The organism is Parapedobacter sp. GCM10030251, from assembly GCF_042666505.1.
Lineage (GTDB): Bacteria > Bacteroidota > Bacteroidia > Sphingobacteriales > Sphingobacteriaceae > Parapedobacter.
Genome location: NZ_JBHTDN010000001.1, coordinates 1 through 57,671, shown reverse-complemented (window position 1 = coordinate 57,671; position 57,671 = coordinate 1). Strand labels below are relative to the sequence as shown.

The following is a 57,671-nucleotide window of genomic DNA, read 5'->3' as shown; positions in this document are numbered from 1 at the left end:
CATGGCCTGAAGACACCTACTTCCGCAATCCGCTGATGGGAACACTTGCCGAGAATATTGACGAATCGTACCAGATGGTATCCAATAATTATGCGGTGGTCGACTTTCCGTTTGTGCAGGGACTGCAATACCGAGTCAATGCGGGAATCCGGTTGGGTTTCTCCAACGACGCCACCTATTACGGTCGGAATACGCAGCGCGGACTTTCCAACAGCGGCGATGCCGCAACGAGCCGGGGATTGTCCCGGAATGTGGTGATCGAAAATATCATCAATTATAACCGGGAATTTGGCAAGCACAGTGTTTTCGCTACCGGACTTTACAGCTTTGAAAACTCGCGAAGCAACACCAACAGTGTGGACGCCCAGGGCTTTCCCAACGATTTCCTGACCTGGTATTCCGCACCGCAGGCCGAACTGGTCGTCCCCGGGTTTTCAAATACCGAAACCTCGCTGTTGTCAAGCATGCTGCGCATCAATTACGCCTACGATAGCCGGTATCTGCTTACGCTGACCGGGCGCAATGACGGCTATTCAGGGTTTGGGGCGAAAACAAAATGGGGTTTCTTTCCCTCACTGGCTGTTGGCTGGAATATTTCCCGGGAAGACTTCTTCGGGTGGAACGACGTAGTCAATGAGCTGAAACTACGGGCTTCGCTGGGGCTCAGTGGAAATCAGGCGATTTCGGCCTATGAGACCATTTCCCGTCTCTCTTCCGAGGATATCGTGGCCGGATCAACTACGCTGCCGGGATACGTCCCCAGCAAACTGGGACAGGACGACCTCGGTTGGGAGACCACAAGAACGTTGAACCTGGGCCTCGATTTCGGGATCCTGAACAACCGGATTATCGGAGATGTTAATTTTTACAAGTCGAACACCTTCGACCTGCTCCTTGACCGGACCATCTCCCCCATATACGGCGTAAGCTCCATCACCCAGAACATCGGGCAAACGGAAAACAAGGGACTGGAAGTATCGTTTACCTCCCGGAACCTAACCACGGAGAATTTCCAATGGGAAACTACCGGAAATATCTCTTTTGTAAAGAACAAAATCGTTTCCCTCTACGGGATGCTGGATGAAAACGGAAATGAAATCGACGATGTTGCCAGCACCTGGTTTATCGGAAAGCCCATTTTGGTGAATTACGGCTATAAATGGGACGGTGTCTGGCAATTGGACGAAGCCGAAGAAGCCAAGGCTTATGGAACCCAACCGGGATACATCAAAATCAAAGACGTCAGCGGGCCCGATGGCGTACCGGACGGTGTGCTTTCGCCCGATTACGACCGGGTCATTATCGGGCAGCGGGATCCGAAATATATCTGGGGGATGAACAATACATTCTCTTATAAAAACCTGACATTGAATGTGTTTATCCACGGCGTTCATGGCGTCACCAAAAACAACACCCTACTGAACGATACGGACGTGGATCAAGCCGTTCGGATGACCACCACCAAAAAGAACTGGTGGCGCCCGGATAATCCGACAAACGAATGGTACATGAACACATGGAATGCCAACCTTCAGGACGGGAAAAGCGCAGCCCCGTATGAACAAGCAGGCTTTGTCCGGATCAAGGACGTTTCACTTGCATACGATTTCGCGAAAAGCTTTTTGTCGCGTTACGGTATCGGCAAATGCCAGCTTTACCTTACCGGCAGGAATCTCTTTACCCTCACCCGATTCGGCGGGATGGACCCCGAATTGAACGGACAGCGGAACATTCCGCTGCAAAAGGAGTATGTGATCGGCTTAAATCTTGATTTTTAATTGTAAACGCTTCATACGATAGCTCATGAAAAAGTTGCTAAACATTGTCGTTATTTCGACGGTCCTAGGGCTTACCGCAGGCTGCTCGCAGGGTTGGCTGGACGAAACGCCACCCCACTTGATCACCGCTGAAACCCTATATACAAATCTGGATGGATTCGAAGCCGGCCTGAATGGGCTATATTCACTGGTCAGGCGCGAGAGGGAAGCGGTTGACGGCGGCAGCAATAACCTGACTGCGATGATTGCGACCGTAGGAACGGACAATCTGGTCGCCCACAATTCAGCCTATATCGGCTCCATCACGCAAAACTGGAAAAGCCTGAATGTTTCCACCAACTCAGGCCTTTCAGGTGTTTTTCTGTGGCTATACAAAATCGTGAATGCCGCCAATACCATTATTAACCGGGCAGAAAACGGCGAAGGAATCGACTGGACCGGTGGCGGAGCAACCCCCGAACAGAACAAAAACCGGGTCCTTGCAGAAGCCAAGGCATTGCGCGCCTGGGCATACCGGCACTTGACGTTTTGCTGGGGCGATGTACCCCTGTCGCTGGAAGAAGCCCAGGGATCTGATATAAAAACGGACTGGGAACGTACGCCCCGGGCCGAAGTCCGCAACCATATGAAAGCAGACTGGTTGTTTGCCGAGCAATACCTATCCGCAGAACCTGCCATACGCGGAAAAATCAGTAAAGGCGCTGTCCAGCATTATCTTTCCGAATTATACCTGACGATAGGCAAGCCCGACAGCGCCTTGTATTGGGCCGACCAGTGCATCAACACCCCGGCATACCGACTGGTCACCGAAAGGTATGGGGTGAGAAGCACGGAACCCGGTTCCGCTTTCATGGATATGTTTTATGAAGGCAACTCGAACCGCGAGGAAGGCAATACCGAAGCCCTTTGGGTATGGCAGTGGGAGTATAACGTGGTAGGAGGCGGCGGGAGCCTGATGCGAAGGGAATACAGCAACACCAATTTCAACAACCAAATCAAAATCGGCGGCATCGCGCCGCTGCAATACACCGTGGAGCGGGGTGGCCGCGGAATCGCACGTGCCCTTCCGTCGCAATGGGCCATCAATCTGTACGAGCCCGGTGACGTCCGCGGTTCCAACGATGCCATTCGCAAGTATTATATCCTGAAGGATGCCATACAGAATGCGCCCGGCGAGGCCGACAGATTACCTTCCGGATACAACTACGGAGATACCGTCAAGTTGGATTGGTCGGAAGATCTGGTGTATACCACCAAGAGTTCCCGCAACGACTGGCCGTTTATCCGGAAATGGGATAACACCATTTCCGCCGACCTGCAAGCAACTTTACAGTATAACGACCAGGTGTATCTCCGGTTGGCTGAGACCTACCTGCTCAAAGCAGAGGCCCAGTTTAAACTGGGCGACAACACCGGGGCCGCAGAAACCATCAACATCATCCGGAGAAGAGCGCAGGCCCACGAAATATCGGCCGCCGATGTTACCCTGGATTTCATCGTGGACGAGCGCTCGCGGGAATTGATCACGGAAGAACACCGGCGTTATACCCTGATCCGGACGGGAAAATGGCTGGAGCGGGTGCAAGCCCACAACTTTGCCGGCGGAAACCAGACTGCCGCAGCGAGGGATACGCTGTATCCGATCCCCCAGGTTGTTATCGATGCCAATCTGACGAAAGAAATGCCACAGAACCCAGGTTTTTAGTCATGAAACGTAACCCTATCATTCTATCCGTCACGATCTGCCTGCAGGCGTTCTGCCTCCGTACGGAGGCCAACCAGATCGTGTATCCCTGGCGTGCCTGCCCGGCGGTTGCACCGGTAGGCAAATCCATCGACATTCTCTATGACAACCCGGCCGCACTGCCGGTAGACTCGGTCATCCTCTCCGGACCCTATAACCGGGTGGTCCTTTCCGCAGACACCGTCCAAAGCGGGCGGTTCGAATACGATTCCTTCACCCAAGCAGCGGTCGGTACGCTGATCCGGATTAGGATACCCGAGGGCACGCCCGAGGAACTGTACGACCTGATTGTCAAAAGCGGGGGTGAAACCAACGTCTCCCGGCGGTCGGTCAAGGTGCTCAAAGCCTTCCGCAACCCGCATCGCTTCATCCACATCAGCGATCCGCACATGTCGCGGCAATGGGTTGGCACGCCGGAAAATGGATACGCCAAGGAACTGGAACTGCTCGATCGGTTTATTGAAGTAGCAAACATCATCCATCCCGAATACATCATCGTCACCGGCGACATCATCCACGATTATACCCGTTTCGATGCCGACTCATTGGGCTGGGGCGGTGTCGTACGCTCCGGATTTAACCATCCGCCGCTGGCGGAAGAGAAATACAAGAATTTCTTTGAGGGAGCCCACGGATTTTCGGGCGTTTACGGATTCGATGCCCCGGTGTTCTCCATCCCCGGCAATCACGATTTCTACGGCCCCAAGGCCGATGACTACCCCGCCAAGGCGGCCCAGTGGAATCGGTTGATGGGCAAGCGTGTGTACGGCTTTTCCTACCTCGATACGCGCATCGTCGGCTCCGACGACTACCTGGGCGATCCTGTTGTCGATATCCCTGATCACGCGCCGATGTCGGGACTGCAGGGAAAACTGCTGGATAGCTTCCTGAACACTGAAGGACCCGGCAAGGTGCGTATCATGGCGCAGCACCGCCCCGACCGCGTGGACACCGCGTTCATGAACCGCCACCGGATCAACATCCTGCTCAATGGGCACAGCCACCGGCCCCACGAATCGCTTGTCGGCACCACACCCACGCTCAACATCCGGCCAGGTGCCGTCTGCCGGAGCGGGGAAATCGCCAACTGGGAAAAAATATTAGGTTTCTTTCGCCTGTTCACAGTCGATGGCGATACGTTTCACCATACGCCACCCCTCCGATTCTGCGAAAACCCGACCGCACCCTACGACCAGCTTCTGCTGAATTTGACACTGGAATTCAGCGAGGACAATACCGGGCGGTCAGCCGTCAACGAAGCGGTGCTAACCAACCGGTTTGACCTGGATCTGCCCGGTTGCCACATTCGGTTTGTCATGCCCAAAAACAAAGACGGGTATCGCGTGTCGGGCGGCGAGGTCTATCAAACCATCGAAAATTCGCGTGTCGTGGTGCTGGACGTCCGTGCCGATGTAAGCGCCAACAGCCGTAAAACGGTTACCGTTTCTGCTCACGGTACGCCGGCCGGTTAACCTGCAACTCCCGGTCCGGATTGATGCCGGACCGGGAATCAAGCCGTCATTCGACAGTTGATTCATCAATGTGTATAAAAATTCGTATCTTTACACCAAAGAACAAGTAGTATGCGTACCAATATTGAATTAGATGACAGCTTGATCAAACAAGCGTTAAAAATCAGTGGTTTCAAAACCAAAAAGGACATTGTCAATGAGGCTTTGAAGCAATACGTCGCTTCTTTAAAGCGTAGGCAGATTTTGACCGTTCGCGGAGCAGATACCTGGTCCGGAAATCTGGAAGACATGCGCAGCCTATGAACGAACCTTTACTGTTTGACACATCGATTTGGATAGATTTCCTGAACAAAAAAAAGTCGCCAGGCGCTGACTTACTGGAGCAAAGTATTCTTAACGATCGTCCAATTTATCTAACACCGACCATCCTTCAGGAAATCTTGCAAGGAATCCGGGACGATTCAACATACGAACGGATTAAAGATACGTTGTCGTATTTTAATGTGCTTGATCTACCCCAAATACAAGCGGCAATCGGGGCCGCCGACTTGTATCGCGCGCTCCGTAAAAAAGGTGCCACCATCCGGAAAAGTAACGATTGCTTAATTGCTTATTACGCGCTTGAATTCTCGATTACGTTGGTGCACAACGACGCGGATTTCGACCAAATTCAGCAGTACACCGATTTAAAAGTCATCCGCTAGCTTTTCCCTTTCATAAAATGCAGCACATCTTCCGGTTTTGCCTGTTCATGAACAATGGCCATCAATGCCCGCGTCATGCCTCCCGGGTCGGCATGCTGCACGACATTCCGGCCGTACACGATACCCTTCACCCCCTGTTGCATCAACGCATAGGTCCTTTCCAGTAGTTCGTTGTCGTCGGCACGGCCACCGCCCCTCACTAAAATGGGCACCGATCCGGCAACTTCCACGACTTTATGGTACTCCGTTACGTCTTCCGTCGGATCCGCCTTGATCAGGTCGGCACCCAATTCAACCGCTTGCCTCACCAGCGGGGTAATCAACCGGATGTTTCCATCCACCATGTACCCGCCCGCCTCGCTATTCGGACGGAACACCAGCGGTTCGATCATTAACGGTACGGCGTAGTAATCACACAGCGGTTTCAGCTTCAATATGTTCTGGATACACTGGTCGGTCACCTCCGGCGCACCCGGAATCCGGAAAAGGTTCACCACCACGCACGTGGCATCCAGCCGCACCGCCTGCAACACCGGATCCTCAATCATCCGGCTGTACAAAACATCCGGCAGATCGGGGCCGTACACATTCGCCACGTCCGTCCGCAGCACCAGCGAAGGCTTCATCTTTCCGGCAACCGACTGCAAATGGCGGGCCTGGCCGACGGTCAATTGGATCGCATCCGGACCCGCATCAATCAACACCTGCACCGATTTCTCGATATTTTCAATGCCGCCAAGAAACGTGTATTCATTGAAAAAGCCGTGGTCTATGGCCACATCGAAACATTTTCCGGAAACGGGATTAAACAACCTATTCAATCTGCTTTGCTTCATTTTCTATCGTTATTAAAGATTTACTTTCAATCTCAATTTTCAACTTTCAATTCTCAATTTTGGACTTTCAATTCTCAATTTTCAACTTTCAATTCTCAATTTTCAACTTTCACCTCTCAATTTCCCATTTATTTCCCCCAACCCTACCCGGTCCCCATCCCTTCGTTTACTCGCTTCCGCTGCCGCCATGAATGCATAAATCTCGAGGGTTTCTTCCGGGGTTACCGGCGGCTTCCCCGTCCGGAAGAACTCAACAATGGCCGCCACCAACAGGCCGTATCCTTCAAAAGGGCCGATGTCAGAAATGCCCTGGCTTCCATACACCGTTCCGCCGAAACCCATTTTACCTTGCCGCAATCCCCGGAACATGCCGACGCGACCGTCCCGCCACCGCCCCACCACGACATCACACCCGGGAGTATGTGTACAACTGACCCATTCGCATCCAGTTCCCAGGATGGTATACAGCGATTCCACACCGTGGATGCCATCCCAAAACAAATCCACGTGGGAAGCTTGCAGGGGCGCAGGGCCGTACGTCTCCGCACCGAATACCTGTCCGACGACCTTACCCAGGCGGATGTCCTGCGTACGCTTCACATAGCGCAGCGCGGACGAAGAAAATAGCGGTACCCCGTATTTCGCGGCTGTGTCAAAAATGGCCACCACCCCGGCCCAATCCGCTGCCAGGGGCTTATCGACAAATACGGGTTTCGCGGCCTTGAATACCGGCATCAGCTGTTCCAGGTGCGGACGCCCATCGTTGGTCAGCACCATCACCGCGTCCACCCGGTCCAGCACCGCCTCGATGGACTCCAAACGTTCCACGCCGTGGCCGGCCATCGTATCGCTGAATTCCGCCAGCTGTTCCGCCGGAAACTCAACGTCGGCATTCCCTTGCGGATGAAAAAAGGCCACCACCCGGCAATCGCGCAACCCTTCGCCCGGCGTATCCGCATTCAGTAGTTTGGTAAAATCCGCACTGTGAACGGACAACCCGATGATGCCAATCCTCATGCTTTTCCCATTTTACGGTCCATGCTATTTTACGTGCATGACTCCCCGCATCACAGGAGCATGCCCCGGAAACGTACAGACAAACGGATAGTCGCCCGGAGCCGTGGGTGCACGGAAGGACAGCACCTCCTTGGTATGCCCGTCCAACAAGCCGGTATGATGAAGCACCTTCCCGCTTTCCGGAACATACGCTTTCGCCAAGCCCTCCTCCTGCAGGTCAATGGCCAGTCCGGCAACCTCGTCGGCCGCACCGGGCGCCACAATCAACAGGTTGTGCTGCATCAGGTCCTGGTTGTCCAACGTCAGCTCAACCCGCTGGCCCGCCTTTACCGTAAATTCCGACACATCAAATTCCATCCTAACGGCCACGATGGTCAACGCAGCCGTTTCCTTCTCCCTAAAATCAAGCGCCGGTGCCGCAGCGGCTTTCCCTTTGGACGGCGTTTTCGCTGTTTCCTTGCCATGCCCCGCATGTGCAGCATCCGGCGTACCGGCCCTGCTGCTATCCCGGTCGGCCCAGAACGACTCGTAACCGATGCGGAATTCCATGCCCGGCACACCGGCCGGGTCGGGGGCCGCCAAATGCGACGCCCGCTCGCTCCAGAACCAAGCGACCTTCTGGGCCGCAATCCGTACGTGTTCCTCCGGCGACTTCAGCAATTCGACCAGCAGCTCGCGGTTAACGCGGTTATGCTGTTGGTGCAGCCACAGTACTTCGAGCAGTGGAAGCGCATTTTCCTTTTCCGACCGATCCAGTTTAGCGGCCCACGCCTGTGCCTTTTTGATCACCTCGTCGGAATTTCTGCCGCTCAGTTCCACCCGCGCCTGGTGGCGGATGTTGTCGTAGGGGTTCTTAAACAGTTCCAGCAGGTTTTCAACTGATTCGCCGTGCACACGGACGGCGGGCCCGATGGGTTTATTCTTGGCTGTAATCCGGTACACCCGCCCGTGGATCTGGTCACGGCTGGCATCCCGGAGGTTGTAGGGCGAGTGCGTGATCACGGCATTCTGCCAGTCGGCGAAGTACAGCGCCCCGTCAAGCCCTACGGCCCCGTCGCTGGGCCGGAAGTTCGGATCGCCCGTGTAATCCGGCGGCACCACCCGTGGTGCCGCTTCCGTGTGTGGGGTAAATGCCGGGTCATCGCCCGTAAACAAAAAGTTTCCGATTTCCGTACCTTCAACAACCCCCTGCGGCTTGTAATCCAGCCGATAGCGTTTCATCCCCTGAAATCCGATTACATTGTATACCAAGAAGTTATTCTGGTACTGCGCAGGGAGATTGGAGCTGGATATCAACTGATTTGACGTCAACGGCCGCACCGTCGGCTCAAACAACGGCCGCTTGGCAAACCTGCTGCTGTCGGTGGTGGAAGTCACCTTCCGGTCGTAGTACACCTGAAACGCCTTTCCCGTCGTCCCATCGGTAATGAACTGGTTGCCCCATTTATCGAAACTGATGCCGTGCGCATTGGGCGAATTTTCAACCACAAACGAAAAGTCGAACGTGCGCGGGTTCAAACGGTACAACCCCGGCGTCCCCGACTCATCGCTCTTGCGCCACGGCGTTTCCACATTTTCGAGGATAAATATCCCCCGTTGGTAATAAATATTCCCATCGGGGCCATAGATCAGGTTATTCGCCGTATGGTGGGTATCGTCCGATCCGATTCCGCCGAACAACCGCGTGCGCACGTCCGCCACCCCGTCGCCCGTCGTATCCTTCAGAAACAGGATGTCCGGGGCCGACACCACGATGACGCCATCGTTCCAGAACTCAAACCCCGTCGGGTGCGGCACAAACGCAAAGGTAGTCGCCTTATCCGCCACTCCGTCGTTGTCGGTGTCGGTCAGCGTCACCAACCGGTCGTTCATCGGCCGCATCGGTTCCCACTTCGGGTACGTCGCCCACGACGCCACCCAGACCTGCCCTTTCGTATCGATCTGCATCGCTACCGGTTTGGCGATTTCTGGAAACTCCTTCTCCGACGCAAACAGATTCACCTGCAGGTCGTCCGGAAAGGTCATCCTGTCGATGGCCTCCTCCGGGTCCACGTAGGTAACCTCCCGCGTGATGTGCGTGCCCACGATCAGCGGCTCCGGCACGTTGCTGTCGTCAATTTCGATGTCGTTGCCCTGCGCACGCGCCCACACCCGCTTGTCGCGATTTGCCGTCATCGTATCCAGCATCTGCAATTCCCGCTGCAGGGTTGCGTAGTTCCCATCCTGGATGGAGCGGGTCCCCCACACGTCGTTGCCGCTGATGGTCCGGTACCGGTGAAACCAGTACCCGTTTTTATCCACAACGGCGCTGCGCAGCGAGTCGATCGCCACCGGATCCATTTTTACCCGACTACCGAACGCCGTTTCAACAATGTAGCGCGCCACTTCCTCATTCCCCTTCTCGTTCAGATGCACCCCGTTCAGGGTGAGCGGCGTCTCCGAGTCTTCGTACATCTTCTGGGTAGCCGCAAACAAATCCACAAAAGGCACGTCTTTCTCTTTGGCAACGGCCGCCATGGCGTCCGTATACGCCTGTAACCGTACGTTGTTTTCCGATCCGTCGGGCAGGTTGGGCGTCTCCAGGTTTTCGTGGGCAATCGGCGAAAACAGCACGATGCGGGCTGTTTTCACCGAATCGTAGGGCTGTGCGCGGACGTGGTCGATCCAGCTGCCCAGTTGCTGCCGGAACTCTTCCGGCTTATTCTCAAACGACTCGTTGTAACCGAAGAACGCGAATATCACATTCGCCCGCATGTTTTTCAGGTGCGAATCGCTATCCCCAAACCCTTTGTGGGCACGCGGCCGGTAATGTACCTGATCGCCCGAGTACCCCAGGTTCCTGAACACCAGCTGGTCATCCGGATACGTTGCCTGAAGATACGTTTCCAACCACCCATCGTGCTGCATGCGCTCGGCCAGGGAATTCCCCACGATCGCAATCCGGTCGCCCTTTTCCAGCTTGAACGTCTGGTTGCCCGTACATCCGGCCATCACCACCGCCGCCAGTATCGCTGTTATTTTTATGATCCCATTCATTGCATCTGTATTTAGCGGTATCTGATCAATGCATTTCGATGGAACACGTACCAAACCCCGCCCGCAGAAAATTAAACTGGACGTTCGGGTGATCCGCCAGAACCGACATCGGCACCGACGTATCCGGCAGCTTATTCGAAATCATGTACGTGGTTAACCGCTGTCCGAAGGGATTGTCATGGGCACCGGCGTGCCAGATGGAAACCTTCTCCGACTGCCACGTTTCCTTCGGCCCCACGGTTACCGCCTGCGTCGGTATCATGGGCGCATTCCCGCCGCAATGCATCCGCGAGTTCTGCGCAATCGTAATCGGGTGAAGATCCAGCACCCGAGTTTCCAGTTTCTTATATTCCTCAACCGTCTGCGGCCGGTCGGCATAGGCGCCCACGCGCTGCGGCGGCTCGTTGAACGCCCAATGTTTCACGTCGCCCTGTCCCCCCTGCATAATCAAACACCGCGCTTTGGACCAGCTTTCGCGATACTCCCTCGTATCCACTTTCGGAAAATGGATGTTCGCTTCCGGCATGACCAGATCCTTGTGGATGCGGTTGTAGCATAGGTCGTTAAACGCCTTCTTGAATGAAAGCGGATGGCTAGCCGGAGCCTCCTTCCCATCGATCACCCATTCATCCATAGACCAGAAGTGGGCGTGTTTCAGGGAGATGCCCATCTCGTTCACGATACGGGCGACCAGGGGCAGCTGTTCAGTAGGCCCGATGGGCCCGCATAACCCCACGGGATTATCTTCCGTGGCCTGCATCCAGGTGGTCACATATTCCAACGCTTCGGCCAGGTAAAACTCCTCCACGGTATCAAAAAAAACAACCTTAAATCCCGGGCGCGACAAGTTCACCATATCTTCCGGCGTCATACTCGCTATTTTATCGGTCACGTCCTGCCCCAGATCCAGGGTTGTATAATCCCACCAATCCGGTGCTATTGAGCTTTTCTTACGCATAATCTTTGTTTTTTAGGTAAAATCCATTCAGTTCTTCTAACGGGTCATATCCAGGTTCGGAAAACCCGAAGTGCAGGTGCCTCCGCCAACCCTCCGCATGCTCGAATCGGCGCGACATGTTGCCGATGGCCAGCGAAAAGTCTTCCATGGCCTGCACATAGGAATTCATTTTCTGGCTATCCTCCAGCCAGTTCTGTTGGCTCTTATGTGCCGCCAAGGCCTGCCGTTTCACGGGCTGCACGGAAGTGGTATCGATAAACAGCTCCGGGATGACCGGTTGCCCCAACGGCGTCAGCAAACCGTGTGGCAACGCATGATAAACCGCGCAGTTCGTATTCGCGATGGCCGGGTAATCAGTCTTGAAATTCGGCACGCCGCGCACAAAAGCCGCCGTAACGGCCAACCGGCTCGTGTTCATGTGATCCTCCATGTAGTCTGACGGCGAATGCGTCAAAATAATCGCCGGTTTTACCTGACGGATCACGGCGGCCAGCTTCCTGAGCAGTTCCACCCCATAGAGAATCTCGAAATCGTTGCATATCGGCGGATGAAACGTCGCCTCCAGTATCCGGGTCGCGTGTTTGGCTTCCTCCATCCGGATCGCGGTGGTAGCCGCGGAATCGTGTTCGATACTCCCGCAGTTCCCCGTGGAAAGATTCAGGTAATGAATCGCATACCCCTGTTGTTTCAATAGCAGCAGGGTACCCGCCATCATGAATTCAATGTCATCCGGGTGTGCGGCAATTGCCATCGCTGTTTTCTGCATGCGATCGGTTTTTAGAGTTCAGTAAGCTGCAGTTTGACCACCTGGCCGGTTTTGACCGATTCATCGGCACCCATCACGATTTCCAGGCTGTTCAAGGCATCCTGCATGTGCCTGGTCAGATCGACGTCGTTCGCAATCGCGTCGTAAAAAAACTGCTGTTCCCGGTCGCAAAGCCCCTGGTGGTCCGGTTCATCCGTCAGGTCGATCGTGATGTCTTCTTTCGAAAACCGTTCGAACGCATCCAGGTCGGCATGATGCACCAACAACGATTCCGTTTTTGTGTGCGAGTCAATGGAACCCGATTTTCCCTTTCCACCCGCATCTTTTGCCACGATGGATACCGAACCTTTCGGGCCCACCACATCTTTCACAAAAAATGCCGTCTCGCTCATCATCGGCCCCCAGCCGGCCTCATACCAACCCACTGATCCGTCGTCAAAACGCAGCTGCATCTGGCCGTAGTTGTAACTATCCGCGGGCACCTCATCCGTCAGCTTTGCGCCGATGGCGTATACCTGGACCGGCTTTGCGCCTGCCATCTGGCACATCACATCGATGTAATGCACGCCGCAATCCACGATCGGGCTGAGGCAATTCATCAGGTTCCGGTGCAGCGTCCACATTTTGCCGTCGGCCTGCTGATTGAGGTTCATCCGCATCACCAGCGGTTTCCCCAGTCCGTGGCTCAGCTCGATGAACTTCTTCCACGACGGATGGTGGCGCAGGATATACCCCACCACCAGCCTCCTGTTGTGTTTGATGGCCGCCTGAACCATCCGGCGCGCCCCTTCCAGCGTATCGGCAATCGGTTTTTCCACGAATACGTGGCATCCCTTTTCAAACGCCATCAACGCATATTTTTCATGGGTATCCGGATACGTGGCAATGCTCACCGCATCCGGTTGGGTTTCGTTCAAAGCCGTTTCAAAATCATCAAATAACGGATACGCATTCCCGAGTTGTTCATTCAGCACCTCCTTGCTTTTGCCCCGGGACACCAACCCGCAGATTTCAAATTCATCCTTCATCGTGTGATACGCCACGGCATGAGAACTACCCATGTTCCCACAGCCCAACACCAAAACTTTTACCGGTTTCATCTTTTAGTTAATTAGTTAATCTTCTATTTACTGTGTTCGTTCTGTACTGTGTTCGTTCCTGTATATTGTATTCGCTACCGTTCACTGCGCCCGCTACCGTTCACTGTGCCCGCTACCGTTTACTGCGTTCGCTACCCTGCTAAAGGCTTCCCAATACCTCTTCCAGCCGCACCTTCGTTCCGCCCCTTTTCCGGCTCTCCTGCGCCGCCTCCATAAACGCGTAAATCTCCAGGGTTTCCTGCACGGGAACGGGAGGCCGCTTGCTCCGGAAAAACTCCACCACTTTTACCACCAGCGGCCGGTACCCCTCAAACGTCCCCAATGGGGTATTGGCCTCTTTTCCGAATACCGTACCCCCGTAATCCCGCCGCCCCTGGCGGATTCCCCGGAAGGTCCCCACCCGGTCGTGGTCCCAGAAACCCACCACCACGTCCTCGCCATCCGTATGATGGACATGCATCACTTCCTGACAGCCCGTTCCCATGACGGTATACAGCAGCTCGACGCCATGAATGCCGTACCAAAACAATTCCGTGTGGCTCTTTTCGGTGGGCGCCGGACTGTAGGTATAGGCGCCCAGCACCTGGCTCCGATCCACCCCCTGGGCACTTTTCAGGTACCGGAGGGACGACGACGAAAAAACCGGCACCCGGAAGGCCTTGGCCTGATCAAAAATCTCCACCACCCCTTTCAGGTCGGCGGCGACCGGCTTGTCGATAAACACCGGTTTCCCCGCCCTGAAAGTCGGCATCACCTGCTCCAGGTGCGGCCGGCCATCGTTCGTTTCAATCATCACCACATCCACCTGCCCCAGCAGTTCCTCCATGGAGCTTACGATTGCTACACCCATCTCCCGCACGTCCTGCTCAAACTTATCAAGCTGCTCCTTGGTAAAATCCACATCCGGATTTCCCGGCGGGTGATACAGAGCCGTCACGCGGCAACCCGCCAGATCCGCTGCTTTCTCCGGATCGTTCAGCAGCTGTGAAAACGCCGCGCTGTGTACGGCCAGGCCCACGATCCCGATCCGGATATCGCCCGGCTGGCCGCCAGCGATGGCCGGAAAGGCTGCGTTCCCCAACACACCCACCCCGGCACCGGTCAGCGCCAGATTCCGGACAAATTCCCTGCGGTTAATTGTATGCCCATTTACGTTTGCCATACCCTGCACTTTTATTTCCTTTAATCCCATTGATCAATCAATTCCCTCCTTTACCACCCCCAGGCAAACCCGGAATCCATCCCGGGAATCGGAGTAACTCACGCCGTGGAGCCCCAGCCGAACCGCGCAGCGGGCATTGCCCGGGACATCGAAGTAGTTGCCACCCTTGCACACGGGGCGATAATCCCCATCCGTAACCAGCAGTTCCTCGTGCCCCTCTTTCGGGTCAAAATGATCCAGCACAATCTCCCACACCCCCCCGCACATATCCGCCAATCCGAAGCCATTGCGGCCTTTTTCACCGAAATGGTCGACCGGAGATACGAATGCAAATCCATCGCTCCAGGGTGCCTTTGCCAGGGGCCACGTTTTATTCCTGCCCGGCAGGAAATCGATCGCGGAAATGTTCAGCCGTCCTTCGCCCTCACTCAGATCGTTGCCCCACCAGAAAAACGTGCTTTCCTGACCGCCCCGGGCGGCATACTCCCATTCCGCTTCCGTCGGCAGCCGGTACTCCATCCCTTCCGGAAGGCGGCCCGCATCCCGTTCCCGTTTGGTCAGCCATTCGCAGAAGGCCCGCCCATCGTTCCAGCTCACGCACACCACCGGATACACATTCCGCAAGGGAAACCCGAAATTCGGATCCCGCCAGCTCTTTCCTTCCATGGAAATCCAGGGATGCGGCGGCGCCTTGGCTGTAATCTTCCATTCGGGATCAAACACCTGCGTCTTTCCTCCCGGTTTCTCCGCATCCGTCACGTAACCCGTTTCTTCCACGAACCGCTTGAACTGCCCCACGCTGACCTCCGTCCGGCCCATCCAAAACCCGTCCTTCACCCGCATCAGGCGGGGCTGCTCCCCCTCGTACGATTCACGCTCCGTTCCCGGCGTTGCGCCCCCTTCAATGCCCGTCGCCCAGGCTTTTTCCTCCGGCGTGCTGCCCATTTTAAACGAACCCTCCGGGATAAAGACCACCTCAAGCGAAACCCCTTCGCCCAAGTCGATTTGCTTTGTACGTTGCGCCTGTAGGGAATTACCCATGCTCAAAAGGCCGGCTACCCCAAAAAGCGACCACAAAAAGGCTTTCTTCTTCATTGTCTGTTGTTTTATGTGACGGTGTCTCTTAATTATAACCCGGGTTCTGTTCCAAATTGGGGTTGATGTCAATTTCATACTGCGGGATGGGCAACAAGGCCATCGCCGGCGTAATGCTTCCCGTTTTGTTGATGACTTTGTAATGTCCCCGGTATTTTCCGGTCTTTTCCACGCTAAAGTCCGTGTAGTTATCCGGATCGTCCGTCAGCTTCATTCCATAGAATTGCCGGTTCATGACCTCCATGAAAATGCCCCACCTGCGGATGTCCATGTAGCGGATCAGCCGTTCCAGGCAAAATTCAACGCGCCGCTCCCTGCGCACAATTTCACGGAGTTTATCGCGATCGGTTTCGGTAACCGGCGGCATATTCACCTCCGCCCGGCCCCGCACCTGGTTAATCGTTTTATCCAGCAACGCCTGGTCAATGGCATCCCCGTTTTCAAGTTTGGATTCGAGGTAACTGAGCAGCACCTCCGCATATCGGATGAGGATAATATCGTCGCCCGATGACAGCTGATCGCCGGTATAATCTTCGGTGACGTATTTTTTCCATCCGTATCCCGTTGCCCCAATCAATGAAGCGATGCCACTGTTGGTCAGATCCGGATGCGCCAGGTACTTCTTCCCGCGGAAGACCGTGTATTCCGGCAGGAAAATGCTCGCATACAATCGCGGGTCGCGGTTGTCGTACGGATTTTCCGGATCGTAGTTCGGCGATTCCTCAATCGGCAGGCCGTCCGTCATCAAAAACGCATCGATCAGCCCCTGAAACGCATTGTCTTCCTGGTACCCCCCATAAAAATCCGGGTGGTATACCAGTTGATTCTGTGCGTTCCCGTACAGGCCCGCCACGCAATTGGTAGCCAGGATGATCTCACTGCTGTTTTCACCCGCCTCTTCAAACAGCGCCTTGTAGCGCGGGTCAATGCTATGGGCTTCCAAGTCGATGATCTCCTTGTAGGTTTCCGCCGCCTCCGCCCACCGTTCGTGGATCATCAGCAGCCGCCCCTTTACCGCCAGCGCCGCCGCCTTCAGAATCCGGCCCTTTTCATTTTCCGGCCGCGAGGCAGGCAGGTTCGGAGCCGCTGCGGTCAGTTCAGCAACGGTAAAATCCACGATTTCTTCCAACGCATTGCGGCGTTGGTTATTCGCCTCCTCGATGGACAGCACCTTGGTAATCAGCGGCACCCCGCCATACAGCACCGACAGATAGAAATACTCGTAGGCCCGCAGAAAGCGGACTTCCGCAATCAGCGCCTCTTTTCTCGCGGCATCCATTTCCACCCGTTCGATATTCTCAAGAAAGTAATTGGCCTTGAAAATCGTCCGGTACGCCCGCTGCCAGATGGCCTGGACCACCTGGACGTCGCCCGGCACCAGGTAGCCGCTGTAGATAACGCCAACGGCCCCGTTTTTATACCCCGAATCGTCGGTGGCGCTGGCCATGATCAGCAGCTCGTTGTTGTATGAATTATTGCCCACATTGCTGCCGTTATACACCCCGGTCAATGCCAGTATGGCATCCGATTCGGTATTCCAGAACGAGGCTTCCGACAACTCCGACAGCGGTTGTTCATCCAGCCAGTCCGGCTGGCACCCGGTTAAACCCACGGATAAGATCAACGAAAGGACCGCGAAGAAACTTATGTTTTTAGCTGTTTTCATAATCTGCGTACTTTTTGGTTAGAACTTGACGTTTATACCGGCCACATACAGTTTGGTCAGCGGGTAAAACAAGCCCGCTCCCCCCGTTTGCATCTCCGGATCCCAGCCGTCGTAATACTTGGTCAGGGTGAATAAGTTTTCACCGCTCACGTAGATGCGCACCCGGTTCAGAAACACGTTTTCCAGCCACTGCTGCGGCAACGTATAACCTAGCTGCACATTTTTGAGCCGAAGGAACGTCGCATCGCGGTACCAGTAGTCCACGTCGTTGGTCGAGTAGAAACCCGACGAGGTCAGGACCATTTTCGGGTAGGAAGCCCGTGGGTTCGGATTATCCACCGTCCACCGGTTCTCGTACGCTTCCCGTTGCACGTTGCTGTTGTTCTCCAACGGGAAAAAGAACTGCCCGATGTTGATCATGTCATTCCGTCCCCCTTCGCCCTGCAGCATGAGGTTGAAATCAAAGTTTTTGTACCCGCCATCCAAGGTAAATGAATAGGTGGTGATGGGAAGCGGCATCCCGATGATCGTCCGGTCGTAGCTCGAATTCACCACGCCGTCGGGTGTGCCATTCGGCCCCCCGATATCCACGAATTTGATACCGCCGGCATTCGCCAGGAATGAAAACGGCTGGGTGGCGTAATTCGCAACCTCCTCATCGCTCACGAACAACCCATCGCTCACGTACCCATAGGCACTCCCGATGGGATGCCCGACAAACAGCCCCCGGTTGATGTCGCGGTCAATTTCCGCCAATTTGGTTACCTTGTTGCGAACAATCGAAAAGACGGCAGACGCACCGTACGAGAAATCCCCCGTCCGGTTGCTGTATTTCACGTTAAAATCCCACCCGCGATTTTCAACCGAGCCGGCATTGGTAGCCGACGGCGTTGCCCCCAACAAATTGGACACCGACACATTATAGAGGATGTTTGACGTGTTCTTCACGAAATAATCCGCTGAAAAATCGATTTTCCCCTGAAACAGCGAGACGTCCATCCCCACATCCGTGATGGTGGTTGTTTCCCACGTAATCTCCTTGTTGGCGATGGTCGTTACCGCCCCACCGGCCGACAATTCACTTCCGAAGGGGTAGTTCTGTCCCAGCGCCACGAGGTCCTGATACGGATAATTTCCGATCGACTGGTTCCCCAGCTCGCCCCATGAGCCCCGGACTTTCCAGTCGGTCAGCCACGCCACGTCTTTCAGGAAACCCTCCTGCGAGATGCGCCATCCCGCAGAAAACGACGGGAACAATCCCCACCGGCGATCCTTCGGAAACCTCGACGACCCATCGTACCGGAAGTTCGCTTCGAAGAGGTATTTTTCGCGGAAGTTGTAATTCAGCCTTCCAAAATAGGAAGCCAGTGTATTCCGCGAAGCACTCCCGCCCTGGGTTCCGCGGGCCGTTGCGCCCGCATTGATTTCATAAATTTCGTTATTGGGAAACGCATCCCGGTACGCACTGATGTTTTTCGATTCATACGACTGCCCCGAAACGCCGCCAAGCAGGTGGAACGCGTGGTCGTTTATCACTTTATCATACTCAATGATGGACTGGAGCGTCAGGGCGTTGTTCTGCGACCACGACGTACTCAAACTGTTCAGGGTAATGCCATACGTGGGAGTGATGGGATAGGTGGCGACAAACCCCTTGTACTCGCCCATGCCTTGCGTATACCCGATTTGCCCCGTAATTTTCAGTCCCTCAATAATATCCCATACCACGCTCCCATTCGAGTACAGGTTCGTCCCGGCGTTCCGGATGAACGACTTGCTGTTCAGGTCGGCCTCCGGATGCAAGGTTTCATTCCGCCCCCAATACCCATCCGGTGTCGGGCCGGGCAGTGCGTTCGAATTCCGCATGGCCCCGCTCACAATCCCTGATAAACCCGCCCGGTTCGGCGACGAAGGTTCGTTGTTCTGGGATTTTGAACCCGCCAATTTCACGCTGAAATGCACGTTATCGCGGAGTTTGCCGTCCAAGTTTAGCCGGATGTTGTACTGATCGGCGCTGTTCTTTTTGATCAGCCCCTGTTGATCGTAATAACTGGCCGAAAACATGTACTGCGTTGCTTCGGTTCCGCCACGCAGGGAAATATCGTGTTTCGTCTGGATGCCGCTTCCCGAGCCGAACAAATAATCAATATGATCAAAATTCGGATAATCCGGATCCGTACCGTCCTTGAACTTCTGGATCTCCTCATCGGAGTACCGCTTCTGCTGCCCCATATTCAGGTACGTCTCGTTGACAATCTCCGCATATTCCCACGAGTTGACCATCTCGGGCACCATGGTTGGCGTCTGTTTGCCTACGTACGTGTTATAGCTGAATACCGGCTTCCCGGCGATACCCTTTTTCGTCACGATCAAAATCACGCCGTTGGCCGCCTTGGAACCGAAGATGGCCGCAGACGCCGCATCTTTCAGGATCGACACGCTTTCGATGTCGTTGGGATCGACCGCATCCACCGACGACTCAATCCCGTCCACCAGAACCAGCGGACTGTTGCCGGCGCCGCTGAACGTCCCCTGCCCCCGGATGATCAGCGAAGCCGAGTTGCTTCCCGGGTTTCCGGAGCCCTGCCTTACGGATATCCCGCTCATCTGCCCCTGCAGGGCGAGGCTCGACCGCGTCACCGTCCGTTTTTCCAGCTCCGCTGCGGACACCGATGCGACGGCCCCCGTCAGGTTTACCTTTTTCTGGGTACCGTATCCCACTACCACCACCTCCTCCAGGTCCTGCCCCGTCTGCGATAACCCTACGTGGATGGTAGAACGCCCATTGACCGGCACTTCCTGGCTGGCGTAGCCGACGAACGAGAACACCAGCACCGCCTCCCCATTCGGCACCTCGATCAGGTAATTCCCCTGCGCATCGGTTACGGTGCCCCGGTTGGTTCCTTTCACCTTCACGCTCACGCCCTCCAGGCCTTCCCCGCCGTCGCCGGTTGTCACGCGCCCCTGCACCGGAATCACCTGTCGCTTCACCAGCAGGGCTTTTTCTTTATCGGCCATTTTTTCCAGGTAGCGCGCCATCTTCTTCAACGATTCCAGGCCTTCCTCATCGTTTTTGTAGATGATGATGTACCGATTGCTGAAAAAACGGTAGGAAAGCTCCGTGCCTTTCAGGACGGCCGATACGGCTTCCTCCACGTTCCGGGCGCGTTTGGGCTCGTAACGCACCTTGATGTCCGAGACCAAGGTCTTGTCGAAAGTAAAGTACACATTGTAGCTCTTACTGATCTCCTCAACAGCCTCTATTAAAGACATTTGCCGGTTTGATTTGGCGGCATTTGCGTGGTTGACCGACCAAAATGTAACCAATAGGATTCCCAATAACCACCTTGGGCTTTGCTTTATTCTGTTCATATAATTAGGAGTTAGTTTTTTTGGGCGCTATTCCTTACGTATCACGTAGGTATCTTCATGTTCCGAGATTTTGATATCCATCGAGAGTTCCAGTGCCTCTTTCACCTGATTCCAATCCTTATAGGGCACGCCGAGGTACATGTGCCGGGAAAGGATGTCGTCATCCGCACACGTAAACTTCTTTCCGTAAATGGCCGTCAGCTTTTCAAGCACGTCCCGAAACTCTAGGTCCTTGAAGTTCAGCACCCCATCTTTCCAGGATGCCGCGCTGCTCATCGATTCGTCTGCGGTCTTGACCAGTTTTCCGTTCGCCGCATTGTAATCCACCTTCTCGCCCGGTTTCATCACGATCGCATCCGAACGCTCTCGGTCCACGTGTAATTTCACCTTCCCTTCATCCAGGTATACGGCGGTCTTCTGGTTCCGGCTATCCACATTAAAGGACGTTCCCACCACTTCCACCGATACGTCGCCGGTTTTCACCGTAAACGTCATGCCGCGCACGTGCTTGATGTCAAAAAACGCCTCACCCTTCAGGGTTACCTGCCGGGCTTCCTCGTCTTCCCAATCACGGTTCCAAGAAAATTCGCTATTGGCATTCAAGGTCACCACGCTTCCATCCGGCAAATTCACCTCCTTGATCTCTCCGAAGCCCGTTTTATACGTTACGTATTCCCCGGATGACCTACCAACGTAGAGCAGCGTGGCCGTTAGCATCACCAGCAACGATGCCGCTATGCTCCACTTCATCAGGCCTCTTCTTCCGGAAAAGAACGTCCGCTTGTTGGGCGAAGGCTCCTGTTCATCCTCTGCCACGGGGTCATCGCCAGGCAGGTTCCAATACCCTGTCAGCATTTCGTCCAGTTCGTCCTGTGCATCCGGCGCATTTAATCTTTTTAGAAACTCCTCGTACTCCGCTTTGGTCAGCGAGTCATTTCTGTATTTTTCCAGTAAAAAACTAAATCGTTTATTCTTATCCACGTGTGTCAATTTTAAAGATTACTAGGTATAACTGCGAAAGCCATTGATCAGACCAGTCCCCCATGTATTTTTTTAATCCTGTTTTTTTGTCCTGCATCGACAGCACACACCCGACATCCCACAGTACGGCACTTCCGGAACCGAAACCAAACCTTTCTTTTCCCGGCGCATACTCCTCGATTCGTATGGCATTAATTGGCCTTAATGCTTACTTGTTTTAAAGTTTAAAATTAGTTCCTAACAACCATTTAAGTCATCCATCAACTAAGCATAACTCTGAAACCTGATAATCAGACCAGTCCCAAACAAATTATTTTTATTTTCCATTGCTTTTCTAATATATATCCTTACATTAGCACAAAGGAGTCATCTCTCAAACAACCATTACATCCATCAAGCATCGATTAATGCATTTTGTAATTGTTTGAAGATGGAAAAGCAACTAAAAAACTATCGCGTAAGAATCTACCACTTTATGCTAAAATTTGTCAAAGATTCGGCATTGGCTGAGGATTTGACCCAGGATGTTATGCTTAAAATCTGGTTAAAAAAGGATAAGCTATCCAGTATGGAAGCCCTGGATTCCTATATTTTAGCCATGGCTAAAAACCACATTTTTGACCACTTCAAGAAACTAGCCAAAGAAAAATCGTATCAGAAAGAAGTCTGGCATCACTTACAAAACAGCGAAAACCGAACGGAAAGCAAATTAGCGACCGATGACATCCAGGGTCAGCTTGACGCCATTCTGCATGAACTCCCACCGCGGCAGCAGCAGATCTACGAACTCAATCACGACAAAGGGTTAAGCCTGCAGGAAATTGCCGACCAATTGAACATTGCCCCCAACACGGCCAAAAACCACCTTACACGGGCGCTGAAGGTCATCCGGTCGCAGATGAACCCCGAGTCGTTTCTATGGCTCGCCTGGCTGGGGCTGCTGCCCCTATAAGAAGCGGCATTACCTGATTTCCATGTTACTTGCCAAACAGGCTAGAATGCCGATCGGGATTTGGAATTGCTCGGCAATCGCTTGTCCGGTATCTCGGTTCCGGCGTTCTATCGGAGGTTGCCATCGACACCTTAGGAAATCAACCTGTGCAATACGATAATTGCAAGCGGAGGTAACGTCAAAATAAGTGAGTGCCTCTTTCCAGCCACCGGAATGGGATACGTTTCCAGGTCGCCACTGTTCAGTACGTTACTACCCCCGTATCGTAAATTGTCTGAATTAAGCAATTCGATGTATTTCCCCATTACTGGTACACCAATGCGGTAATTTTCCCTTACCATCGGCGTAAAATTGGCTATAAAAATCAGGCTATCTTCGCCGTCAAGCCCTTTGCGCAGCCACGTAATCACACTATTTACATGATCATTGATATCGAGCCATTCGAACCCCGCAGGTGCATAGTTTTGCTTGTAAAGCGCTGGTTGCTCTTGATAAAAGGCATTCAGATGCTTAACCCAACGTTGTATACCTTGATGGTTTGAATCCTCACATTCGTACCAGTCCAGGCTGTAATCGTGCCGCCATTCGTGTCGTTGCGCAAATTCGCCTCCCATAAAAATCGTTTTGCCGCCTGGGTGGCCATACATGTAACCGTAGAGCAGACGCAAATTGGCAAATTGCTGCCAGGTATCACCGGGCATTTTGTTGATTAACGAATGTTTCCCGTAGACCACCTCATCGTGCGAAAGCGGAAGCACAAACTTTTCGGCAAATGCATAAACCAAGCTAAACGTCAGCTGACTTTGATGGTGACCGCGGTAAAGCGGATCCTTCTGAAGGTAATCCAGCGTGTCGTGCATCCATCCCATCATCCATTTAAGATCGAAACCCAAACCGTTGCCGGTGGGTTGGGTGACGCCCGGCCACGCCGTTGATTCCTCAGCGATCGTAATCACACCGGGATGATGGTGATGTATGGCATCGTTTAGGTCCTTCAGGAAACTGATCGCCTCCAGATTTTCCCGGCCCCCGTATTCGTTGGGAATCCATTCACCCTCATTGCGTGAATAATCCAGGTAAAGCATGGAAGCTACCGCATCCACGCGCAGACCGTCAACATGATAGATATCGAGCCAGTACAAGGCATTTGATATCAAAAAAGCCCGGACTTCGTTTCGGCTGTAGTTGAAAATCAGACTCTGCCAGTCGGGATGAAAGCCTTTTCTTGGATCCGGATATTCATACAGATGCGTACCGTCAAAATAGCCTAAGCCGTGCTCATCCGTCGGGAAATGTGAAGGAACCCAATCCAGAATGACGCCGATGCCGGCCTGATGAAGCTGATCGATCAGGTACATGAAGTCCTGTGCTGATCCGTAACGGCTTGAAGGAGCAAAGTACCCTGTGATCTGATACCCCCAGGAACCATAAAACGGATGCTCCATGACGGGCATGAACTCGACATGGGTGAATTTCATTTCTTTGCAATAGGCAGTTAGTTCAACAGCCATCTCGCGGTAGGTCATATACCGTGCTTCGGTGCCTACCCGGCGCCAGGATCCAAGGTGTACCTCATAAATGGACAGTGGCTGCTCCAGCACGTTAGCTGAGTTTCGCTTTTCCAGCCAATCCTGGTCAGACCATGTATAGCTGATCGATGCTATCTTTGTAGCTGTCTGAGGCGGCGTTTCCCATTGATAACCGTAAGGATCGCCCTTATCTACCTGGTAGCCGTTATGCGATTCGATAAAATATTTATAGCCTTCCCCCAGACCGACACCAGCTAAAAACACTTCCCATATGCCGGAATTATCCCCCCGGATGCGCATCGGATGAAGGTAGCGGTTCCAGCCGTTAAAGTCGCCAATTACCGACACATACCTGGCGTTTGGTGCCCAAACAGCAAAGTATACTCCCGTTCTTCCCTCATGAGTGATCAGGTGCGATCCAAGCTTTTCATAGAGGCGGTAGTGCTTGCCTGCTTTAAACAACCCGATGTCAAAGTCGGTAAACAGTGAAAACCATTGGGTCGATCCGTGCGCCTGTTCGGCTATGCCGCCTGTCATTTCCATTTTCTTTGGTTATTGTTTTTGCTCAAGCCTGTGTTTCATCACAATCGATTTGATGCCCCGCAGCGGAACCAACACCCAGCCCGGCCGGTTATTGAGTTCATAAGTGAGCTCGTAAATCGCTTTTTGCATGACGAACGTCTGCAATAGGATGGCTAGGTCTCCCCTTTCCTTGGGGACGAAAGACGCACCTTGCGCATGCTCCAGATAAGCTCTCATGAAAAACCCAGACATATAATGATACCATTGTTCAATATGCGGCATGAGTTTATCCACGTCTTCAGGCCGGATCTGGTTGTCGAGAAGCAAGCTGCCGTATGCAGCGTAATGAAACGACCGGATCATGCCAGCTACGTCACGCAGCGGCGAATATTTTAGCCGTCTTTCGCTGTAACTCCGTGCCGGTTCGCCTTCAAAATCAAGGATAAAAAAGTCGTTGCCGGCGTACAACGTTTGCCCTAAGTGATAATCGCCATGGATACGTATTTTGGTGACATCGATCTTGTGGCTGTAAATCCTTTTCAGGATACCCAGTATATCTTCCTTCATGCCAAGCACCTCCTCGGCCTCCTTTCGTACAGCTTCGGGCAGCTTTTCGAGGTTTCGGCGCAGACTTTGAAAGGCAACCCGCACCGTCGATTGCAACGAGGCGAAAATGGATCGCTGGTAATGCAAAGAATACGCTTCGGGTTTGAACGCCGGATCATGGCGTTCTGAAGCGAGTGCTTCATGCATTTCGGCCGTACGCGTCCCTAAAAGGCTGACAAGCTCGGCCACCGGTGCCTTAAGCTTTTCTTGCTGTATTTCGGGAAGCTCTTCATAGGCTGCGGGCGCGGTAAGACTACCGATCAACTCACCCGGCCCGGAAGCGCTCGCGGTGGAGAGGAGTGCTTCATTGTAGTCGTTTAGCCGATCGAGCATGTACCCCCAGGCATCGCTGGCTCCAGTGACCATTTCCTGCATCATTCCCAGCACCATGCTCTCCCCTTTGAATTTCCACGTTATGGCACCTACGTAGTTAGGGACGTTGTTAAAACCGGCTTTCTGAGTGAGAAATTTTGTCAGCTCCACATCTGGGTTAATCGCGCGGTCTACCTTGCGGTATATTTTCAGAAAGAACCTGCCGTCATAGGTCAGTGACGTGTTACTCTGCTCACTGGTAAGTATCCTGGGTTTGGTTTCGGGATTTTCACGCACATGCACCTTCACCGCCCGGCTACCGGAAAACTCCAGCTCGCTGCCTGCCTGCGGCAGACTGTGTTTGCCGGCCATGCTTTTTAAGATCGCCTTTTGGAAGTCTATACCATATAGCGCGTCATATAAAATGCCTTCTTCGCCGTTGAGTATAACGTGGGCGATGACCGACTGCGGGCAGTTTGCATTCAGTCTGTAAGCCAACGGGCCTTTTGCAAACGCTACGGGCAACTGATACAGATCGGGCAAGCCTTCACGGTAGCTGACTTCCGTTAACAGGATGTACGTACTGTTTTCATCAAGCGGAACAGTGGCATGATCTACAATGCGGACGCTTTCCAACCCGCGGGCTTTGCCGCCAAACCAGCGTAGGCGCATCAAATAATCGGGTAACACCCCATTTGCGAGTTCTTCGAGTATCGCCCGGCTAGGCAGGTCTTTCCACCGCTCCAGCGTAATCGTACGCAGTTGGCTTTCACGTTCCATTTCCGGATGGGCCTTCTCCAGCAAAAAGGACTGGGTTCCGTACGGGCCTAATGTGACCAGATACGGGGCGTCCTCCCGAATGGAGGGGAAGCGGTTATGGCTTAGGATTTCGACGGGCACATATCCGCCGTATGTACTTAAGTCCAACTCAGCAGGCTGCGAAAATCGGGATAGATTATTGATAACCAGCATCGTCTGTTCTTCATACGTACGGGTGAATGCCAGTACCTTGGCGTTTTCGCTTTCCACAAATTTCATATCCCCACGGCTAAACGCTTTGTACCTTTTACGGATGCTGATCGCTCTTTTCATCCACCATAACAACGACGAGGTGTTGTTGGACTGCAATTCTACATTTACAGACTCATAGTGAAACTGCGGATCCAGGATCACCGGAAGGTACAGCTTCTGCGGATTGGCTTCCGAAAAACCGGCATTGCGGCCCGAGTGCCACTGCATGGGCGTACGCACGCCGTCCCGGTCTCCAAGGTAGAAGTTATCGCCCATACCGATCTCGTCTCCATAGTAAATGACGGGTGTGCCAGGTAAAGAAAACAAGAGGGTGTTGAGCAGTTCGACCTTCTTGCTGTTGTTTTCCAGTAGCGGCGCCAGGCGGTGCCTAATCCCCAAATTGATGCGTGCTTTGGGATCTTTTACGTAAACCTTGTACATGTAGTCGCGCTCCTCGTCCGTCACCATTTCCAAGGTCAATTCGTCGTGATTACGAAGAAATATCGCCCATTGGCAGGTTTCCGGTATTTCGGGCGTTTGGTCAAATATATCGGTGATGGGATATTTGTCTTCCATTTGAAGCGCCATGAACATGCGGGGCATTACCGGAAAATGGTAGTTCATTTGGCATTCATCGCCATTGCCGAAATAAGCAGCCGAATCTTCGGGCCACATATTCGCCTCCGCGAGCAGTAAGGTGCCGGGATAACGCTCATCGATATACTTCCGCAGCTCTTTGAGGAAGGCATGTGTCTCGGGCAAGTTTTCGCAATTGGTGCCGTCGCGTTCAAAGAGGTACGGTACAGCATCCAGCCGGAAACCGTCTACTCCCATCTTGCACCAATAATCTAATACCTTAAATACTTCCCGCTGTACTAGGGGGCTGTCATAATTCAGATCAGGCTGGTGAAAGAAAAAACGGTGCCAGTAATATTGTTGCGCAACGGGATCCCAGGTCCAGTTTGACGTTTCGAAATCCTGGAAGATGATACGCGCATCCTTGAATTGGTTTGGGTCATCGGTCCAGACGTAATAATTCCGTTTATCGGATCCTTTGGGCGCCTTCCGCGCTCGCTGAAACCAGGGATGTTGGTCGGAGGTATGGTTTATGACCAACTCGGTAATAACCTTCAGCCCCCTTCTATGTGCGGCGTTTAAAAACCGCTTGAATTGCTTAATGTCCCCGTACGACGGATTGATGGTGTAGTAATCAGCAATGTCATAGCCGTCATCACGCAGCGGCGATGGATAAAATGGCAGCAACCAAATTGCCGTCACACCCAGGTCCTGTAAGTAGTCGAGCTTCTCCATCAGCCCCTCGAAATCCCCTATGCCATCGCCGTTGCCATCGCGAAAAGCCTTGATGTGCAACTCATAGATAATGGCATCCTTATACCAATGTAACCGATCGTCCAGTATGTTAGTCATGGTTCTGCTCCTTTATAATCGTAAAGATATGCGCGGGCATCAGGTATGGATTTAATTCTACATAATTGAAATCACCGAACCATCGGTACTTACCGCCGCCCAATAAGTCGCTGACGATATAATGCTCGTCGTACCCGATGCCCAATTTGTCCATAGGAAGGCGTATATGCGCGCCCTGTGTATGGAAGACGTCCAGATTGACAACAATGGCGAGCTGATTGCCCGTGTTTGCGTCTGTTTTTATGTAGCAGAGAATCTGGTCGTTGCTCGTATCAGCGAACTGGATGTTCCAAGTAGACTGCAGGGCAGTGTTTTCACGCCGTATGCGGTTTAGCCGGGTGATAATGTCTCCAATACGCGTATATTGATCCCAATTCCAATGCTTGATTTCGTATTTCTCGTTGTCTATATACTCTTCTTTTGAGCCATGCGGCGTATTCATGCCGAATTCATAAACGGGACCATAAAGCCCATAATTTGACGATAACGTACCCGCAAGGATCACCCGCATAATGTGTGCGTTTTCGCCTCCATGGGTAAGTATCGGTGGCAGGATGTCGGGCGTGTTGGGCCAGAAATTCGGCCGGAAGTAATGACGCATTTCCGTGTGGACCAATTCGGTCATGTACTGCTCGATTTCCTGTTTGGTATTGCGCCAGGTAAAATAGGTATAGGACTGGTTGAAGCCAGCCTTGGCCAGTCGTTCCATAACGCGCGGACGGGTGAACGCTTCTGCCAGAAAGATCACTTCGGGGTGTTCGGCTCTCACCTCGCCAATCATCCATTGCCAGAAAGCGAACGCCTTGGTGTGGGGATTATCGATCCGGAACACTTTTATACCAGCACCCACCCAGTAATCAATAACACTTTTCAGCTCTTTCCACAAATTTTCCCAATCATCGGTCTCAAAATTGAAGGGCAGTATGTCTTCGTATTTCTTTGGTGGATTTTCAGCGAATTGCACCGTACCATCGGGCCGCCACGTAAACCATTGCGGGTGTTCTTTTACATAGGGATGATCGGGTGCGCATTGATAAGCGATGTCCATCGCGATTTCAATGCCATAGTCACCGGCGGCTTTAATCAACGCTTTGAAATCGTCGAACGTACCCAATTCCGGATGAATTGCTTTGTGACCACCCAGGCGATTTCCGATCGCCCATGGGGAACCGGGATCTCCGGGATTTGCTTTCAACGAATTGTTTTTTCCCTTGCGGTTCACTTCGCCAATGGGATGTATTGGCGGGAAATAAAGCACGTCAAAACCCATCTTAGCGATGTGAGGTAGCAGGTTTGCAACGTCATTAAAGGTGCCGTGGCGCTCTGCTTCAGGCGATGCAGACCGAGGAAACAGCTCATACCATGTGCTAAAGCCTGCCTTCTTTCGCTCAACCTCGATGCGGTACGTGGTCGGATACTCGGTAACGGCATCGCGATAGCGGTGCTTGTACATCACTGCCGCGACTTCTGGGTCATGGGCCAGAAACACGGCCTGCCCGGGATCGGTGCTCTCCTCCAGCTGCGCCGCCCAAGTATTGAGCCGCACCGCTTCTCTTTGGTTTGCAGACGCGGCATCCCGCAGTAGCCCGGCACCGATCAGCAAGTCGACCCCTATATCCTGGCCCGCCTCATATTTTTTTTTCAGCCCGTTCTTCCACGTGGTATAATGATCGACCCAAGCAGTCACCTTAAACGTATACGTTCCCTTTCGCTCAGCGCTGAAAGCGGTTTGCCAACGGTCATTGGTCACAAACCGCATCGGTAGCTCCCGCCACAACCGATCAGCGGCATGCCTGATGTATGCACTTGCCGCGATAACATCGTGCCCATCGCCGAATATATCCGCCGAAATGACGATATCATCCTCAACAATCGCCTTGGCGGGAAACCTCCCTTCTTCGACCTTTGGAGATACATTGGTAATAATTACTCTTTTTTTGCCATCTGGAGAAAGCATAGTTTATAGCAATGACCTTCTGTGACAACAAGGCATAGAGGTAGTTGTTTTGCTTATAGCAATTCGATGCGGGAAAATGGGAACGCGCGCAGCTACAGAGAATCTAGTTGTAATTTCGTTTTCCTATTGGAAATTCCTCCCTTTATGGAATACCCCTTCGGTGCCGGCCTCCTCGGCGCTTGCTAATCCCCGTAGCCAGCTGTTCAGGTTCGTGCAGTGCTGCACGATGAGGTGGATGACCTCGCCCTCGATCTGCAACTTGCCCGATACAAGCAGCAGCCGGGACTGGAGGATCTCGCGGCGGTATTTTTCGAACATCTTGCCCCAGACCACCAGGTTGGCAAACCCCGTTTCGTCTTCGATGGTTACGAACAATACGCCCTTGGCCGTGCCGGGCCGTTGGCGCACGGTAATCATGCCGCATACCTTGACGAACATCCCGTCCTGCATCGCAGCCAGCGAGCCCGCGGGCGTTACACGCAGCAGGTCCAATTTTTCCCGCAGGAAACTAACCGGGTGCGCTTTGATGGAAAGTGTCGTACTGGCGTAATCCTGCACCACGTGCTCGCCCGCCGTCATGAGCGGCAGCTCAATCTGGCCTTCCTTCGTACACTCCGGGGGCTGGCCTTCGAACAGGGCCATGGGCCGATCGGCCAGGGCCGATACCGCCCACAGCGCCTGCCGGCGGTCCAGCCCCAGCGAACGGAACGCATCCGCGTCGGCCAGCCGCTCTATGGCCGCCAGTGACACCCCGGCATCCACCAGTGCGGTAACCGTGGCGTACCCCCCAGCGGGGCGCGCATCGATCAGCACCTGCATGTCCTCCTCCCGCAAGCCCTTCACCTGCCGGAAACCGAGGCGCAGCGCGTGCAGGTCCTGCCCGAACTTGCCCTCCAGTGTGTGATCCCATTGCGAGTCATTTACGTCGACAGGCCGCACTTCCACCCCATGCTTGCGCGCGTCGATGACGATCTGGGCGGGCTGGTAGAATCCCATGGGCTGGCTGTTGAGCAGGGCGGCCGCAAAGATATCCGGGTAAAAACATTTCAGCCACGAGGAGACATACACCAGCAGGGCGAAGGATGCCGCATGGCTCTCCGGAAATCCATAGCTTCCGAACCCTTCGAGCTGCTTGAACACCCGGTTGGCGAATTCCTTCGTGTACCCCTTTTTCATCATGCCGTCCACCATCTTTTTATGAAAGGCGGAGACCTGTCCCTTGGCCTTAAACGTAGCCATGCTACGCCGGAGCCCGTCGGCTTCGGCGGCCGTGAATTCTGCCGCCACGATGGCGATTTCCATGGCCTGTTCCTGGAACAGCGGCACACCCAGCGTCTTTTGCAGGATTTCCTTTATTTCCTCCGAAGGGTACTCCACAAGTTCTTCCTTGTTACGCCGCCGCAGGTAGGGATGCACCATGTCGCCCTGGATCGGCCCCGGCCGCACGATGGCCACCTCGATCACCAGGTCGTAGAACTCCCGCGGCCGCAGGCGCGGCAGCATGGACATCTGTGCCCGGCTTTCGATCTGGAAGACCCCCAGCGTATCGGCCTGGCAGATCATGTCGTACACCCTTGGGTCGTCCTGGGGAACATTTGCCAGGGTCAGGTCCAGCCCGTAATGCCGTTTGGCCAGGTCGAACCCCTTGCGGATGCACGTCAGCATGCCCAGCCCCAGCACGTCCACCTTCAGGAAGCCCAGCGCTTCGAGGTCATCCTTATTCCACTCCAGGTTGGTGCGGTCTTCCATGCGGGCGTTGATGATCGGGCACAGCTCGTGCAGGTTGCCCTGGGTGATGACGAAGCCACCCGTGTGCTGTCCGAGCTGGCGGGGGAAGCCCATGTACTGGTAGGTGAGCTCCAGTACCTTCCGCAGGTGCGGATCGTCGGCGTGGAACCCCTGCTGTGCCAACAGCTCCTCGTCGATGTAATCGTCCCAATGGCTGCTCACGGTACCGGCCAGGCGGCCCACGGCATCCACCGACAGCCCCATCGCTTTGCCCACGTCGCGCACCGCACCCTTGGAGCGCACCTGGGTAACCGTAGCGACGATGGCAGCCCGGTGGCGGCCGTATTTTTCATAGATGTACTGGATGACCTCCTCCCTCCTTTCGTGTTCAAAATCCACGTCGATATCAGGCGGTTCATCCCGCGCGTCAGACATGAACCGGGCAAACAGCAGCCGGAACTTGGCCGGATTGACCGACGTGATGCCGAGGCAGTAGCACACCGTTGAGTTGGCCGCGGATCCACGGCCCTGGCACAGGATGTCCCGCTCCCGCGCAAACCGCACGTAGTCATGAACCGTCAGGAAATACGAAGCATAGTTTTTCTTTTCAATGAAAGCCAGTTCCATCTCGATGGTCTCGCGGACTTTCTCCGGAATATCCCCATTGAACCGTTCCTTTGCCCCCTCCCAGGTCAGGCGGGCCAGTTCCTCCTGCGGGGTACGGCCCTCGGGCACCAGCTCCGTGGGATACACATATTCCAGCTCGTTGAGCGAAAAATCGCACGCTTCGGCGATGGCCTCCGCATTGCGGATGGCCTCCGGGTACTGCCGGAACAGGCGATCCATCTCTTCCGGTGGTTTGAGGTAGCGTTCCGCATTCGGATGCAGGCGGTACCCGGCGGTCTGGATGGTGCACTTTTCGCGGATGCAGGTCAGCACGTCCTGCAATTCACGGCGCTGGGGAATGTGGTAATGGATATCGTTCAGCGCCACCATGGGCATGTCCAATTGCCGGCAAAGCTGGTGAATCCGGAACAGCTTCTTGGCATCGTCGCCCGAATAGGTACGCACGGCCCCCAGGCAGAAATGGCTGCCCAATGCCTGGCGGTATTCGGTGATGTGGCGCACATAGTCTGCTTCCAGCTCAAACGTGGCCGTCAGGCCGTCGGGCGGCACGGCGATGAATTCCATGCCCTCCGCATGCTCGTATACATCCCCTTTATTCAGGTGGCATTGCCCTTTCTCCGCGCGGCGGTTGCCGATGGTCAGCAAGGTCGAAAGCCGTCCGTACGCTTCCCGGTCTTTCGGGTACGCGAGCAAACTCGGGCCGTCCAGCAAATCCAGCCGGCAGGCCGGTATCAGGCGGATGTTGTGCTTCTTTGCCGCCATATGTGCCCGCACGATGCCCGCAAAGCTGTTCCGGTCGGTCACCGCGATGGCTTTGTAGCCCAGCGCCGCTGCCTGCTCCATCAGCTCCTCCGGATGGGATGCCCCGCGCAGGAAGCTGAAATTTGTCGTCACCTGTAACTCCACGTATGCCATATCCTGGGGTACCGTTACGCAAAAAAACCATGCAGAAACCAACGCTGCGGGCGGTCGTTCCCGTAATGTCCCGAACGGTACAGCCAGTACCGGCGGCCTTGGTCATCCTCCACGTAATAATAATCCCGGTGTTCGCCCGGGTCCATCCACCACTCCCGTTCGATCCGTTCCGGCCCGTCGGCCTTTTTGATCGGATGCGCTTCGCCCCTATGCCGGAACAGCATGGGCGGGTAATCCGGTATGGGCGCCGTCACTTCAATCGGCTCCGGCACGGCCAGCAGGCGCGTGGGCCGCGGCCGGTCGCTTCTCCAGAAACTGGATGGCTTTTCCGTGATAAACGAAGCCTCCCGGAACGACCGTTCGGGCCAGTGGTGCTCGTCGGGCAGGTAGCGGTAAACCGCCTGGACGCTTGTACGGCCCTTGAGCCGGTCGATCAGTTCGGACAGCGCCGTATCTTCCAAGCCCGGCACGCCCCCCCACAGCGCTTCCTGCACCGGGTCGACCTCCTCCACCTTTCTCGCCTCCAGCACGAACAGTTCGATGCCCAGGGCGGGTTCGATGTCCGGCACCTTCAGCGCAAACAGTTTCATCAGGTGCGGCACGCTGGCCGTTGCGCGGCTCGTGGTAATGCCCACCTGTACCGTCTTGCCGTCCACGCGGCACCCCATCAGCGTGGCAATCCGCAGCCCTTTGCCTTCGCCCGACAACCGCCTGCAGAGCAACTCCAGCATGTTTTTGAGGGCAATTTCGATGCCCACCGCCGTACGGATGGGTTCCAGGCAAGGCAGCCGCTCCACATAGGGCGGCACCGGCCGCAGCGGGAGGATGGGTTCATCTTCGCGGCCCAATGCCTGCCGCAACCGCAGGGGCAGCCCTTCTCCGAAGCGCCTCCGGAGCGCCGACGATGGCATGTGCAGAAAACTGCCGATGGTGCGCAGGCCCAGTTTGTGCAGCCGGTCCACCACCCCCGGTTCCAGCCGCAGTGCCGCAGGCGGCAGCGGCATCAGCGCATCGGTTTCCCTGCCGGATTGCACGATGGGGTCCTTACCGAAACGGGCCACCGCCCAGGCCGCACCAATTGCCCCGGCGATGGCCATGCGTACATGGAACCCCCGTTTCCGTAATTTTGCTGTAATCTCATTTATGTAAGGCTTTTCCCCCTTCCACAGGTGGGCGCAGCCGCTGATGTCCAGGATCAGCCCATCGGGCAGGTCCACGGCCACGACGGGCGTATAGCGGATGCACCAAAGGCCGAGTATCCTCAGCAGCCTTTCGGCCAGCCCTTCCCTCGCATTGGCCACCTCCAACCCCGGAAGGCATGCCTTCGCATCGGCCACGACCATCCCGCGGGTCACGCCCTTTGCCTCGGCAGCGGCATTCGCCTCCGTGATGACCATCCGGCCGTGCACCGGGGTTGCCAGCACAAACGGTACGTTGCGCAATCCGGGCTGCCGAATCGCGTGCCGGTCCGTCGTCAGGTAGGGAAACCAGATCGATGCAAAGCGCTTTTCCATTTGATCAACTGATTTTCTGCATTTGGATGAACCTGCCCCGCGCCTGTTCTGTCGGCATAACCGGGACGAACCGGCCCTCCGACCATTCCAGTTGCCAGCAACCGGGGTTGCCATTGCGGACCTTCAGCAGCTCCACCTCCCACCTCGGAAAGCCCACACCCGGCAGGCCCTCCGCCAGAGCGCTCGGCAGCGACCGGATGCGCCAGCGTGCGGCACACGCAGTCGATCCGATTACGCGGGGCATACAACGCAGGATCAGTCCGCTGACCCGGCTTTTCTCCACGGCGAGCTGCAGGCGGCGCGACTGCACAAAATCCATTTCCTGCAATTCGGCTACCACGGCCGTCAGGCCGCTGCATTTGAGTGCTTCTTCGGTTGCCCACAGGACATCCCGCTCCCGTGCAATGTCCACAAAGATGATGCGGTCCGGCGAAACGCCGAACGCACGCACGGAAGGCGGAAACAGCAGCTTGGACGTGCTGATCCATAGACAGACCCCGTCGCTCCCCATCAGCCGGGAAAGCAGCCCGCCCATGAATCCGCTCGTGGCCGCACTCTCCTCACGGGATCTGCTGATGAACTCGTGGACACCGAAAGACGGGAATACCGCACCCGGAAATGCCTCTTCAACGGGCCCCAGTCCGACCCGTTCCGTATGACTTTCCGGCAGCGCAACCCCCTGCCAGCGCAGCAGGTCCTGCTTCAACCGATTAACCGTTTCGAGCTTGTTTTCCTTCTTCACCTCCATATTTCATCGGATTGGGGTATCAAAGGTAATACTAATATTTTTAGTATACAAGCCTTTCCTGAAAAAAGGCGGCGTCAACATAAATCCGTTTCAACTGTTAACTGCGGCCTCACCCTTCTGCTCGAAAAGCACACCCGTTTTCCGTATTGTCCGGGATGCCAGAAGCAACGGTGGACAAGCGCCGTCAACGCCCGATCCGAAGGATAAAAAAACTAGGTGAATTTTATTTGAAGTTTCGCAATAAAAGCCGTTGTTTGCAGTTTTATTTAATAACGTTCAAGCCGAATTGCGATCAAGATGAAAAAGAAAATTTTATACGCCGAGGATGACGGCGACATGCGGGAGATCGTCTCCGAATTTATGCAGTTTGAAGACTACGAAGTGATCACAGACAATGGCAAAACGATCGGAAAAAAACTGCAGCAGCATGCAGTCGGGCTGATTTTATTGGACGAGAACCTGACCTGGGGCTGGGGAAGCGATCTTTGCGTACTCCTGAAATCCGATGAGCAGACGGCCAGTATACCGGTGATCCTGATTTCGGCGATACCGAAGATCGATGAAATCGCGGAACGATGCGGTGCCGATGGCTACATTCGTAAACCGTTCGATATTTACGACGTTATTGACATGGTCAACGAGCATTATCGGGAGCCAGCGAAATCTTAATGTTAATGTATGATGACCAAAAAGCCTGAAGATGCCGCCCGTAGGTGGTATCTTCAGGCTTGATGAAAATTAACATCACATAATAACTGCCAAAAATGTGATTTTTTTCACATAATCGACAGTTAATCTGTGATCACATTTCGCCATTTAGGGCACCTGTATCGCATATCGCCGGCAGGCAATTTCTTCAGGCTTAAAGGAAATCTCGGCCGATTACCGGCGATTTCGCCATAGACGTTGCAACAGCCACGTCACTATAAAGCTCACCACGGCACCGATGGCGGCGAGTAGCGCCGTGCGCAGCATATCGTGCACACCCAACTGGCCGATCACACTCAATAGTGTTCCACCTGTGGTGCCGATACCAAGCTGCTGGTTAGTCTTCATCGCCTTCCCTCCTATCCTTCGCTGCACTTTCCACGGCTTCCAATACACCCAGTGCGAGCGCCAAGTATTTGGCTACCACGACGAGTTTGGGCGGCAGCTTCAACGGTGAGGCAATGACCAGCTGGCTCGCCACCGCGAGTCCTTCTTTGATTCGTTCGTAAATTGTCGGATTTCCCGCTTCGGGTAGGCCGACTGTTTCTTGATTTTCTTTCATCTCTTTGTTGTTTTCGGTAGTCGTTCTGGTTGCGCTTTGGATACGCAACGCAACTGGGAACGGGGGCGCAGTTAGCAAGCCCAACGGAACTGTAACGCTCGCTTTGCTCACGCCACTAGGTTCCTTGTGGACTTGCTAAGCTGCTTAGGGGAAGAAATAAGTGCCCACCGGAACTGTAACGCTCCCGTTGGTCACGTCACTAGGTTCCTTATGGACTTGCTAACCTACCCCCCACTGGTTTGCAACCAGTGCAGACACGGCCTAGGAGATCCTAGCGAAGCGACGGAGATCCAGACGTGGAGCACTGGTTGCAAACCAATACCCTATCATTACCCTGTTTAATCTCCTTCACCAACAGCGGATACACATATTTATACGCCGCGGCGGAGTGCAGCACACGGTAATCGTCATCCACCAGCTGCCAGTATGAACCGGTGAGCGGACAGCCTGCAGTTTGCGTATGATAATTGCCGATATGAATGAATACCAGGCTATAGTTCGGGATTTCGGTGATTTCGATCATGCCCTGATGCAGGCGTGGGTACCTCGGTGCATACCGGGTGTTCATGCCCGCCCATGAATTAAGTGACAGCCCGTATTCTCCTTCGGGAATGCACGTCAACCCGGGTATCTTCTCCGGCCGGATTGCATCTTCCAGCAGGTAGCAGGCAAAGAGGCCGCCTATGTACAAGTGGCTCAACGTACTGTTCTTCCCCTGGGCCACGCGAACGATTCGTATCTGTTCCATTTGTTTCGATCGTTGGATTAAAAAAAGCAGCGGGGTCTTCCCCACCCCGCTGCCTGAGCACCCTTACGGTTCAGGTTCCTCTGCTGGTTCCTCCGTGCCGGCCAATACCACCGTACCCGCATACTGGCTAATGGATTGCCGCGTACCCTCACGGTGACGCGCGAACACCCATACGTGGAACTCATGGCCGGCGAAAATTGCCGGAAGTTCCAGTTGCAGTGCTTCGTCCTGCCTTACGGCGGTGCGGTTGGTTGTGAACAACTGCTCGGTGCGATTGTACAACAGTACGAACACTTGATCGTCGAAGTACGAGCCCTTTACCTCATCGGGTTCAATCGGCTCCTCACTGAGGTCCATCCACGACAGCGATAACGTGTTCGGGGTTCCCGATGCCAAGGTAAGCCCCACGAGCTTTTCCATATTGCCCTGGCTCACGGATACCTTTTCGAAGTCGATCTCATAATCGGGATAATCGCCGATGATGGCCTGCGTGATGAACAATTGGAGCCCGCGGTTATACCCCGTGTTGTTGCCCCGCTGCTTGTCATTGAAACCCAGATTAAGTATCCACTTCATCGGTTGGAGGAAGGATACGGCCAGAGCAAACTTCGCCCGCTGTGCCAGCTGCGCTGGCGTAGCCGGCTTCTTGCTCGGTTTGGGCAAGCTGCGCATGTACGTAATGTGCCGCCAGCTGCTGCCTACGGTGTTGCCGATGGTTCCGGAAAAGGCGCCGTTGATTCCTTTTTTGAAAACTGCCATAATTAAAAAATTTTAAGCGTAAAAAAATCTGTTCGTTACTCCTCGAAAGCACTGTCATACCGGTATTCCGCTTTCTGGAAACAAACGTAGCACAGTCCGCACGCTGCTGAAATTTTTGGCACTCATTGGCACCGATTGGCACGAATTCGTGCCAATCGGTGCCATTTCTTCGACAGCTGTTCGACCCGTGGTCGACAACCGTTCGGGAACGCTTCGAGAATCCTTCGACCATCGTTCGACAGGGCTGCGACAACCCTTCGGTTATTCTTCGGCAACTACCCGAACAGCTGCCGGAACACCGTGCTAGAAATACCGAACCAACTGCGCACGAATCTGCTGCGAAGGTTAGATCCGGCCGCGGCGTTTGCTTTCCTTGAATTCTTTCTCCAGGTCGCTGGGGTAGAAAAAGTCCGGGCCTTCCCATTTGCGCGGCACCAGGTCGCCCGCGGCCACTTTGCGGAAGTACGAACGACGGCTGATGCCGAGGTAGTCCAATACGTCGGGTAGGTATAGTCTAGGTTCCTCGACGGGAAAAGTGCGCCGGATAAAGGCAACAAGTTCAGGCAGGTGTTTGGCCAATTGTTCGATCAAGCCGGTTTCAAGCAATGTCCTGGCTAATTCGTCGACGTTGGTAAGATGAAAATTTAGGTTACTGAGGTTATTATTCAGATTTTCTAATTGATTTTTCATGGGTTTGGTGTTTTGCACCATCTTCATGACAGGGACCCCATTCCGCGGCCGGGCGTATGCACACCGATTCAATACCGGGCAGATTGCCCACCCCACCGGGCCGCAGGATGCTGGCGGTGGATGGCTAGTTCATAATTGCTTAGGCAAATATACCCATTTACACGCGGTTTTCATACCCGATCATAATTTCGGTATAAAACCAGTCGCCCTCCTTCCAAGCGCGTAAGCAGTATCTCCCCGGATATGCGTACCGTAGCCGCTCATCCAGATTGGATAGCCCCGTTCCGCTGCCTTCGCGACCTTTTTGGATGCGGATGCGATTTTCGGAAGTGATCCAGAGGTTCCCTCCTACCAGGCGCACCCGTATAACGGCCGGTGCATCCGCCTGGTTGAGCACCGCGTAGCGTATCATATTTTCGGCCAGAGGCATTGCCACCATGGGAATGGTGCTGACGCCCGCCAGATCCGCTGGCTCAACTTCGAGTTGCCAGTTCAGTGCCGTACCGTAGCGGAGGCGTTGTATTTCGATCAGGCAGCGGATGCACTCGATTTCGTCGGCAAGTTTTACCGGCGCCTCGGGATCATTGCCACCGACATAAAATTGAACGACACGGACGGTATAATCCAGCGCCAGCTGCACATTGGCCTTCGACTCACGGCTAATGACGCTCAGCATCAGCAGGTGGGTATCCAACAGATGCGGGTCTAACTGTGCCCGCCGCCATGCCAGCCGTGCCTGCTGGATTTCCCGCCGGATTTTTCCGCGATTGGCGTACGGCGGGTAGATCCGCTCGATGATGAACGCGACCCAACTTGCCAGCAAGCTCAGCACATTAGGAAGTGTATACGGAGCAAAATTCCGTATGGACCCATCAACCAGCGAAAGCACGTCTTTCGGCGTAAAACCTTCCCAATCGATTTCGAGGTTACCAAACACCACGCTGATCACCAATGACAAGGCAACCATCACCACCAGGTTGGAGGCAATCACCAGCAGAACCCTTCCCCATTGCCAGCGCTCGTCCGAAACAACCAACGGCCACACCCACAGGAAATTGATGTAGAATGCGGGCATGCTGATCATCAAGGATACCCATACATCATCGCGATGGCTGGGATGCGCAGGGCGCACCGCGCCGTACCAGTAGAACAGGAAACCCAGGAAGGCCACCAAACATACGCGGAGGTGATACGCCCAACCAAACCGGTACCGTGCGGAAAAAAGCGTATCCATTTTAGCCCAACTTATGCTGTTTTATAAATTCCCGGAAGAGCGGCTGATAGGTGCGCTTTACGGCTTCATAACCACCCCACTTAAAATAGACCACCAGTTGGGGATCGACCTTCTCGATCGCATAGCGGGAAATGATGGTATTTCGGCTAATACGGATAAACCATCCCACTTCTCTGAGCCGGTGCAGAGTGGTCGACACCGTACCGTAAACCAGCAGGCGATCCTCCCTGCCCGCCACGATCATTGAGCCATATTTATCCCCGAACGATATTTTCATGATATCCCGAAGCTCCACGGAAACCCTGTTCTTGGAAATGCGATCGTAAACAAACAAAACATCCGCCGGCAGTGCTCCCTCGGACGCTTTCCGGTCTTCATGATCCAGTCGTTCCAACAACAGGGAAACCGCAGCGACATCAATGGGTTTGCGCAGGTAGTGCACCATAGACGCCGTCGTAAAGATTTCCGGCCCGTGGGTTTCCTTTTGCGTCAAGAAGACAAACAGGTTGCAACATCCCGCCAGCAGTCTATTGGCCTCATACCCATCTTTGCCAGGCATCAGGATATCGCAGAAAATCACATCCACATAACCGTGGCTTTCTATGTATTCAAGCGCTTCATCCGTACTGGAATACGTAGCGATAAGCAGGATGCGGGGCAAGCTCTTCAGCCGGAATCGGACGTCTTTATGCACGAAGGGATCATCGTCAATGAGGATGGCAGTTCTTTTCATATTGGGCAGTTTAGTGAAAAAAGAACCGCAAGATAGTAAATGTCAAAAACACCTCAAAATTGACCGGTTTTGACAGCTGTGACTCCATATAGGGAAAACTCAAGAGATTTTTGGCAAAAACAGGCCATTTTTCGCCGACATAAAGGATTCACATCATGAGACAAACACAGTTTAAATGGATTTCGTCCTGCGCTACAGGTGTCGTGGCGATGGCGTTCTACTTGGTATCGGGACTTCCGAATTCCAACAACACTTTTGATCGTACGGATACGGCTATCGCAAATCCGGACGCATTGGGTTCAGGCTTATTCAAACACGACCTATATTTCGGCGACGACCGCGATACGCTGAATAGCCTGGCGACGGAAGACCTCCAGTTGTTGGCCTACTACGGTGGATAGCTGATGAGCCGGAGCCTGTTTTACTTCTTTTTGGGTTGGCATTTTCTGTGCATCCTTGTTTACAACGTACGCAGTACGGCACGGGGATACGGCCAATTGGAAGGAGTGCCGGGCTCCGGCTATTTTCAGCATGCCGAACGCATTGCGAACACGGTTGCCTCGTTGATGCCCCTACGTGTCTTTGCCCGGTGCACCGGTACGGCCACCGGTTACGGCTTTTTTGCGCCGCAGGTGGGCAGTTCGTTCGTGTTGGAGGTGTCGCTATTGGATGGTCATGGCAGCGTGCTGGCAACCACCCGTACCCCGCCGTTGAAACGGGCGCATTCGCACTTGCGGTACCATAGCCTGCTGAACCGCATGCAACACTTACTTGAGGGCGATACGGGTGACGGTGCTGCGGTATCCCTCACGCTCCGGCAAGCCCGTGCCCTTGCCCACTGCCTTGCCCAGCGTATCGCAAGGCACGAATGGGGTATTCCTATGTCCGGCCGTATCCGATGTGTCGTACATTCCTATGCTTACCGCCAGCGGGCGTCCGTTTACCAAAAAGAAATTGATCCACTGCCTACGCTATGATCCAGCGATTTTTCTTCAATACCCTGCTGCACGCAGGCTGGCTACCTGTGTTCCGCTGTGGCATCGCTGTACTACTGTTGCTCACGGGTTTGCAATTGTGGCCGGATTTTGACCTGCTATACGGGCCCGACAGTATCCTTGACCACCGGTTGCTGCAATTGGGCGAAAACCGTCCACTGGCAATCGTGACCGATGGACCCATCGGGCGATGGCACCTTGCTGCCTATCTGGTCTGTTGTGCGCTTTTGGCTTTAGGTATCGCCACACGCATGGCCGCCTTGGGGCTTTGGCTGATTCACCAATGGCTATTTATGGCGCACCCCGCGTTCAGTTACGGCTTTGACTACTTGGCTTGCAGCGCGCTTTTCTATTGCGTCTGGTTTCCAATGGGCAATCCGGCAAGCCGTTGGGCTACGCCCTGTCTCCGCGTACTGCAGTTGCACCTCTGTCTTATTTATTTTTTCGGCGGTTTAGACAAAATACTCGGGCCAACCTGGCGCAACGGCGAGGCTTTGTGGAAAGCGTTGCACCTGCCCGAACTGACGGGTGCTCTACGGCCCGACGTGGCCTTCTTGGAGCCCTATCCCGAAGTGGTTGCCGTACTGGGCTGGGGAGTAATCCTGCTTGAAATTGGCTACCCGCTGTGTATCTGGCTGCATGCCACCCGGCGCATCTGGCTTGGGTCAATTATCGCGATGCATGCGGGCATTGCCGTTTTCCTTGGTTTGTACCATTTCAGCGCCCTGATGATCCTTTTCAATGTATCCGCTTTCCTTTTGCCCTACCGCAGACCCCCTCTTCCACTCGAGCAGATTGCTATCCCAATACCCAAATCGGCTACGGCCCTTTCCCGACGAGCGGACCCCTCGGCAGGAAATGGGTCTACAGCCTCCAAACCTAACGCCCAGCATGTATGATTCACTTATTTTCATGTACGGCGGACCTATCCGGCCGCCCTGAACCGCCAGACCATGAATCGGTTTATTGACTATTTCCACCAACGTATCCCGCTATCGGCTCCTGCCGAAGCCTTTCTACGGCGACACGGCCGGGTGATGGTTTACGACCGCCTTGCTTATTTTATGACGCCCGATGTACGCATGCCTTATTGGTGTGTGGTGTTGGACGGGTTGGCGTGCGGATACACGCTGGATGCCGATGGCCAACGGCACATCCGTTGGTTTGCCACGGAAATGCAGGGCTTTGCGGGCGTACGACACCTGTACACGCCCGAACAAGCCGAGCATTACATCCAGTTTACGGAAGTGACGACCATTTTATGCATTCGCGCGTCGCGTATGCGCGAGGGCAAGGAGCGCTTCACCGAGGTGAGCGAATTGCTACACTTGATGAATCAGCGCTATAAGGAAAGACAGGATAAGCTGGTGGGTGTATTGCAGCAGTCCTCGACCTACGGGAAATTTGCCGCATTTATGAACGATTTTCCGGAATTAGCCAAGCGGACCACACCGGATCAGCAGATAGATTTCATCAATGTTGGCCGCTCCCAGTTTTTCGAGGCAAGAAAACTGTGGTTGTCTAGAAAAAAATGAAAATAGTCCGATATCGGATTGTTCACCTCTGTGAATGGACCGTCCTTTGCTTTTATGAATACAGTAACACACGAAACACCGCACAGTATTCCGCTCGTCGTCCAGGCAATCGCTTATGTCGTTATTGCGCTTTCTGCAGAGCGACAGGTTGAGTCCTTCCCTATCCGAGCATCCGTTTACATACCCTGTTCGTGTCCTCCGAGCAATCAAGTACCTGTCTTGATTGCGGCTTTACGGAAAAAGAAAGATTGCGACCAAAAGGACGCACTACCGAGCCGGCCAGACCCGCGCGTCCTGAAATATCCGATCGGTATGGCACCAGAAGAACAAGAATCGGGAGGATATCGTTATGGCTAATCGATTGGCTGTACATATCTCCACGCACAACCGGAGAAATGCCTTGTTCCGGCGCAGGGCCGTGGGGAAAAGATTGGGGATGTTTCCGCGCCAGATACCGGAACATTCGCGGCGTGGTCAGCCGATGACCGACTAATAAGCAGTTATTTAACAAACAGTTATTTCAAACATTAAACGGTAAGCATTTCCGTATAGAAAAATGCCTTTTACGATTATGGAAAGGATAAAAAACATAATCTCTGGAGTACTGTCGGGTGCGGTACTTTTCATGGCGGTTCAGGTAAGTATTGCGGGGACGATCGTTCCAACGGAGGATGTCACAGGTATCGAAATAATCCAAACAGGCGAGCAGTGGATCGCCGTTAGCATTATCAATCCATCCAACCCGGAGACGGATGCCACGAACCAACGTGTGGAAGAAGAACCGGAGGAAACTGAGCCCAGTGGCGACTGCAGCACATTAAATACCGGCCAGATCTGCTCGGTAAAGCTCAATCTGAGCGCTGCGGATGAAGACGAGGTTCAGGACCTGATCGATCAACTCAATGACCCGATGCAACCCAATCCGACTATTCAGGACTTTCTGAATGCAGGTGCGACATACACCGGGCCGGGGAATTCCCCTGAGTATTCGCGTTTCGCGCCGTAGTCTGATTTTTTGCTAGGGAGATTCAACCCCCGTATGGCCAGTTGCCATGCGGGGGTTGTTTTATTTAGCGCGGATTCTGCTCGTACCCGCCCATTTCAATGGCTTCAATCGGAATGGGCCAAACGTAACGCGGATCGCCGGGTGGCAACTCAAAATTTAAGCTACCGAGGTCACGCCTCAATACCTTTTGGTACCTTTCCTCTTTATTCAACCGCTTTAAATCCTCCCACCGGGTTCCCCTCAAAACAAGCTGTTTGCGCCGTTCCTCCACCACCCAATCAAGTGCCTGTTGCGAATCTGTTGTTTCCAGATCGGCAAATCCCACTGTGCGGAAACGATGCTTACGTAACTGGTTAAGATCTGCCAATGCTTCTGAAGTATTTCCCAGATGGGCGGCGCATTCGGCACGCATCAGATAGACCTCATCTACGGCGAGACCGGTAAACAAGCTCAGGATACTGCTTCCGTCATAACTGCCTTTGTATTGAAAAGTACCGTCTTCCCTTGGTGTCCAAAAGGCCCGCAACCGAAGATCATCCGCAGCATAGCTCGCCAGAAGATTGGTATCCGCATTCATGTAATGGAAAGTGAGCAATAACAGATATGAGATGTTACCCGGACATGTCGCCATGAAAATCACTTCCGGGTTTCCTTCGCCGTATGCAGAAAAGGTGACGGGCTGGTCGAGATCCAGGCTATTATAATCCAACAACTGATCGTTTATCTCGAGGCAGCTGTTGGCATCGCTATATGCCCCCTCGTAATCACCCATCTGCAGCTTCGTCCGCGCGCGCAAGGCATAGACCGCAGCCTTGCTCGGCCGGAAGGACACCTCGGAGGTAGGTGGCAACAAGCCCTCGGCTTCCCGTAGATCGCTCAGTATCCGTTGGTACGTTTCTTCGAGCCTTGACCGGCCTATTTTTGCCGTCAGGTCCCCATCCAGGCGTAATGGAAGCCCCAGATCCTCAGCCGCTCCCTCGTCGGTATATGCCTTGCAAAAGAGCTGGGCTAGACTGTAATAATTGAATGCCCGGTGAAACAAAGCAGTTCCCTTAACCCTATCGGCCAATTGGCCGTCTCCCGGCCCCACTGAAATGCGCGCTATCCCATCCAATACAACATTGGCCCACAATATCCGGGCGTAAGCATTGTTCCAATCCAGCAGTGATGACTCTCCACCCTGAAAAATCTGCCGTTCCCAGGTATACGCCCGCTTCTGGTAATTGTAGTTTACTCCCTCCCGGAAGGAATGATAATCCGCTTCGGTTATATAGAACTCATCCGCACCGATAATACCCAGTGCGTGAGAGGAATTATTCATGTTGGTAGTATTGTCAAGCAACGACTGATAGTCAGTCAGGGTTTTCGGAATACGCTGGCGGATATCGGGCTTTATATCCAGGAAACCGGTTGTACAGGATAAAGCGGAAAACAGCACTGTGCAAGCAATTATTCGAGTTAAATTTTTCATGGTCATCTTCGTAAAATATCGTTAGAACATCGTCTGTATACCCAGGGCAAACCTGCGCGGTGCAGGATAATCCGCATTCGGATAGTCCGGATCCAGCCCGTTGTCATTTGCCCGCCAGAGTATACCGAGATTGCGGGCATAGCCGAACACTTTAATCTGCTGTATGCGGGCTCTCTTCAACCAATCGCCGGAAAAAGAATAACCGATGTTAACATCCTGCAACCGGATTACATCGCCCTTTGTGATCAGGGTTTCCGAATAGAGATAAGCCGACCCACCCAGGTCAGCGGTGGTGCTTTTTGCCGGCACCTGCGTGTGCATTTCGTCGCCCGGCTTTTGCCAGCGCTTAAAATAATCCATGTGATAGATATCACTGTATTCCTGCCCTGGTGCCAGAGACGGCCTTCGGAACACGTGCCCGGCTTTGAAACCGATCAGCGCGCTCATTTCGACACCTTTCCATGAAAATGTGTTCCTCAAGGAGCCGAACACCTTCGGGACGAGGCTCCCTACGTCAATGAGGTTTTCAATCGGGTAATTCAGGATGTAGCTGTCGTAATCGGTAGTTTGCTCACCATCCACGTAGACAATAGGCATGCCGTCCGTTGGGTCAAGCCCGTGCCAGGGCAATGCGTAGAGCACATCCACCGACTTCCCTTTTTCGGGAAGCCTCCTGTTCATGTAGTTGAGTGCCGATTGCTGTACCGGCCCATTGAAATGGGTAATTTCGTTCTGGCTGCCGCTGATCAGCAATGCGCTGTTCCAGGAGAAGGGACCGGTCAGGTTCCTGCTGTTCAGCATCACGTCCCAACCCGTCGTCCGCATGCTCCCATAATTCATCTTGTAGGCTGAGTTCAAGGATATCCCGGTCGTGGGATCCATCAGGTTATTGCCCAGCAGATCGCTTGCATGCTTTCGGTAATATTCGATACTCCCGCTTATCCGCCGATTGACAAGCGCCCAGTCCACCCCTAGATTCCATGTTTTTACCTGCTCCCACCGGAGGGACGGATTACCGGGGCTGCTTAACACCGCATTGTTCAACCCCGTGCGGCCATCCGTGCCGACGGAAATCGTCGGATAATAGCTCTGACTTTTATCGATATTGCCCGCACTGCCATACGTACTGCGTATCCGTAGGTAAGGAAGTCTTTTCATCCGGTAAAACGGCTCCTTGCTCACCTCCCAGCTTCCGCCGATGGACCACAGGGCGACGCCCCGCTGGTTGGTCTTTACGCCAAACAGATTGCTCCCGTCCCAACGGGCACTTCCCGTCAATGTATACCGTTGCAGGTACGAATAGCTTCCGTTGCCGAAGTAAGACAACGTCCGGTTGATAGACCGGGTAGGCGCATAGGTGTTATACGGAATCCGTGCGCGGCCGCTTGGCCGCACGGTGTAACGTGTGGTATAGTCGAGCACGCTGTTACCCGTCCAGAGATCTTTGTCATAGTCATAGATCCGCGCTCCCGGGCCAGTCTGCTGGATGCCCTGCGCAATATCCGCTCCGGCGAGCAACGCCAGGTCACCCGCGCGGCCCAGCTGACGGTTAAAGTTGGCCTGCAACCTGCCCGAGTGCGTTTCCGTTCCGCTGGTCGTACCGTGGTCAAGGATGGCGTTATAGGGGATCACCTGACTGCCATCCGCCTGAGTGAACCTGTTTATAAGATTACGCACGAAATAACTCTCTTTATCGTACAAACTAACGGAGGTACCCTCACCCAGCAGGTATTGGTAGGCCCCTACGAGCGTCAGCCCATTGATTACCTTGAAATTAGCCGATGCACCGAACCGCATGTCGCGGCTGTTGTTGCGATGATCCCGGAGATGGATTTCGTCCAACGGCCGGCTCACCCAGTCCAGCAGCCCGTTTGCTTCGGCCGCTTCATGATAGCTCATCCGGTAATCACTTACGATACTCCTCGGGTTGCCGTTTTCATCCACCAACCCTTCATAAATGGATGCCGTCCGCACATACCCGAACCCATTGCGGGTTTCATTCCGCCGGGTATAGGCAAACGTTCCGTTGACCTCCAAACGGGACCCAATTTTGAAACTATTCTGCAGGCTGATGCTCGCCCGATCGGTCAGGTTGCCGATATTACTCCCGTCATTTCTGTCGTAACCTCCCGAAATGGCGTAAGTATACCGCTCGCCGCCACCCCGGATGCCCAGCGAGTACTGCTGGTTTAACGCAGTCTGGTAAAGATAGTCGAGCGATTGCCTGCGCAGATCCGTATTCTGCATGTACGCTTGGGCTGCTTCGAACTCATCGGCGGTGATCAGCCCATCCCGCTGCTTGATCAGCAACTCCACATACGACGGAATGAAAATCTGGTCGTTCTCCTGATAGCCTCCCATTTCAAAACGCTCCCGCTGTATTTCCATAACCGTTGGTGCCGGAAGGCGGCTCTGGCTGTAAAACAAATCCGGTTTGGCGATAAAATTGAAGCTGCTGTTGAAGGAAATCCGTGTCGGCTGGCCATAACGTCCGCGTTTGGTGTTAATCACAATTACGCCGTTGCCCGCTCTCGCGCCCCATATACTGGCTGCCGCCGCATCCCTGAGCACCGTGATGTCTTCGACATCGTTCGGGTTGATGGCGGACAGGTCGCCCTCAAAGGGGAAGTTGTCTACCACGATCAATGGCGCCGAGTTCCCTTCGATGGTACTCAATCCGCGGATGCGGAGTTCCGGAGCACCGTCCACATTTTCCTCCGTCAGGTTACGCCGGTCGAAGAGCAGGCTATGGGTCATACCTTCCAGCCGCTCTAGAATGTCGGTGCTGACACTCCGGTTGAGCAGTGCATTGTCGATATGGGTAAAAGACCCGGTTGCCCGTTCCTGCGGGATGGTGTAATACCCTGTGCTCACCTCCACTTCCTGCAACGTATTCTCGTCGACCACCAACTGGACATTCAGTGGCGACCGTGTGGCGGCTGAAATCGGCACTTTCTGGGTTTTATAACCCACATGCCGGAAAATCAGAGTATCCGGCCGGGAAGGGAGCGGCAAACTGAACTGCCCCAGTTCGCCTACTCCGATGCCGGTCCGGGTGCTTTGCAACCGAATACTTGTTGCCGGAAGAGGCTCGCCCGACACATCGGTTACCGTGCCGGTGAGCCGCTGCTGAACCGGGTTTGCTTGGCAAATAATAGCGGTCGTGAGTAATGCGGCAATGCCTGCGGTTGTTTTGATTGATACTAGTTTGTGCATATTATGGATATTAGTGGTTGACTGATCTATTGTTAACGGGCGGTCTTTCGCTCACGTACAGCAACGGAATGCGATCCTCCTTCATGACCACCTTCAATCCGTATCGCCGTATCTCGCGATTTATCCTTTCCACCGTCCACCCCTCCGTCATCCCCTTGGGGATGTGGAAGCTCACCGGAAAGTCGGCTGCAATGCCTGTGCTGTCTACCAACGGAAGTACTTCTCCCCTAGTGCCGTTCCGGCAGGCAAGGGCGATGTTGCTGAGCAGGTGCGACGCGAACGGCATCTGCCTATTGACAATGGTTTCCTTGTCGCGGTCGGGCAAATCTTCCTCGTCCGACAAACGTGCGAGCGTGTTATCCATGCTGCCGATGCATTTCAATACCGGATACCGTCGTGGCGGCCCATTTTTGATCGCTGCCTCCAGGTTATATCGGCTGCCGAGGTAGGCATTCAAATCCTGCTGCACGATGCGGGCGGCGGCGTTCTCCGACAAATTCCTGGCAACGCGGCGAGTATAGCCATACAAATAAGCTTCCCGCCATTGCTGGATCCGCGTGTAATCATCCAGGTTACGCGCCTTGGCAACGCTGGGGGATTCTACCCGAAAGACGTCTTTCCGTTCCGGACCGATGTCCCATACCAGCGCCTCTTCCGGCGGAGTACCCGGCTGGATTTCGTCGGCAAAGGCCTGTAGCAGCAATTCATCCATGGTGAGGTTGCTGCAATAAAGGACCGTGGTGTCCGCGAGATGGGCGGTGGTGAGATACGTAGTTTTGTAATCCGGCACGTATCCACCGATTTTAGCGCCCCCTTGTTCATACCGGATCGTTGTGGGGCCGTTATCGCCGGTAAAAATCGGTCGGGCCGGATCAAGCGCGAGGCGCATTTCCGCTCGCAAGGGCATTGATGGTTGTTCACCATCCAGCACTTTTTCGATGTTTTCCCACGTTGCAAAACTGGACGGTGGTGTAGCGACTACTTTTCCATCCTTTATCCAGACCATGTTCTGAAAACCTTCGCCGGTGAACAGTTTTCTGAGCACGGTATCCGACACGATGGAGGTAAAGCCCCATTTGAAACGGTCGAACGTGTGCTTGGACGCTTCGGCACTTTGATAGGTAAAGGGAAAGACAACCCAGCGGTCGTCGCCCCTGGCGGCGCGTATACTGTCCAGCTTGTTGAGCGAGACCATGCAGGGCTTGCAGCCGTTGAACCAGAAATCCAGGATAACCAATTGGTCGCGGTAATCTTCCAAACGGATGTCCTGCATATGCCCGGTCAGCACATTGACCGAACGGTGTTTCATCCGATAAAACGAATCGGGCAGTGCATCACCCGGCCGGAAAACATCCTGCGAAGTGTTTACGGAAATCTGGCCCAATGCAGACAGGCAGGCCGATAGCATCGGCAAAAACAATTGTATTGATTTATAAGTCATGGATCTATCAGGGTTTTAAGTTAAGTTTCAGGTTTTCCAGGTGCAGCCGGGTCAGCGGATCGACATGACCCGGCTGCAATGCGTCAAGGCGGTCTGCCAGTACATCCTTTATCATTTTTATGATCAGGTAATTTTCATACGGCATCGTGGCTTCCAATTGGTTGAGGACGGCGACATAAGCCTGTTGGAGCCGGAGGATGTACCACGCATTGCCATCAGTGGTATCCGCTTCGGTAAAGATCATTTCCAGCATGTTCTGCAGCAGTTGCGTATCCCGTTTCGCCGCCAGATAGGTAAGCAGGATCGGAAGCTGCTCCCGTTGAAGCTTTCCGAGCTGTGTCGGGACATCAACTTCGGCCGTCCGTTCGCCACATGACACCAACCAATCCGGGCATTTAAAGAATTCAACCGCCAGAAATGCAAGCGCGGCGGCTTTCTTTTCATGCGGTCCATTAAACGCAACCACTGCATGGCGCACATAGTAGCTGTATTGCGATAATAACGCTTCGGTAATATCGGGGGCCGGTTCCTGATCACCGGGTGTGCCGGACAGAAAAATCCGGGCGTTCCGCTTCAGGTTCCGGATTCCGTAGCCAGCCGCTGCCACCGGATCGTCCCCCAGATCCTCAGCTTGGCAGCGCGGATCGTCCACCCGGCTCTGGTGCCCGTACCAAAGGTTCGGATCGGTCAGTTTTTCCGTTATCCATTCTTCATGGCCCTGTAGCCCGTATCCCCATTCGATTGCCCAATAATCATACGGGCCGAGACGTGGTACGATTCCAGAAAGCGGCACGTTGTCTTCCGGCTGGGCCACGTAATTCACACGCACGTAATCCATGATAGAAGGGCTGACAGGGTTTTCGGCCAGCCACTGGGGCTCACGCAGCCGTTCGACCGGTACGGTGGATGACGCGCCGAAGTTATGCAAGAGTCCCAGTACATGCCCCACCTCATGGGCAATGGTTTTCCGGATCATGGCTCCGATGAACGCCGTGTCCGTTTCGTTATTCTGCAGCGATCGCTGGTGCAGGGGTGCCATCACGTACCGCCATTGGATGATATTTTGGATGTGCCCATGGTGCCAAGCAATATGCGCGTTGAGTATCTCCCCGCTGCGGGGATCGGTGACGAGTTCAGTCGTCGCATTCCGAACGCGGCTCGGTTTATAACAGATCATCGGATAACGCGCATCGCCCACCATCCGGCTTTCCATTCCAGGGGGCACGCGTTCGCCATGGATGGCGTTTTTGAAGCCCGCCTGTTCAAAGGCGGGCTGCCAGTCGTTGATGCCCTGTATCATGTAGGGTACCCACGCTTCGGGCATAGCCGGATCAATGTAGATGACCAGCGGTTTGGCGGGTTCGACCGGTTCGCCCCGGAAATAGGCTTCCCGGTCTTCCGGACGTGGTTCCATGCGCCACCGTTTCACCATCCGCAGGCTTTGCTGCGGCGTATAGGCGTTACTGTAGTCTATCGCTGACTGCGTATAATACCCCACCCGGTGGTCGGGCTGCCGGATTTCATATGGTGTAGCGGGTAGTAGAAACCAAACCGCTCGCATACCCAACCGGACGGTTTCGCTGTTGTAGCTATAGGTTTTGATGCTGGTGGTTATCAGGTTGCTTTCGGTTACCTCCACACCCGAAATCGAGGAATGCTGCGGCTGCATGGCTCCTACCTTAAATTTGCGGCGCAGCGAACCGGAAAAGGTCATGATGGTATTGTCCCCGGACAGGAATTCCGTGGCATCCACCAGTGATCCGTCGTCTGATCCGTTGCGGCAAAGCACCGGAAAGCTGTGAAAGATGGGCAGAACATCAGCATTGGCAGGTAACACCAATTTACCATCATCAGCCTGAACCCGGTTTGAATAATCGAGCGGATATATGACGATGGCGTCACCCGATCCCCTATCGAACCGGAATAGGCTTTCATTCGCGAGATCGCCACTGAAACCGATGAAATTTAAGAATGGATCGAAAGGTTTGTCGCCCGCCCATCCCTTGGCTATCCGGTTTATCGTAAGGATATCGCGGCCAAGGAGTGAATCGGGAATCTCCAGATAGATCTTCCCTCCTACCTCATGCACGCCCAGCATGCCGTACTGGGATTTTGCATCGGAAGCAACAATTTCTGTAAATGATTTAATGCCCAACGACACAGGCCCCGAGGATTCGGGGCGCTGTGCGTGGGCTTCCAAACACATGATCGTTGCGACAGCCAACAGGCTGATATATTGTATGTAAGCGTGTTTAAGTTTATGTTTGGAAAGGACATATCCCTCCCCTATGTGCAAGATTCGCTTCATTTATTATCTAGTTTTTGGTAAAATTGGTTACAGGTGTCTATGTCTAAGATCAGACAGGACTTTTGATAAGATTCTGAAATAAACTTTTTTTCATAACTCGTTATTGGTTAACGAGTCTATTTAGATAGGTGTAGATTAACGGCAATGGCGTGGCATCCAACCTACCTGTCAATGAGGCCCTGAGAAGCCCTTGGAACGAGTAAGCGGACGCCACGCCATTGCTGACGGGCGTTTGTCCACTTATCGTCTTGTTCCAATCGAAATTCTCAGGTTTCATTGACAAGACTCATAAGTGCTACCACCTATAATGATGGAGCAAATCTATTGTTTAAATTCGCAAAGACAAATAATACTCCTCGAAAAAACCCATTACATCATATTAAAAAGTGGTTTTGTCGGCGAATAATTGTACCTTTACGTCAAAGATAAGAAACCAATTTCGCACAAGAAAACAGTAAAGTACCAGTAAAATACCAGTGGGTTTTAAGTATTATATCTATGAGTGTCGTATTTCAACAAGAAAGAAAAATAAAACAGGGAGAAGTTATAGCGAAGCTTCGTAGAATGCAGGGAATTAAACAAGAAGCGCTCGGTAAAATGTGTCCGAGCAATTTTTCTCAACAAAAAATTTCCGAGTTTGAAAGTCAGGTGGTTATTGACGAACCCACTCTTGAAGAGTTGGCCGAAGCTTTGGGCGTCACGGTAGAATTCATCAAGAATTTTAATGACGACAATGCGATTTATAATATTCAACATAATCATGATTTTAAGGAACATGCAGTTGCTCATCAAAATCATCAACCAATTTTCAATGAAAGTCCTAAACTGACCACTCTTTTAGAAAAACTTTTGGAAGACGACCAAACAAAAACGCAGGCCATTTTGGATTTGACTAGGGTTGTGAGTGATTTGGCTGAGGAGGTGAAGAAATTAAAAGGTTAAAGACACTTAATAGCGCGGGCTGTAATCTTTTCTAGCTTTGGTCTCCAGGACTGGCACAACCACTCCGCATTCTTTGAATGGGACGAGGATGTCCGCAAGGTGATCTACACCACCAACTCCATCGAAGGGATGTCGGTTGGCGAGCGTAATACACGCTTTCAGCAATCAAACCCCAATCTGCCATACATTTGCCGCTTGAATGTTTTTAGCCGGTTCACGTTTCGGTGATATCGGATCCGTTGCCAGAGTTGTATGCGGGGAATTCAGATAACTTCCTTCTTATCGAATAAACCTCTCTGACTTTTTTACCCCCCTATTGAGCCCCAAGAGGGTACCGGGGGCATTGATGCAAAGAAGCACTTGCGAGCTCTTCATAAACACTTGATAATCAAATAGACGATACCGGATTCGAACCGACGACTTCTTGCATGCCATGCAAAAGCTAAGCAATTTAAAATAGTATAAAATATCATAATACAAATTGATTGTTAGTACATTATGTATATAATAATTTAAAAACATCATTTAGTTTAAACTACTTTATACCGCCTTTGGAGGGTACTGGGAGGGTACTGGGGATATTTCGTTCAAAAAATAAGATACAGGCATTTTAATACAAAATTTAGATTCGTCTTTCTTTTAGTGTTTTTAGAATGCAGAGCGAAACATTGGTTTTGTGTGGTTCTACCTGCATAAAGCAATATTTCTATCTGGTGGCTATGAAGGCTAAGACCAAAGCTTTAGCCTCTTTTGTATCTCGTCAACTAAAGGTTTATTGTTTTGGAAAATGAAATTAGTTGCTACAAGCTGTTTTAATTTGTTAGCAGCATCTTTCTTTGTGAGGATGTTTGTCTCTACAAGCTTATCAAAAATCCAAATCATCCCGTGATATTCAATGTCTTTATTCTTCGCACAATTACGAACGGTTTTATCACTACTCAATACACAAGCATTTAGTTTATTGGCAACGTGTAAAACAGATTTATCTGTTTCAGATAAAGATTTTGGGTAAGATTCTGAATGGATTTGAAGAAAATCTTCTTCTGTAAGATTATGAACAATAAGCCTATCAACTGATTGATAGGCCTTTAAAACTTGTTGCTGTTCATCATACAATTCAAAATAGACAGCAGATGTCGTGTGTATCTCTAACTCAAGGTTGAAAAATGAGGTAACAAGACCTAAATCATACAGGTCTATAAAAATACAAGCATCTGTGACAGCAATTTTGATTTTCATTTCCTAAGCTAGGATTTGGCATATAAATTTTAATATTAAAACATCGGTTGATGTTCCTTTTTAAATTCAGCCAAAGACTGATTAGATAATGAAGCCGCTTTCGACATTGAAATCTGGTCTTCAATTAAAGCTCTAAACAAAAGTTGCTCAAAACGATTGCTTTCCTCTACTCCCTGATAGTCCACCGGTTCATCCACTTTCCAATTCATTTGCTTCATAAAGAAAAAGAATTGTTTAGTATAATGGTCGTTAATAATTCCGCAAGCTTTTGCTCTCATAACGATAGCCTGCATTGAAATACCATACTGCTTTTTGATGTTTCCTAATTCCAAAGTGGAAAGCTTATTACGATGTGCCCCTAACTCTGCTTTGATGGTTTCTTCCGGCAGTAACATTGCCCCTGAAAACTGATGGCATAAAGTTTCTTTTTCCCTTTCAGTTATATCACCAAACTTTAATAACAAGTGAGCGAGCTCGTGAAGTAAAGTAAATCGTATTCTGTCGGGCTTGTTTGCTTTTCTTACATTATATGCAACAACTGGAATGCTCCCATTAACGAAAGTTTGTAACCCATCGAAATCTTCGGCCACATCCAATTTTACAACCTTAATATTCTTGTCTTCTAAAAGCTCAACAATATTAAAAATCGGGCCTTTCCCTAAAAACCATTTTTCTCTTAAAATTTCAGCAGCTTTATTTACTTGTTTATATTCAGTAACTAAAGGGAAGTCCTTTAAAGGGTGCTCAAATTCATTCTGCAGCCCTAAAATCTCCTCCAATTCCAAATAACGTGAAATATATTCCTTAGTCTTTTCATTTATAATAGCCGCCTCCTTTTGTGGCATTTTATTAAGCTTTCTGTATTCGACATCACTTAGTTCCACTTTGGTAGTTCTGAAAAAGTAATCAGCGCTTACTTTTAAAGCCTTGCTAAGCATATTGATTTTTTCAGCATCGGGAATAACTTCTCCTTTCTCGTAACGATGCAATGCCTGACGAGATAACTTATTGTCTAATGCGTCAGCCAAATCTTGCAATGAAAATCCATTCATTAAACGGGCTGACTTAAAACGTTCTGCAAATACCGCCTTCATTTCCATTGTTGTTTGATTTTGATACTACAAAAATAACCACTTTGGTTGACAAATACAATATACAAATGTTAATTATCTAATTTAAAATGTAACTATGACATAATTTCAGTTATTTAACACAACTTCATTAAAGCCATTTTGTCACTTTTTGAGCAAAAACTGACAATTGACAAAATTGGTTGACAAAATTGTAATTTGGAATATATTTTGTAACTTTGTTTTTGGGTGCAAATAGGTGCATCTGTAATTTAAAACTATTAGAAATGGATAAAAGTATACATTTAGAGTCGGTAATTAAGACACATCAGATTACCAAAGAAAAAACACTTCTGGAGAAACATATCCAAAAGAAAAGTGAGGTTAAGAAAGCCTTGGAAGAAAAGTATGAAAGTGATGTGTATTCTCCGTTCAATTCGGGGTCTTATGCTAAGAACACGGCTATCAACACCAAATTTGATTTTGATTTGGTTTCGCCATTTAAGCGTAATGCTTTTGGTTCTAATGGTACACTAAAGGAAATGTATGAGAACGTTTACGATTTTCTTTACGAAAAATATAAGGACGTTGCCGAGGTCAAAAAGCAAAAGGTATCAATTGGCCTGGAGTTCTATGCCGATAGTGACGGTAATGTAATCAAGATAGATGTTGTACCGGGTAGAGAACTAAACCAAGACCAATACAAGGATGATGAAAATCTAAACCTGTATGTTTACTACAAATATGGCAATATAGATGCGGGTAGTGAAAGAATTAAAACCAATACCCGTTGTGCGGTTTGAGAGCGTTATAGTTTATGGTAGTTAAATTAACAAATAAGTTGTGCATTATACTGAAATTCAGTATATTAGAAAAGTTTCTCACATTTTTCTATATGCACAACTTAAAGACGAATTTCGAGAAGATACGGCGGATTTGCAAATCTGTTCTGTCAAAATACCTGTATGCCGACGGGAATCTGGAGCGTTACCGGAACAAACCCCGGATGAGTGACCTGGATATCATCGCCCTTTCCCTGACATCCGAAGCGCTCGGGATCGATTCGGAAAATTACCTGTACGGGAAGATAAAGAGCGACTATCCGCAGTATTTCAGCAATTTACCGGATAGGTCAAATTACAACAGGCGCAAACGCAGGATGCAGAAGTACATTCCGTGGGTGTCTGATTCCATCGCCCGGATTATCGACCCGGCAGCGGACCGGTATATCCTGGATTCCATACCCGTGCCGGTCTGCCAGCCCGTAAGAGCGAACCGCGCAGCCATCTGCAGGGAGGATCCCGGGGTGCATCCAAGCCGGGGATACCATGCCTCCCACCGTCTGCATTATTACGGGTTCAAGATGCAGCTGGTCATTTCCCGTTCGGGGGTTCCTGTTCATTTCGGTATTACGGCGGCTAACGTGCACGATGTCAATTATCTGCAATGGTTGAATGAAACGCAGCTTACCGACTGTG

General features: G+C 52.7%; 47 protein-coding genes (1 of these 47 running past the window's edge). 16 read left to right on the top strand and 31 right to left on the bottom strand.

Annotated elements, in window-relative coordinates; all coding sequences use genetic code 11:
* From ACFQRK_RS00235 to ACFQRK_RS00215, 5 genes are all read left to right on the top strand, one after another.
* Nucleotides 1-1,778: the 3' portion of a SusC/RagA family TonB-linked outer membrane protein gene (locus tag ACFQRK_RS00235; RefSeq protein WP_379002470.1), read on the top strand. 1,432 nt of this gene lie to the left of the window's left edge; only the last 1,778 of its 3,210 coding nucleotides appear in the window; its start codon lies off the left edge, out of view; it ends in the stop codon at nucleotides 1,776-1,778.
* Nucleotides 1,779-1,803: 25 nt separating this feature from the next.
* Nucleotides 1,804-3,483, top strand: a complete 1,680-nt coding sequence (locus tag ACFQRK_RS00230) for a RagB/SusD family nutrient uptake outer membrane protein (protein ID WP_379002468.1) — start codon at nucleotides 1,804-1,806, stop codon at nucleotides 3,481-3,483.
* A gap of 2 nt (nucleotides 3,484-3,485) precedes the next feature.
* Nucleotides 3,486-4,994 (top strand): metallophosphoesterase family protein, encoded by a 1,509-nt coding sequence (locus tag ACFQRK_RS00225; RefSeq protein WP_379002466.1) that lies wholly within the window; start codon nucleotides 3,486-3,488, stop codon nucleotides 4,992-4,994.
* A 111-nt stretch (nucleotides 4,995-5,105) separates the two neighbouring features.
* Nucleotides 5,106-5,297, top strand: coding sequence for a type II toxin-antitoxin system VapB family antitoxin (locus tag ACFQRK_RS00220; RefSeq protein ID WP_379002464.1), 192 nt, complete (start codon nucleotides 5,106-5,108; stop codon nucleotides 5,295-5,297).
* Nucleotides 5,294-5,698, top strand: coding sequence for a PIN domain nuclease (locus ACFQRK_RS00215; protein WP_379002461.1), 405 nt, complete (start codon nucleotides 5,294-5,296; stop codon nucleotides 5,696-5,698). Before ACFQRK_RS00220 ends, ACFQRK_RS00215 begins: the two co-directional genes overlap by 4 nt.
* Here ACFQRK_RS00215 and ACFQRK_RS00210 read toward each other — a convergent pair.
* The 11 genes from ACFQRK_RS00210 to ACFQRK_RS00160 all read right to left on the bottom strand — a co-directional run bounded on the left by ACFQRK_RS00210 (nucleotide 5,695) and on the right by ACFQRK_RS00160 (nucleotide 21,687).
* Nucleotides 5,695-6,534: a class I fructose-bisphosphate aldolase gene (locus tag ACFQRK_RS00210; protein ID WP_379002459.1), complete on the bottom strand. Its 840-nt coding sequence runs from the start codon at nucleotides 6,532-6,534 to the stop codon at nucleotides 5,695-5,697. The two genes, ACFQRK_RS00215 and ACFQRK_RS00210, sit on opposite strands and share 4 nt — an antisense overlap.
* Before the next feature lie 102 nt (nucleotides 6,535-6,636).
* Nucleotides 6,637-7,551, bottom strand: coding sequence for a Gfo/Idh/MocA family protein (locus ACFQRK_RS00205; RefSeq protein WP_379002458.1), 915 nt, complete (start codon nucleotides 7,549-7,551; stop codon nucleotides 6,637-6,639).
* A 24-nt stretch (nucleotides 7,552-7,575) separates the two neighbouring features.
* Nucleotides 7,576-10,587 carry a PVC-type heme-binding CxxCH protein gene (locus ACFQRK_RS00200; RefSeq protein ID WP_379002456.1) on the bottom strand — a complete coding sequence of 1,004 codons (3,012 nt, stop codon included), beginning with the start codon at nucleotides 10,585-10,587 and terminating at the stop codon, nucleotides 7,576-7,578.
* 25 nt (nucleotides 10,588-10,612) lie between these two features.
* Nucleotides 10,613-11,545 (bottom strand): hypothetical protein, encoded by a 933-nt coding sequence (locus tag ACFQRK_RS00195; protein WP_379002454.1) that lies wholly within the window; start codon nucleotides 11,543-11,545, stop codon nucleotides 10,613-10,615.
* Nucleotides 11,538-12,311 (bottom strand): PIG-L deacetylase family protein, encoded by a 774-nt coding sequence (locus ACFQRK_RS00190; protein ID WP_379002452.1) that lies wholly within the window; start codon nucleotides 12,309-12,311, stop codon nucleotides 11,538-11,540. The genes ACFQRK_RS00195 and ACFQRK_RS00190 overlap by 8 nt, the downstream gene beginning before the upstream one ends.
* An 11-nt stretch (nucleotides 12,312-12,322) precedes the next feature.
* Nucleotides 12,323-13,411: a Gfo/Idh/MocA family protein gene (locus ACFQRK_RS00185; protein ID WP_379002451.1), complete on the bottom strand. Its 1,089-nt coding sequence runs from the start codon at nucleotides 13,409-13,411 to the stop codon at nucleotides 12,323-12,325.
* 139 nt (nucleotides 13,412-13,550) lie between these two features.
* Nucleotides 13,551-14,573, bottom strand: a complete 1,023-nt coding sequence (locus tag ACFQRK_RS00180) for a Gfo/Idh/MocA family protein (RefSeq protein ID WP_379002448.1) — start codon at nucleotides 14,571-14,573, stop codon at nucleotides 13,551-13,553.
* A 33-nt stretch (nucleotides 14,574-14,606) separates the two neighbouring features.
* Complete coding sequence (locus ACFQRK_RS00175; RefSeq protein WP_379002445.1) at nucleotides 14,607-15,668, bottom strand: formylglycine-generating enzyme family protein; 1,062 nt, start codon at nucleotides 15,666-15,668, stop codon at nucleotides 14,607-14,609.
* 28 nt (nucleotides 15,669-15,696) lie between these two features.
* A complete protein-coding gene (locus ACFQRK_RS00170) occupies nucleotides 15,697-17,334 on the bottom strand; it encodes a RagB/SusD family nutrient uptake outer membrane protein (RefSeq protein WP_379002442.1) in 1,638 nt (545 codons plus the stop codon).
* A gap of 18 nt (nucleotides 17,335-17,352) precedes the next feature.
* The gene (locus ACFQRK_RS00165; protein ID WP_379002439.1) at nucleotides 17,353-20,706 is read right to left on the bottom strand and encodes a SusC/RagA family TonB-linked outer membrane protein; all 3,354 of its coding nucleotides are present in this window, start codon (nucleotides 20,704-20,706) and stop codon (nucleotides 17,353-17,355) included.
* Nucleotides 20,707-20,733: 27 nt separating this feature from the next.
* Nucleotides 20,734-21,687: a FecR family protein gene (locus ACFQRK_RS00160; RefSeq protein WP_379002438.1), complete on the bottom strand. Its 954-nt coding sequence runs from the start codon at nucleotides 21,685-21,687 to the stop codon at nucleotides 20,734-20,736.
* Nucleotides 21,688-22,117: 430 nt separating this feature from the next.
* Here ACFQRK_RS00160 and ACFQRK_RS00155 point away from each other — a divergent pair, with 430 nt between their 5' ends.
* Entirely contained in the window at nucleotides 22,118-22,639 is a 522-nt protein-coding gene (locus tag ACFQRK_RS00155) for an RNA polymerase sigma factor (protein ID WP_379002436.1), read from the top strand.
* Nucleotides 22,640-22,770: 131 nt separating this feature from the next.
* Here ACFQRK_RS00155 and glgB read toward each other — a convergent pair whose 3' ends face one another.
* From glgB to ACFQRK_RS00125, 6 genes are all read right to left on the bottom strand, one after another.
* Nucleotides 22,771-24,711: a 1,4-alpha-glucan branching protein GlgB gene (gene glgB / locus ACFQRK_RS00150; protein ID WP_379002434.1), complete on the bottom strand. Its 1,941-nt coding sequence runs from the start codon at nucleotides 24,709-24,711 to the stop codon at nucleotides 22,771-22,773.
* Between the two features lie 9 nt (nucleotides 24,712-24,720).
* Nucleotides 24,721-28,047, bottom strand: a complete 3,327-nt coding sequence (gene treS, locus ACFQRK_RS00145) for a maltose alpha-D-glucosyltransferase (RefSeq protein WP_379002432.1) — start codon at nucleotides 28,045-28,047, stop codon at nucleotides 24,721-24,723.
* Nucleotides 28,040-30,004 (bottom strand): alpha-1,4-glucan--maltose-1-phosphate maltosyltransferase, encoded by a 1,965-nt coding sequence (locus ACFQRK_RS00140; RefSeq protein ID WP_379002431.1) that lies wholly within the window; start codon nucleotides 30,002-30,004, stop codon nucleotides 28,040-28,042. Before ACFQRK_RS00140 ends, treS begins: the two co-directional genes overlap by 8 nt.
* A 123-nt stretch (nucleotides 30,005-30,127) precedes the next feature.
* Nucleotides 30,128-33,274 (bottom strand): error-prone DNA polymerase, encoded by a 3,147-nt coding sequence (locus ACFQRK_RS00135; RefSeq protein ID WP_379002428.1) that lies wholly within the window; start codon nucleotides 33,272-33,274, stop codon nucleotides 30,128-30,130.
* A gap of 14 nt (nucleotides 33,275-33,288) precedes the next feature.
* A complete protein-coding gene (locus ACFQRK_RS00130) occupies nucleotides 33,289-34,788 on the bottom strand; it encodes a Y-family DNA polymerase (protein WP_379002426.1) in 1,500 nt (499 codons plus the stop codon).
* Between the two features lie 4 nt (nucleotides 34,789-34,792).
* On the bottom strand, nucleotides 34,793-35,536 hold the full coding sequence (locus tag ACFQRK_RS00125) for an ImuA family protein (protein WP_379002424.1): 744 nt from the start codon (nucleotides 35,534-35,536) through the stop codon (nucleotides 34,793-34,795).
* A gap of 297 nt (nucleotides 35,537-35,833) precedes the next feature.
* Between ACFQRK_RS00125 and ACFQRK_RS00120 the strand changes: the two genes are divergently transcribed.
* Nucleotides 35,834-36,205 (top strand): PleD family two-component system response regulator, encoded by a 372-nt coding sequence (locus tag ACFQRK_RS00120; protein ID WP_379002423.1) that lies wholly within the window; start codon nucleotides 35,834-35,836, stop codon nucleotides 36,203-36,205.
* Between the two features lie 213 nt (nucleotides 36,206-36,418).
* Here ACFQRK_RS00120 and ACFQRK_RS00115 read toward each other — a convergent pair whose 3' ends face one another.
* The 7 genes from ACFQRK_RS00115 to ACFQRK_RS00085 form a co-directional block, all read right to left on the bottom strand.
* A complete protein-coding gene (locus tag ACFQRK_RS00115; RefSeq protein ID WP_379002420.1) occupies nucleotides 36,419-36,592 on the bottom strand; it encodes a hypothetical protein in 174 nt (57 codons plus the stop codon).
* The gene (locus ACFQRK_RS00110; protein ID WP_379002419.1) at nucleotides 36,582-36,806 is read right to left on the bottom strand and encodes a hypothetical protein; all 225 of its coding nucleotides are present in this window, start codon (nucleotides 36,804-36,806) and stop codon (nucleotides 36,582-36,584) included. Before ACFQRK_RS00110 ends, ACFQRK_RS00115 begins: the two co-directional genes overlap by 11 nt.
* Before the next feature lie 271 nt (nucleotides 36,807-37,077).
* Nucleotides 37,078-37,554: a DUF5675 family protein gene (locus tag ACFQRK_RS00105; RefSeq protein WP_379002417.1), complete on the bottom strand. Its 477-nt coding sequence runs from the start codon at nucleotides 37,552-37,554 to the stop codon at nucleotides 37,078-37,080.
* 63 nt (nucleotides 37,555-37,617) lie between these two features.
* Nucleotides 37,618-38,313: a DUF6266 family protein gene (locus ACFQRK_RS00100; RefSeq protein ID WP_379002416.1), complete on the bottom strand. Its 696-nt coding sequence runs from the start codon at nucleotides 38,311-38,313 to the stop codon at nucleotides 37,618-37,620.
* A gap of 345 nt (nucleotides 38,314-38,658) precedes the next feature.
* Nucleotides 38,659-39,003, bottom strand: a complete 345-nt coding sequence (locus tag ACFQRK_RS00095) for a hypothetical protein (RefSeq protein ID WP_379002414.1) — start codon at nucleotides 39,001-39,003, stop codon at nucleotides 38,659-38,661.
* Between the two features lie 157 nt (nucleotides 39,004-39,160).
* Nucleotides 39,161-40,237: a histidine kinase gene (locus ACFQRK_RS00090; RefSeq protein WP_379002412.1), complete on the bottom strand. Its 1,077-nt coding sequence runs from the start codon at nucleotides 40,235-40,237 to the stop codon at nucleotides 39,161-39,163.
* Between the two features lies 1 nt (nucleotide 40,238).
* A complete protein-coding gene (locus ACFQRK_RS00085) occupies nucleotides 40,239-40,970 on the bottom strand; it encodes a LytR/AlgR family response regulator transcription factor (protein ID WP_379002410.1) in 732 nt (243 codons plus the stop codon).
* Nucleotides 40,971-41,125: 155 nt separating this feature from the next.
* On the opposite strand from ACFQRK_RS00085, the gene ACFQRK_RS00080 reads away from it, so the two are divergent.
* The 6 genes from ACFQRK_RS00080 (at nucleotide 41,126) to ACFQRK_RS00055 (ending at nucleotide 44,506) form a co-directional block, all read left to right on the top strand.
* The gene (locus ACFQRK_RS00080) at nucleotides 41,126-41,371 is read left to right on the top strand and encodes a hypothetical protein (RefSeq protein WP_379002408.1); all 246 of its coding nucleotides are present in this window, start codon (nucleotides 41,126-41,128) and stop codon (nucleotides 41,369-41,371) included.
* A 3-nt stretch (nucleotides 41,372-41,374) separates the two neighbouring features.
* Entirely contained in the window at nucleotides 41,375-41,947 is a 573-nt protein-coding gene (locus tag ACFQRK_RS00075; RefSeq protein WP_379002406.1) for a hypothetical protein, read from the top strand.
* Nucleotides 41,944-42,864, top strand: coding sequence for a hypothetical protein (locus ACFQRK_RS00070; RefSeq protein ID WP_379002404.1), 921 nt, complete (start codon nucleotides 41,944-41,946; stop codon nucleotides 42,862-42,864). Before ACFQRK_RS00075 ends, ACFQRK_RS00070 begins: the two co-directional genes overlap by 4 nt.
* Before the next feature lie 54 nt (nucleotides 42,865-42,918).
* On the top strand, nucleotides 42,919-43,500 hold the full coding sequence (locus ACFQRK_RS00065; RefSeq protein WP_379002402.1) for a hypothetical protein: 582 nt from the start codon (nucleotides 42,919-42,921) through the stop codon (nucleotides 43,498-43,500).
* Nucleotides 43,501-43,554: 54 nt separating this feature from the next.
* Entirely contained in the window at nucleotides 43,555-43,857 is a 303-nt protein-coding gene (locus ACFQRK_RS00060) for a hypothetical protein (protein WP_379002400.1), read from the top strand.
* A gap of 214 nt (nucleotides 43,858-44,071) precedes the next feature.
* Nucleotides 44,072-44,506 (top strand): hypothetical protein, encoded by a 435-nt coding sequence (locus ACFQRK_RS00055; RefSeq protein ID WP_379002398.1) that lies wholly within the window; start codon nucleotides 44,072-44,074, stop codon nucleotides 44,504-44,506.
* Nucleotides 44,507-44,570: 64 nt separating this feature from the next.
* Here ACFQRK_RS00055 and ACFQRK_RS00050 read toward each other — a convergent pair whose 3' ends face one another.
* The 5 genes from ACFQRK_RS00050 to ACFQRK_RS00030 form a co-directional block, all read right to left on the bottom strand.
* Nucleotides 44,571-45,977 (bottom strand): RagB/SusD family nutrient uptake outer membrane protein, encoded by a 1,407-nt coding sequence (locus tag ACFQRK_RS00050; protein WP_379002397.1) that lies wholly within the window; start codon nucleotides 45,975-45,977, stop codon nucleotides 44,571-44,573.
* A 21-nt stretch (nucleotides 45,978-45,998) separates the two neighbouring features.
* A complete protein-coding gene (locus tag ACFQRK_RS00045; RefSeq protein ID WP_379002395.1) occupies nucleotides 45,999-49,193 on the bottom strand; it encodes a SusC/RagA family TonB-linked outer membrane protein in 3,195 nt (1,064 codons plus the stop codon).
* 10 nt (nucleotides 49,194-49,203) lie between these two features.
* Nucleotides 49,204-50,634 carry a peroxiredoxin family protein gene (locus ACFQRK_RS00040; protein ID WP_379002393.1) on the bottom strand — a complete coding sequence of 477 codons (1,431 nt, stop codon included), beginning with the start codon at nucleotides 50,632-50,634 and terminating at the stop codon, nucleotides 49,204-49,206.
* 7 nt (nucleotides 50,635-50,641) lie between these two features.
* Complete coding sequence (locus ACFQRK_RS00035; protein ID WP_379002391.1) at nucleotides 50,642-52,942, bottom strand: zinc-dependent metalloprotease; 2,301 nt, start codon at nucleotides 52,940-52,942, stop codon at nucleotides 50,642-50,644.
* 100 nt (nucleotides 52,943-53,042) lie between these two features.
* The gene (locus tag ACFQRK_RS00030) at nucleotides 53,043-53,219 is read right to left on the bottom strand and encodes a hypothetical protein (RefSeq protein ID WP_379002389.1); all 177 of its coding nucleotides are present in this window, start codon (nucleotides 53,217-53,219) and stop codon (nucleotides 53,043-53,045) included.
* 221 nt (nucleotides 53,220-53,440) lie between these two features.
* Here ACFQRK_RS00030 and ACFQRK_RS00025 point away from each other — a divergent pair, with 221 nt between their 5' ends.
* Nucleotides 53,441-53,884, top strand: a complete 444-nt coding sequence (locus tag ACFQRK_RS00025; RefSeq protein ID WP_379002387.1) for a helix-turn-helix domain-containing protein — start codon at nucleotides 53,441-53,443, stop codon at nucleotides 53,882-53,884.
* A 726-nt stretch (nucleotides 53,885-54,610) separates the two neighbouring features.
* Here ACFQRK_RS00025 and ACFQRK_RS00020 read toward each other — a convergent pair.
* Together ACFQRK_RS00020 and ACFQRK_RS00015 are read right to left on the bottom strand one after the other, a co-directional pair.
* Nucleotides 54,611-55,123 (bottom strand): hypothetical protein, encoded by a 513-nt coding sequence (locus ACFQRK_RS00020; RefSeq protein ID WP_379002386.1) that lies wholly within the window; start codon nucleotides 55,121-55,123, stop codon nucleotides 54,611-54,613.
* Nucleotides 55,124-55,158: 35 nt separating this feature from the next.
* Nucleotides 55,159-56,217, bottom strand: a complete 1,059-nt coding sequence (locus ACFQRK_RS00015; protein WP_379002384.1) for a helix-turn-helix domain-containing protein — start codon at nucleotides 56,215-56,217, stop codon at nucleotides 55,159-55,161.
* A 263-nt stretch (nucleotides 56,218-56,480) separates the two neighbouring features.
* Here ACFQRK_RS00015 and ACFQRK_RS00010 point away from each other — a divergent pair, with 263 nt between their 5' ends.
* A complete protein-coding gene (locus tag ACFQRK_RS00010) occupies nucleotides 56,481-56,996 on the top strand; it encodes a hypothetical protein (protein WP_379002382.1) in 516 nt (171 codons plus the stop codon).
* Nucleotides 56,997-57,088: 92 nt separating this feature from the next.
* The coding region (locus ACFQRK_RS00005; protein WP_379002380.1) for a transposase at nucleotides 57,089-57,671 on the top strand (583 nt) is incomplete at its 3' end.

Coding starts and splice junctions, on each gene's coding strand:
- ACFQRK_RS00085 (WP_379002410.1), bottom strand. CDS start 40,970: ATGAAAAGAACTGCCATCCTCATTGACGATGATCCCTTCGTGCATAAA.
- ACFQRK_RS00225 (WP_379002466.1), top strand. CDS start 3,486: ATGAAACGTAACCCTATCATTCTATCCGTCACGATCTGCCTGCAGGCG.
- ACFQRK_RS00210 (WP_379002459.1), bottom strand. CDS start 6,534: ATGAAGCAAAGCAGATTGAATAGGTTGTTTAATCCCGTTTCCGGAAAA.
- ACFQRK_RS00155 (WP_379002436.1), top strand. CDS start 22,118: ATGGAAAAGCAACTAAAAAACTATCGCGTAAGAATCTACCACTTTATG.
- ACFQRK_RS00090 (WP_379002412.1), bottom strand. CDS start 40,237: ATGGATACGCTTTTTTCCGCACGGTACCGGTTTGGTTGGGCGTATCAC.
- ACFQRK_RS00080 (WP_379002408.1), top strand. CDS start 41,126: ATGAGACAAACACAGTTTAAATGGATTTCGTCCTGCGCTACAGGTGTC.
- ACFQRK_RS00125 (WP_379002424.1), bottom strand. CDS start 35,536: ATGGAGGTGAAGAAGGAAAACAAGCTCGAAACGGTTAATCGGTTGAAG.
- ACFQRK_RS00180 (WP_379002448.1), bottom strand. CDS start 14,573: ATGGCAAACGTAAATGGGCATACAATTAACCGCAGGGAATTTGTCCGG.
- ACFQRK_RS00165 (WP_379002439.1), bottom strand. CDS start 20,706: ATGAACAGAATAAAGCAAAGCCCAAGGTGGTTATTGGGAATCCTATTG.
- ACFQRK_RS00030 (WP_379002389.1), bottom strand. CDS start 53,219: ATGAAACCTGAGAATTTCGATTGGAACAAGACGATAAGTGGACAAACG.
- ACFQRK_RS00040 (WP_379002393.1), bottom strand. CDS start 50,634: ATGACTTATAAATCAATACAATTGTTTTTGCCGATGCTATCGGCCTGC.
- ACFQRK_RS00190 (WP_379002452.1), bottom strand. CDS start 12,311: ATGCAGAAAACAGCGATGGCAATTGCCGCACACCCGGATGACATTGAA.
- ACFQRK_RS00200 (WP_379002456.1), bottom strand. CDS start 10,587: ATGAATGGGATCATAAAAATAACAGCGATACTGGCGGCGGTGGTGATG.
- ACFQRK_RS00115 (WP_379002420.1), bottom strand. CDS start 36,592: ATGAAGACTAACCAGCAGCTTGGTATCGGCACCACAGGTGGAACACTA.
- ACFQRK_RS00205 (WP_379002458.1), bottom strand. CDS start 7,551: ATGAGGATTGGCATCATCGGGTTGTCCGTTCACAGTGCGGATTTTACC.
- ACFQRK_RS00230 (WP_379002468.1), top strand. CDS start 1,804: ATGAAAAAGTTGCTAAACATTGTCGTTATTTCGACGGTCCTAGGGCTT.
- ACFQRK_RS00055 (WP_379002398.1), top strand. CDS start 44,072: ATGGAAAGGATAAAAAACATAATCTCTGGAGTACTGTCGGGTGCGGTA.
- ACFQRK_RS00135 (WP_379002428.1), bottom strand. CDS start 33,274: ATGGCATACGTGGAGTTACAGGTGACGACAAATTTCAGCTTCCTGCGC.
- ACFQRK_RS00105 (WP_379002417.1), bottom strand. CDS start 37,554: ATGGAACAGATACGAATCGTTCGCGTGGCCCAGGGGAAGAACAGTACG.
- ACFQRK_RS00220 (WP_379002464.1), top strand. CDS start 5,106: ATGCGTACCAATATTGAATTAGATGACAGCTTGATCAAACAAGCGTTA.
- ACFQRK_RS00170 (WP_379002442.1), bottom strand. CDS start 17,334: ATGAAAACAGCTAAAAACATAAGTTTCTTCGCGGTCCTTTCGTTGATC.
- ACFQRK_RS00060 (WP_379002400.1), top strand. CDS start 43,555: ATGAATACAGTAACACACGAAACACCGCACAGTATTCCGCTCGTCGTC.
- ACFQRK_RS00015 (WP_379002384.1), bottom strand. CDS start 56,217: ATGAAGGCGGTATTTGCAGAACGTTTTAAGTCAGCCCGTTTAATGAAT.
- ACFQRK_RS00110 (WP_379002419.1), bottom strand. CDS start 36,806: ATGAAAGAAAATCAAGAAACAGTCGGCCTACCCGAAGCGGGAAATCCG.
- ACFQRK_RS00035 (WP_379002391.1), bottom strand. CDS start 52,942: ATGAAGCGAATCTTGCACATAGGGGAGGGATATGTCCTTTCCAAACAT.
- ACFQRK_RS00045 (WP_379002395.1), bottom strand. CDS start 49,193: ATGCACAAACTAGTATCAATCAAAACAACCGCAGGCATTGCCGCATTA.
- ACFQRK_RS00175 (WP_379002445.1), bottom strand. CDS start 15,668: ATGAAGAAGAAAGCCTTTTTGTGGTCGCTTTTTGGGGTAGCCGGCCTT.
- ACFQRK_RS00050 (WP_379002397.1), bottom strand. CDS start 45,977: ATGAAAAATTTAACTCGAATAATTGCTTGCACAGTGCTGTTTTCCGCT.
- ACFQRK_RS00010 (WP_379002382.1), top strand. CDS start 56,481: ATGGATAAAAGTATACATTTAGAGTCGGTAATTAAGACACATCAGATT.
- ACFQRK_RS00075 (WP_379002406.1), top strand. CDS start 41,375: ATGAGCCGGAGCCTGTTTTACTTCTTTTTGGGTTGGCATTTTCTGTGC.
- ACFQRK_RS00195 (WP_379002454.1), bottom strand. CDS start 11,545: ATGCGTAAGAAAAGCTCAATAGCACCGGATTGGTGGGATTATACAACC.
- ACFQRK_RS00100 (WP_379002416.1), bottom strand. CDS start 38,313: ATGGCAGTTTTCAAAAAAGGAATCAACGGCGCCTTTTCCGGAACCATC.
- ACFQRK_RS00020 (WP_379002386.1), bottom strand. CDS start 55,123: ATGAAAATCAAAATTGCTGTCACAGATGCTTGTATTTTTATAGACCTG.
- ACFQRK_RS00140 (WP_379002431.1), bottom strand. CDS start 30,004: ATGCTTTCTCCAGATGGCAAAAAAAGAGTAATTATTACCAATGTATCT.
- ACFQRK_RS00215 (WP_379002461.1), top strand. CDS start 5,294: ATGAACGAACCTTTACTGTTTGACACATCGATTTGGATAGATTTCCTG.
- ACFQRK_RS00120 (WP_379002423.1), top strand. CDS start 35,834: ATGAAAAAGAAAATTTTATACGCCGAGGATGACGGCGACATGCGGGAG.
- ACFQRK_RS00095 (WP_379002414.1), bottom strand. CDS start 39,003: ATGAAAAATCAATTAGAAAATCTGAATAATAACCTCAGTAACCTAAAT.
- ACFQRK_RS00130 (WP_379002426.1), bottom strand. CDS start 34,788: ATGGAAAAGCGCTTTGCATCGATCTGGTTTCCCTACCTGACGACGGAC.
- treS (WP_379002432.1), bottom strand. CDS start 28,047: ATGACTAACATACTGGACGATCGGTTACATTGGTATAAGGATGCCATT.
- glgB (WP_379002434.1), bottom strand. CDS start 24,711: ATGGAAATGACAGGCGGCATAGCCGAACAGGCGCACGGATCGACCCAA.
- ACFQRK_RS00025 (WP_379002387.1), top strand. CDS start 53,441: ATGAGTGTCGTATTTCAACAAGAAAGAAAAATAAAACAGGGAGAAGTT.
- ACFQRK_RS00185 (WP_379002451.1), bottom strand. CDS start 13,411: ATGAAACCGGTAAAAGTTTTGGTGTTGGGCTGTGGGAACATGGGTAGT.
- ACFQRK_RS00065 (WP_379002402.1), top strand. CDS start 42,919: ATGAATCGGTTTATTGACTATTTCCACCAACGTATCCCGCTATCGGCT.
- ACFQRK_RS00070 (WP_379002404.1), top strand. CDS start 41,944: ATGATCCAGCGATTTTTCTTCAATACCCTGCTGCACGCAGGCTGGCTA.